The 57,671-nt window shown below is 35.3% G+C and carries 56 protein-coding genes, 1 tRNA gene and 6 pseudogenes (1 of these 63 running past the window's edge); 28 read left to right on the top strand and 35 right to left on the bottom strand.

Features of this window, described 5'->3' with window-relative positions:
• Positions 1-434 precede the first annotated feature (434 nt).
• Entirely contained in the window at positions 435-1,817 is a 1,383-nt protein-coding gene (locus tag AAGD51_RS03985) for an IS66-like element ISWen3 family transposase (protein ID WP_341810379.1), read from the top strand.
• Positions 1,818-2,164: 347 nt separating this feature from the next.
• On the opposite strand, the gene AAGD51_RS03980 is transcribed toward AAGD51_RS03985, so the two are convergent.
• The 3 genes from AAGD51_RS03980 to AAGD51_RS03970 are packed head-to-tail and all read right to left on the bottom strand — an operon-like array spanning position 2,165 to position 4,766.
• The gene (locus tag AAGD51_RS03980; RefSeq protein WP_006279753.1) at positions 2,165-2,923 is read right to left on the bottom strand and encodes a cell division protein FtsQ/DivIB; all 759 of its coding nucleotides are present in this window, start codon (positions 2,921-2,923) and stop codon (positions 2,165-2,167) included.
• Positions 2,904-3,923, bottom strand: a complete 1,020-nt coding sequence (locus tag AAGD51_RS03975; protein ID WP_049973618.1) for a D-alanine--D-alanine ligase — start codon at positions 3,921-3,923, stop codon at positions 2,904-2,906. Before AAGD51_RS03975 ends, AAGD51_RS03980 begins: the two co-directional genes overlap by 20 nt.
• A 60-nt stretch (positions 3,924-3,983) precedes the next feature.
• On the bottom strand, positions 3,984-4,766 hold the full coding sequence (locus tag AAGD51_RS03970; protein ID WP_236514343.1) for an RDD family protein: 783 nt from the start codon (positions 4,764-4,766) through the stop codon (positions 3,984-3,986).
• Positions 4,767-4,873: 107 nt separating this feature from the next.
• Here AAGD51_RS03970 and AAGD51_RS03965 point away from each other — a divergent pair.
• Positions 4,874-5,706 (top strand): IS5-like element ISWpi1 family transposase gene (locus AAGD51_RS03965; RefSeq protein ID WP_236514306.1). Its coding sequence is split into 2 segments (ribosomal slippage): positions 4,874-5,243 and positions 5,243-5,706, totalling 834 coding nucleotides; the frame shifts between segments, so codons are not numbered across the junction.
• A 71-nt stretch (positions 5,707-5,777) separates the two neighbouring features.
• Here the strand turns inward: AAGD51_RS03965 and AAGD51_RS03960 are convergent.
• The 5 genes from AAGD51_RS03960 to AAGD51_RS03940 all read right to left on the bottom strand — a co-directional run bounded on the left by AAGD51_RS03960 (position 5,778) and on the right by AAGD51_RS03940 (position 12,070).
• On the bottom strand, positions 5,778-6,188 hold the full coding sequence (locus AAGD51_RS03960; RefSeq protein WP_006279870.1) for a DUF3168 domain-containing protein: 411 nt from the start codon (positions 6,186-6,188) through the stop codon (positions 5,778-5,780).
• A 505-nt stretch (positions 6,189-6,693) separates the two neighbouring features.
• Positions 6,694-8,763 (bottom strand): ankyrin repeat domain-containing protein, encoded by a 2,070-nt coding sequence (locus tag AAGD51_RS03955; protein ID WP_236514336.1) that lies wholly within the window; start codon positions 8,761-8,763, stop codon positions 6,694-6,696.
• Positions 8,764-9,596: 833 nt separating this feature from the next.
• Positions 9,597-10,175 (bottom strand): RlmE family RNA methyltransferase, encoded by a 579-nt coding sequence (locus AAGD51_RS03950; RefSeq protein WP_341810377.1) that lies wholly within the window; start codon positions 10,173-10,175, stop codon positions 9,597-9,599.
• Positions 10,176-10,251: 76 nt separating this feature from the next.
• Positions 10,252-10,827, bottom strand: coding sequence for a PopZ family protein (locus AAGD51_RS03945; protein WP_010082598.1), 576 nt, complete (start codon positions 10,825-10,827; stop codon positions 10,252-10,254).
• A 19-nt stretch (positions 10,828-10,846) separates the two neighbouring features.
• A complete protein-coding gene (locus AAGD51_RS03940) occupies positions 10,847-12,070 on the bottom strand; it encodes a TolC family protein (RefSeq protein ID WP_006279873.1) in 1,224 nt (407 codons plus the stop codon).
• Positions 12,071-12,199: 129 nt separating this feature from the next.
• Between AAGD51_RS03940 and rplM the strand changes: the two genes are divergently transcribed.
• From rplM to AAGD51_RS03925, 3 genes are all read left to right on the top strand, one after another.
• Positions 12,200-12,658 (top strand): 50S ribosomal protein L13, encoded by a 459-nt coding sequence (gene rplM / locus AAGD51_RS03935; RefSeq protein WP_010082596.1) that lies wholly within the window; start codon positions 12,200-12,202, stop codon positions 12,656-12,658.
• A 10-nt stretch (positions 12,659-12,668) separates the two neighbouring features.
• Entirely contained in the window at positions 12,669-13,124 is a 456-nt protein-coding gene (gene rpsI / locus AAGD51_RS03930; RefSeq protein ID WP_006279875.1) for a 30S ribosomal protein S9, read from the top strand.
• A gap of 146 nt (positions 13,125-13,270) precedes the next feature.
• Positions 13,271-13,582 (top strand): HU family DNA-binding protein, encoded by a 312-nt coding sequence (locus AAGD51_RS03925; RefSeq protein WP_006279876.1) that lies wholly within the window; start codon positions 13,271-13,273, stop codon positions 13,580-13,582.
• Here AAGD51_RS03925 and AAGD51_RS03920 read toward each other — a convergent pair.
• Complete coding sequence (locus AAGD51_RS03920; protein ID WP_265040622.1) at positions 13,575-14,282, bottom strand: pyridoxine 5'-phosphate synthase; 708 nt, start codon at positions 14,280-14,282, stop codon at positions 13,575-13,577. The two genes, AAGD51_RS03925 and AAGD51_RS03920, sit on opposite strands and share 8 nt — an antisense overlap.
• Before the next feature lie 136 nt (positions 14,283-14,418).
• On the opposite strand from AAGD51_RS03920, the gene AAGD51_RS03915 reads away from it, so the two are divergent.
• The 5 genes and pseudogenes from AAGD51_RS03915 (at position 14,419) to AAGD51_RS03900 (ending at position 16,358) form a co-directional block, all read left to right on the top strand.
• The gene (locus AAGD51_RS03915) at positions 14,419-14,682 is read left to right on the top strand and encodes a transposase (RefSeq protein ID WP_236514333.1); all 264 of its coding nucleotides are present in this window, start codon (positions 14,419-14,421) and stop codon (positions 14,680-14,682) included.
• A 51-nt stretch (positions 14,683-14,733) separates the two neighbouring features.
• Positions 14,734-15,156, top strand: coding sequence for an IS3 family transposase (locus AAGD51_RS07240; protein ID WP_182282499.1), 423 nt, complete (start codon positions 14,734-14,736; stop codon positions 15,154-15,156).
• Between the two features lie 3 nt (positions 15,157-15,159).
• A complete protein-coding gene (locus AAGD51_RS07235) occupies positions 15,160-15,321 on the top strand; it encodes a DDE-type integrase/transposase/recombinase (protein WP_010082071.1) in 162 nt (53 codons plus the stop codon).
• Positions 15,314-15,478, top strand: coding sequence for an IS3 family transposase (locus AAGD51_RS03905; protein WP_010082072.1), 165 nt, complete (start codon positions 15,314-15,316; stop codon positions 15,476-15,478). Before AAGD51_RS07235 ends, AAGD51_RS03905 begins: the two co-directional genes overlap by 8 nt.
• A 58-nt stretch (positions 15,479-15,536) precedes the next feature.
• Positions 15,537-16,358, top strand: a pseudogene (locus tag AAGD51_RS03900) (IS5 family transposase).
• A gap of 537 nt (positions 16,359-16,895) precedes the next feature.
• Here the strand turns inward: AAGD51_RS03900 and AAGD51_RS03895 are convergent.
• The 10 genes from AAGD51_RS03895 to AAGD51_RS03850 form a co-directional block, all read right to left on the bottom strand.
• A complete protein-coding gene (locus AAGD51_RS03895; RefSeq protein WP_077188484.1) occupies positions 16,896-17,531 on the bottom strand; it encodes a hypothetical protein in 636 nt (211 codons plus the stop codon).
• Positions 17,532-17,659: 128 nt separating this feature from the next.
• Positions 17,660-20,176: a leucine--tRNA ligase gene (gene leuS / locus AAGD51_RS03890; protein WP_236514332.1), complete on the bottom strand. Its 2,517-nt coding sequence runs from the start codon at positions 20,174-20,176 to the stop codon at positions 17,660-17,662.
• Between the two features lie 12 nt (positions 20,177-20,188).
• Entirely contained in the window at positions 20,189-20,785 is a 597-nt protein-coding gene (locus AAGD51_RS03885; protein WP_006279879.1) for a murein hydrolase activator EnvC family protein, read from the bottom strand.
• 45 nt (positions 20,786-20,830) lie between these two features.
• Positions 20,831-21,157 carry a MerR family transcriptional regulator gene (locus AAGD51_RS03880; protein WP_006279880.1) on the bottom strand — a complete coding sequence of 109 codons (327 nt, stop codon included), beginning with the start codon at positions 21,155-21,157 and terminating at the stop codon, positions 20,831-20,833.
• The gene (locus AAGD51_RS03875) at positions 21,157-21,462 is read right to left on the bottom strand and encodes an integration host factor subunit alpha (protein WP_006279881.1); all 306 of its coding nucleotides are present in this window, start codon (positions 21,460-21,462) and stop codon (positions 21,157-21,159) included. Before AAGD51_RS03875 ends, AAGD51_RS03880 begins: the two co-directional genes overlap by 1 nt.
• Before the next feature lie 60 nt (positions 21,463-21,522).
• Complete coding sequence (locus AAGD51_RS03870) at positions 21,523-22,710, bottom strand: MFS transporter (RefSeq protein WP_006279883.1); 1,188 nt, start codon at positions 22,708-22,710, stop codon at positions 21,523-21,525.
• A gap of 301 nt (positions 22,711-23,011) precedes the next feature.
• Positions 23,012-23,419 (bottom strand): transposase, encoded by a 408-nt coding sequence (locus tag AAGD51_RS03865; protein WP_049973602.1) that lies wholly within the window; start codon positions 23,417-23,419, stop codon positions 23,012-23,014.
• Entirely contained in the window at positions 23,413-23,961 is a 549-nt protein-coding gene (locus tag AAGD51_RS03860; RefSeq protein WP_341810376.1) for a transposase, read from the bottom strand. The genes AAGD51_RS03865 and AAGD51_RS03860 overlap by 7 nt, the downstream gene beginning before the upstream one ends.
• A gap of 189 nt (positions 23,962-24,150) precedes the next feature.
• Positions 24,151-25,653 (bottom strand): leucyl aminopeptidase, encoded by a 1,503-nt coding sequence (locus AAGD51_RS03855; protein ID WP_341810375.1) that lies wholly within the window; start codon positions 25,651-25,653, stop codon positions 24,151-24,153.
• A 96-nt stretch (positions 25,654-25,749) separates the two neighbouring features.
• Positions 25,750-26,391, bottom strand: coding sequence for a protocatechuate 3,4-dioxygenase (locus AAGD51_RS03850; RefSeq protein ID WP_006279956.1), 642 nt, complete (start codon positions 26,389-26,391; stop codon positions 25,750-25,752).
• A 466-nt stretch (positions 26,392-26,857) separates the two neighbouring features.
• On the opposite strand from AAGD51_RS03850, the pseudogene AAGD51_RS03845 reads away from it, so the two are divergent.
• Positions 26,858-27,401, top strand: a pseudogene (locus tag AAGD51_RS03845) (DUF6444 domain-containing protein); the annotation flags it as partial.
• 7 nt (positions 27,402-27,408) lie between these two features.
• Here AAGD51_RS03845 and AAGD51_RS03840 read toward each other — a convergent pair.
• Positions 27,409-27,819 (bottom strand): annotated as a pseudogene (locus AAGD51_RS03840) (IS4 family transposase); the annotation flags it as partial.
• On the opposite strand from AAGD51_RS03840, the pseudogene AAGD51_RS03835 reads away from it, so the two are divergent.
• The 6 genes and pseudogenes from AAGD51_RS03835 to AAGD51_RS03810 all read left to right on the top strand — a co-directional run.
• Positions 27,811-28,089 (top strand): annotated as a pseudogene (locus AAGD51_RS03835) (hypothetical protein); the annotation flags it as partial. The pseudogenes AAGD51_RS03840 and AAGD51_RS03835 overlap by 9 nt on opposite strands.
• Before the next feature lie 516 nt (positions 28,090-28,605).
• Positions 28,606-29,259, top strand: coding sequence for a hypothetical protein (locus AAGD51_RS03830; protein WP_236514327.1), 654 nt, complete (start codon positions 28,606-28,608; stop codon positions 29,257-29,259).
• A gap of 63 nt (positions 29,260-29,322) precedes the next feature.
• Positions 29,323-29,400, top strand: a tRNA-Arg gene (locus AAGD51_RS03825).
• An 82-nt stretch (positions 29,401-29,482) separates the two neighbouring features.
• Positions 29,483-30,601 (top strand): molecular chaperone DnaJ, encoded by a 1,119-nt coding sequence (gene dnaJ / locus AAGD51_RS03820; RefSeq protein WP_012673045.1) that lies wholly within the window; start codon positions 29,483-29,485, stop codon positions 30,599-30,601.
• A gap of 208 nt (positions 30,602-30,809) precedes the next feature.
• On the top strand, positions 30,810-32,444 hold the full coding sequence (locus tag AAGD51_RS03815) for a ribonuclease J (protein WP_012673044.1): 1,635 nt from the start codon (positions 30,810-30,812) through the stop codon (positions 32,442-32,444).
• Between the two features lie 5 nt (positions 32,445-32,449).
• Positions 32,450-33,712 carry a Tol-Pal system protein TolB gene (locus tag AAGD51_RS03810; protein WP_006279726.1) on the top strand — a complete coding sequence of 421 codons (1,263 nt, stop codon included), beginning with the start codon at positions 32,450-32,452 and terminating at the stop codon, positions 33,710-33,712.
• Between the two features lie 41 nt (positions 33,713-33,753).
• Here AAGD51_RS03810 and gatC read toward each other — a convergent pair whose 3' ends face one another.
• The 4 genes and pseudogenes from gatC to AAGD51_RS03790 all read right to left on the bottom strand — a co-directional run bounded on the left by gatC (position 33,754) and on the right by AAGD51_RS03790 (position 36,428).
• Positions 33,754-34,044: an Asp-tRNA(Asn)/Glu-tRNA(Gln) amidotransferase subunit GatC gene (gene gatC / locus AAGD51_RS03805; protein ID WP_341810511.1), complete on the bottom strand. Its 291-nt coding sequence runs from the start codon at positions 34,042-34,044 to the stop codon at positions 33,754-33,756.
• Positions 34,041-34,955: a ribose-phosphate diphosphokinase gene (locus tag AAGD51_RS03800; protein ID WP_341810374.1), complete on the bottom strand. Its 915-nt coding sequence runs from the start codon at positions 34,953-34,955 to the stop codon at positions 34,041-34,043. The genes gatC and AAGD51_RS03800 overlap by 4 nt, the downstream gene beginning before the upstream one ends.
• 303 nt (positions 34,956-35,258) lie before the next feature.
• Positions 35,259-35,582: pseudogene (locus AAGD51_RS03795) on the bottom strand (ankyrin repeat domain-containing protein); the annotation flags it as partial.
• 13 nt (positions 35,583-35,595) lie between these two features.
• A pseudogene (locus AAGD51_RS03790) lies at positions 35,596-36,428 on the bottom strand (IS5 family transposase).
• A 144-nt stretch (positions 36,429-36,572) separates the two neighbouring features.
• Between AAGD51_RS03790 and AAGD51_RS03785 the strand changes: the two are divergent.
• The 4 genes from AAGD51_RS03785 to AAGD51_RS03770 all read left to right on the top strand — a co-directional run bounded on the left by AAGD51_RS03785 (position 36,573) and on the right by AAGD51_RS03770 (position 39,683).
• Positions 36,573-37,584 (top strand): IS630 family transposase gene (locus AAGD51_RS03785; RefSeq protein WP_236514338.1). Its coding sequence is split into 2 segments (ribosomal slippage): positions 36,573-37,034 and positions 37,036-37,584, totalling 1,011 coding nucleotides; the frame shifts between segments, so codons are not numbered across the junction.
• A 71-nt stretch (positions 37,585-37,655) separates the two neighbouring features.
• A protein-coding gene (locus tag AAGD51_RS03780; protein ID WP_341810373.1) for an IS5-like element ISWpi1 family transposase occupies positions 37,656-38,488 on the top strand; the annotation gives its coding sequence in 2 pieces (ribosomal slippage) (positions 37,656-38,025 and positions 38,025-38,488; 834 coding nt in all).
• Positions 38,485-38,832 (top strand): phage tail tube protein, encoded by a 348-nt coding sequence (locus AAGD51_RS03775; protein WP_236514521.1) that lies wholly within the window; start codon positions 38,485-38,487, stop codon positions 38,830-38,832. Before AAGD51_RS03780 ends, AAGD51_RS03775 begins: the two co-directional genes overlap by 4 nt.
• A gap of 65 nt (positions 38,833-38,897) precedes the next feature.
• Positions 38,898-39,683 carry a hypothetical protein gene (locus AAGD51_RS03770; protein ID WP_077188485.1) on the top strand — a complete coding sequence of 262 codons (786 nt, stop codon included), beginning with the start codon at positions 38,898-38,900 and terminating at the stop codon, positions 39,681-39,683.
• Between the two features lie 403 nt (positions 39,684-40,086).
• Here the strand turns inward: AAGD51_RS03770 and AAGD51_RS03765 are convergent, their stop codons facing one another.
• From AAGD51_RS03765 to AAGD51_RS03760, 3 genes are read right to left on the bottom strand one after another with little or no spacing between them, the layout of a single operon-like run.
• Positions 40,087-40,251: an IS3 family transposase gene (locus AAGD51_RS03765; RefSeq protein WP_010082072.1), complete on the bottom strand. Its 165-nt coding sequence runs from the start codon at positions 40,249-40,251 to the stop codon at positions 40,087-40,089.
• Positions 40,244-40,360: a hypothetical protein gene (locus AAGD51_RS07230; protein WP_406722028.1), complete on the bottom strand. Its 117-nt coding sequence runs from the start codon at positions 40,358-40,360 to the stop codon at positions 40,244-40,246. The genes AAGD51_RS03765 and AAGD51_RS07230 overlap by 8 nt, the downstream gene beginning before the upstream one ends.
• A gap of 48 nt (positions 40,361-40,408) precedes the next feature.
• Positions 40,409-40,840 carry an IS3 family transposase gene (locus AAGD51_RS03760; protein WP_341810372.1) on the bottom strand — a complete coding sequence of 144 codons (432 nt, stop codon included), beginning with the start codon at positions 40,838-40,840 and terminating at the stop codon, positions 40,409-40,411.
• A gap of 69 nt (positions 40,841-40,909) precedes the next feature.
• Here AAGD51_RS03760 and AAGD51_RS03755 point away from each other — a divergent pair.
• The 5 genes from AAGD51_RS03755 (at position 40,910) to AAGD51_RS03740 (ending at position 43,590) form a co-directional block, all read left to right on the top strand.
• A protein-coding gene (locus AAGD51_RS03755; RefSeq protein WP_236514338.1) for an IS630 family transposase occupies positions 40,910-41,921 on the top strand; the annotation gives its coding sequence in 2 pieces (ribosomal slippage) (positions 40,910-41,371 and positions 41,373-41,921; 1,011 coding nt in all).
• Between the two features lie 71 nt (positions 41,922-41,992).
• Positions 41,993-42,825, top strand: a protein-coding gene (locus AAGD51_RS03750; protein ID WP_341810371.1) for an IS5-like element ISWpi1 family transposase whose coding sequence is annotated in 2 segments (ribosomal slippage) — positions 41,993-42,362 and positions 42,362-42,825 — 834 coding nt in all. Because the reading frame shifts where the segments join, the coding sequence is not laid out codon by codon here.
• Positions 42,822-43,268 (top strand): IS3 family transposase, encoded by a 447-nt coding sequence (locus AAGD51_RS03745; RefSeq protein WP_265029786.1) that lies wholly within the window; start codon positions 42,822-42,824, stop codon positions 43,266-43,268. The genes AAGD51_RS03750 and AAGD51_RS03745 overlap by 4 nt, the downstream gene beginning before the upstream one ends.
• A gap of 3 nt (positions 43,269-43,271) precedes the next feature.
• Positions 43,272-43,433, top strand: a complete 162-nt coding sequence (locus tag AAGD51_RS07225; RefSeq protein WP_010082071.1) for a DDE-type integrase/transposase/recombinase — start codon at positions 43,272-43,274, stop codon at positions 43,431-43,433.
• Positions 43,426-43,590, top strand: a complete 165-nt coding sequence (locus AAGD51_RS03740; RefSeq protein ID WP_010082072.1) for an IS3 family transposase — start codon at positions 43,426-43,428, stop codon at positions 43,588-43,590. The genes AAGD51_RS07225 and AAGD51_RS03740 overlap by 8 nt, the downstream gene beginning before the upstream one ends.
• A 201-nt stretch (positions 43,591-43,791) precedes the next feature.
• On the opposite strand, the gene AAGD51_RS03735 is transcribed toward AAGD51_RS03740, so the two are convergent.
• The 6 genes from AAGD51_RS03735 to dcd form a co-directional block, all read right to left on the bottom strand.
• Positions 43,792-45,174 carry an IS66-like element ISWen3 family transposase gene (locus AAGD51_RS03735; RefSeq protein ID WP_007548562.1) on the bottom strand — a complete coding sequence of 461 codons (1,383 nt, stop codon included), beginning with the start codon at positions 45,172-45,174 and terminating at the stop codon, positions 43,792-43,794.
• A 45-nt stretch (positions 45,175-45,219) separates the two neighbouring features.
• On the bottom strand, positions 45,220-46,581 hold the full coding sequence (locus AAGD51_RS03730) for an ankyrin repeat domain-containing protein (protein ID WP_341810370.1): 1,362 nt from the start codon (positions 46,579-46,581) through the stop codon (positions 45,220-45,222).
• Between the two features lie 132 nt (positions 46,582-46,713).
• Positions 46,714-47,877 (bottom strand): multidrug effflux MFS transporter, encoded by a 1,164-nt coding sequence (locus AAGD51_RS03725; RefSeq protein WP_006279533.1) that lies wholly within the window; start codon positions 47,875-47,877, stop codon positions 46,714-46,716.
• 183 nt (positions 47,878-48,060) lie between these two features.
• On the bottom strand, positions 48,061-48,927 hold the full coding sequence (locus AAGD51_RS03720; RefSeq protein ID WP_236514844.1) for a hypothetical protein: 867 nt from the start codon (positions 48,925-48,927) through the stop codon (positions 48,061-48,063).
• Between the two features lie 57 nt (positions 48,928-48,984).
• Positions 48,985-52,200 (bottom strand): glycoside hydrolase TIM-barrel-like domain-containing protein, encoded by a 3,216-nt coding sequence (locus tag AAGD51_RS03715; RefSeq protein WP_236514845.1) that lies wholly within the window; start codon positions 52,198-52,200, stop codon positions 48,985-48,987.
• Positions 52,201-52,617: 417 nt separating this feature from the next.
• Positions 52,618-53,175, bottom strand: coding sequence for a dCTP deaminase (gene dcd, locus AAGD51_RS03710; RefSeq protein WP_006280485.1), 558 nt, complete (start codon positions 53,173-53,175; stop codon positions 52,618-52,620).
• Positions 53,176-53,316: 141 nt separating this feature from the next.
• Here dcd and AAGD51_RS03705 point away from each other — a divergent pair, with 141 nt between their 5' ends.
• Positions 53,317-54,333, top strand: a complete 1,017-nt coding sequence (locus tag AAGD51_RS03705) for a substrate-binding domain-containing protein (RefSeq protein WP_236514846.1) — start codon at positions 53,317-53,319, stop codon at positions 54,331-54,333.
• Positions 54,334-54,412: 79 nt separating this feature from the next.
• On the opposite strand, the gene AAGD51_RS03700 is transcribed toward AAGD51_RS03705, so the two are convergent.
• The gene (locus tag AAGD51_RS03700; protein WP_341810369.1) at positions 54,413-55,684 is read right to left on the bottom strand and encodes a hypothetical protein; all 1,272 of its coding nucleotides are present in this window, start codon (positions 55,682-55,684) and stop codon (positions 54,413-54,415) included.
• A gap of 141 nt (positions 55,685-55,825) precedes the next feature.
• Here AAGD51_RS03700 and AAGD51_RS03695 point away from each other — a divergent pair, with 141 nt between their 5' ends.
• Positions 55,826-57,286 carry a TrkH family potassium uptake protein gene (locus AAGD51_RS03695; RefSeq protein WP_236514849.1) on the top strand — a complete coding sequence of 487 codons (1,461 nt, stop codon included), beginning with the start codon at positions 55,826-55,828 and terminating at the stop codon, positions 57,284-57,286.
• Between the two features lie 263 nt (positions 57,287-57,549).
• Here the strand turns inward: AAGD51_RS03695 and mgtE are convergent, their stop codons facing one another.
• A protein-coding gene (gene mgtE, locus AAGD51_RS03690) for a magnesium transporter (protein ID WP_151808106.1) crosses the window boundary here: on the bottom strand, positions 57,550-57,671 show its 3' end. 1,249 nt of this gene lie beyond the right edge of the window; 122 of the gene's 1,371 nt are visible here — the last part of the coding sequence; the start codon falls outside the window, past its right edge; it ends in the stop codon at positions 57,550-57,552.

Below are 57,671 nucleotides of genomic sequence, written 5' to 3'. Positions count from 1 at the left end.
TAATAGTATAATTTTACAGGGGCATTTCAATAGATCTCTTGCATAAAAATTCCTTGACAAACCTCGCCAGCCCCCTTATCATGAAACTGAAGCTATTTATTTATCTTCTCTGTACAGATTAAATGACAAAAAAACTCACGTATCTGGCGTCCCATGTTTAATTTTTTGCACTATGTGCACCTTATGTCTTTATAAAATTTCTAGGTTTTTACCTAATATAAGCTAAAATGCGCTATTTAAAACATAAAAAAACGCCAACTTAAAAAATGGATAGTGAATAACTAGCTACCCTAGGGTTTCTTTTGCCTTTTTTTCTGTTTAGTAAATTTCTTAAACATTTATGACTAAAGGTTAGTGTATCCGTTCAGCGGAGTGGCAGAATAAGGTAGACAAGGTGATCTAAAAAGATAATCATAGAGCAAAAGTGAAATAATATGGTAAACCTTTTAGAACTTTGCAAAAATTTACAGCAAAAAATAGAAAGGTTAGAAGCAAAAATAGAAAGATTGGAAAAAGAGAATGAAAGTTTAAAAGCAGAAAATAAGGCTTTAAAGATAGAAAATGCTGAGTTAAGAGAAAGACTCGGTTTAAGCTCAAAAAATTCATCAATACCAAGTTCCAAAGAGTTGTATAAAATAAAAAAGAATAAGCCGAAAAGCGAAAGGAATATTGGCGGTCAGGTTGGTCATAAAGGAAGTTTTCGCGCCAACATGGATGCAGATAAAGTAGTAAAGATAGAGTTGCCTAATACTTGCGAATGCGGAGGAGAAATTGCAATATGTGAAAAACCATATATTCATCAGAAAGTTGATCTTCCAGAAATCAAGCCTTATGTAGTGGAATATCAGTTAGAACATGGCCGTTGTCGGAGATGCGGAAAGAGAAGAAGTAGCAAGTTACCGGAAGGTGTTACGCCAGATACATTTGGTCCAAGGGTTAAGTCAATAATTGCAGCGTTCAGCGGATTCTACAAAAATTCAAAACGCGAAATAGCGAGTGTCGTAAATGATATCTTCAATTTGAACATAAGCGTCGGTAGCATATCAAATAGTGAACATAGAGTTGCTTCAAAATGCAAAAAAATGTATGAGCAGATCGAACAAGAGATAAGTAGGAGTAAAGTTCTACATATTGATGAAACGAGCCATTATAACAAAGGTAAACTCGCTTGGTGTTGGATGTTTGCAAGCAATACGGCAAGTTTTGTAAAATTTACAGAGTCAAGAGGAATGAAAGTTTTACAAAATAGTAAATTCTGCAATCGCAATAGCTTGGTAATAACTGACAGGTATGCAGCATACAGTTATTTTGCCGATAAAAACAGGCAAATCTGTTGGGCACATTTATCAAGAGATTTTGAAAGATTAGCACATAGTTGGAATATTGAAGTTAAAGTTCTGGGTTGTTACTTGAGAAACGTGGCCACTGAATTATTTGCACTAAAAAAAGCTTTACTAAAAAGTGAGATAGATGTTTTGAGGTTTGTCAGACGTGCCAGAAAATTAAGAAAACGTACAAAGTATTACTTGAAGGAGATATCTCGTTTACCTGAAGCAATTGGAGCCTCTCGAGTTGCAAAAAATGTTCTGAGATCTGAAAGAATGATGTGGAAATTTTTAGATGACCCAGAAAATATTCCGCTGACAAATAACCACGCTGAACGGCAAATTCGGCATTATGTCGTTTATCGCAAAAACTCATATTTTACACAATCAAAGCGGGGAAATACATTCCTTGAGCGGATAATTTCATTATACTTAACTTGGAAACAAAGGGGTCTCAATCCTTTCCAAAATCTCCTATCTATTGTTTCTTAAACCACTCTCCTGAACGGATACAGGTTAGTTGCATTAAAAAGCAGCTAAATCGCGGTTATTAAGCGTTTAGAATAAAAAAACGCCATACTTGAAAGTATAATGTAAGTAATTAGCCAACCACGGGGCTTCTTTTGCCTTTTTTTTCGTTTGGTAAATTTCTTAAATATTTATAGCTAAACGACAACCGTCATCCCGCTACGTGTTAGCGGGATCTATGCCAAGAGATACCGTGAATGAATCGCGGTATGACGTAGGATTGCTGTCATTCCGCTGCTTGTTAACGGCTGAATACCGCGAATGAATCGCGGTATGACGGTTAAGTATCCCGCTGCTTGGATGACAGCAGATCACCTCTTCACAAAGATTTTATCAGTAATACGCATATCAATAATACTCCAATCGCTGAAAGTAAAATCAGTTGTATTTTGCAAGTGGTTTAAATATTCCCATGCACTATAAGGGTTATCTTCAGGCAGTTTTACTGTGGAATCGTTATCAAGTATGATATTCCATCTTCTATTCCCTATATAAGCAAAAGAAGAAATGTGGTCACTTAATTGAGTTTTACTCTCTAACACATCTCTAACAAATTCTAGGTTTGATAACGAGTTTTGTCCTGTAATTACAACAAGATCATCTACTGGATAGTTATCTACGATCACTTTGCCTTCGAAATCAATTACCGAGGTTTTGTTATTATCTTTCCAGAGAGCAAACGGTTTATGCTCATCTATATTAATGCGTAGAGTATTGGGCAAAATTCTGTGAACTCTTACGTGTTTTATCCACCTGCTTACGGATTGTATGTTACCGGCAAGTTTTGAAAGTGATATATACAGGATAGGTTGCGTTCTATCTGTCAAACTTAGAATATCCTTTTTGTTTGTAAATTTATTGCCGCTCACGACTACTTCGTCGATTGAAAATCCACTACTGAGTAATAAACTAGATAGGCAGTCATTATACCAAGTAAAGTAGTAATTAAATCGATTTATTATTTTATCAAGTGAGCTGTAAAGTATTAGCGTAAGAAAAAGTGCTGTGATAATAACCAAGGCACACTTACGCAAAAAACTCCTTTGGCTTCTAGTAATACTGCTCAACATGACTTAAATCCCTAATATTTTTGTGCTGCAAACTATCTTCAATAATAATTTTAACTAATTCATTAAAATTGATTCCTTTTGCCAATTTTGCAATTTCTGGCACTAACGATAACTCAGTAAAGCCAGGATGTGTATTAATCTCAAGCATTTTTAAAGTGTTATTCTTGGGATTATAACGAAAGTCTGAGCGGGAAATAGTTTTGCATCCTAAAAATTGATGAACTTTCAGTGCGTGTTCCAAGGTCATTTTATATATATTGTCAGGAATTTCAGCAGGAAATATATGTTCTGCAAATCCATCTGTATACTTTGCTTCATAATCATAGAATTTATTTTTTGGTCGTATTTCCATAGTGCCAATTGCTTCATCCAGCAATACAGCAGTATGTAACTCTATGCCCGGTATGTATTCTTCTACGATCATCAAATCTTTTGTCATAGAAGTAGCTCCTTCCTTGTCATCCAAGTAGCCAGATACTGTTTTTTTTTCCTGGTCACGCGCTGGAATGACATCAAATTTCAGTTTTAAATAATCCTCATGTGAGGAAACAATATGTACTCCGATGCTAGAGCCTTCATTAATTGGTTTTAAGACGTACGGATAATCAATTTTAATATTATTTTTTAGTAGATCTTCTCGGCTAATTACATAACCTTTTGGAGTATCAATACTAAGGGACCAAAATATATGCTTTGACATTGCCTTGTTCATAGCAACAGCAGAAGCCATAACTCCTGAGTGTGTATATTTTATACCTAAGATTTCCAATAAACCTTGAATGCAGCCATCTTCACCATAAGGTCCATGCAGAGCGATAAAAGCAAGGCCCGGATTAATTTTTTTAAGCTTTTCAGCAATGTTGCTGTCAACATCTATTTCTATTGCATTATATGAAAGGCTATCAAGTGCCTTCTTTACTGCTCTTCCACTCATAAGTGATATTTCTCTCTCACAAGAAAATCCACCACTTAAAATTGCTATAGTTGGAACCATGGGCACTCTTAGAAGAACCTTATTAATTATAACTACATATATGAACCTTGTAAACAGAAGGGAAAGTTAGCTTGGAGGTTTATAATCTACTGCCACTGTCTTTGCAATTTTATCATGAAGAAACTGCTTGCGTTGGTCAAATATTGCACATATGAAAATTAGTATTGTGGTCATAAAGATTAAGCCTAATAAAGGATCAAACCACCATTCAGAGGTATACTTATCAAAAAATTTCCTTCTCGTGATGAATATGGGGAAGCAAATAACTTCAAATGAAATATGCCTAACTATTGCTTGCACTAGAGTAACATTTTCAAGTGTATTTGCATCTTTGATATTAATACCGCATAACAATTGTCCTGGAGTACCACCAAATCTTCTTATCATGAATACTCCGAATACTATCGATAGCAAAAAAGATAAGCAAATACGTATAATTAATAATTTAGGTCTAGCAATGTGAAAAACCACTCTTACAAGAATCAAACAGAATAAAGGAATTCCCTTAATAATAAGACTGTCAATAATATGCGCTAACACACGCCTAGTTATTCCCACATATACATAGTTTAATTTTGGGTAGCATGCTTCAGACCTATAATCCATTACTACTGTTTTTGTAATTTTGTCGTAGAAAAGCTGCTTGCGCTTATCAAATATTGCAAACATTAGAACCAATATTGGTAAAATAAAAAACCACTCAGAAATGTAGGTGGGTACCCACAAAAGTGCCTTGAGAGTGCTTCTCATCACTACTTGCATTAAAGCAGCGTTTTTAAGTGTGTTTGCATCTTTTATGTATATACCAAGTAGCAACTTTCCTGGAGTCCAACCAAGTCTTGTTATCATTAATACTTCCAATGCTATATATACTAAATCTTTCAATAATATATCTAAGAGGTTGTCCGGAAACAAGTAAAAGGCTATAATATCTGAAATTTTAGTACGGGGTAAAGATGAGAAAAAAGTATCCAACAGATCTAAGCGAAAGGGAATGGGCAAGAATAGAAAAACACTTCAGAGTATCATACAAGAAAGGAGGAAGGCCGCCAAAGTATAGCAAAAGAGAAATATTAGAAGCAATTTTCTATGTATTGCGTACAGGGTGTCAATGGCGGTATTTACCAAATGATTTTCCGCTATGGAAGACTGTGTATGAGCAGTTCAGGCAATGGAAGAAGCAGGGAATTTTTGAGAAAATGAATTATGAAATTACAAAATATAGTAGAAGAAAAATAGGAAGGAATGAGCAGCCGAGTGCCTGTATAGTAGATAGTCAATCTGTAAAGACTACAGAAAAGGGGGGATCAAAGGCTATGATGGAAGTAAAAAAGTAAAGGGTAGAAAAAGGCATATAATTACAGACACTCAGGGTTTTATACTAGGTTGTTACGTAGGCGCTGCTAACGAAAATGATAGAGATGGTATTAAAATAGCATTAAACAATATGAGAACAAAATATACTAAAGTTAAAAAAATGTGGGCTGACATGGGATACCAAGGAAGAAATTTAAAGAATCACATAAAGGAAGAATATGACATAGATATTGAAATTGTTACAAGGCCTCCATGTAGATTTTGGGTGCACAAAGATACGCCACCTGAGCTACTACCAACAAGAGAACAAGGGTTTAAAGTACAGCCAAGAAGATGGGTTGTAGAAAGGACTTTTGCTTGGGTTAATAGGAATAGAAGGCTATCGAAGGAGTATGATTTACTCACAACATCCACTGAGAATTTCATATACCTAGCTATGAGTAGGGTTATGTTAAAGAGGGAATATGCTTGAATTTACTAGTTTCCGGACAACCTCTTAGGTTTCGTATATTATTTAACACAATAAAATTATTGTCATGATCTTTAATTTTTAGCTGTAATTTGCTCATTATCACCTCCTTTTATTAAAATATCAAAATTAATTGTTGAATGTAAAATTTCATCGTGTTGATCCATAGCACAATTACTTTCTAAAATGGCCTCATTATTAAAACCTTCAATGCTCTTAAGTATCAAGTTAATATGCCTTATAATGGCAAACATACTGCCTATATGATGGGTATATATGTCGCATGAAAATCTTGCCTTTGTAGCAAAATTGGACAGCATATGCAGGTTATTATAATTCACTACGCGCAATCTTAGGTAAGGAATGGTGACCTGTTTAGGTAAGTAGTCATAAATGTTAGTAACATATTTTCTTAAATCAGAATTTGCCTTTAGTGCTGCATAAATGCTATTGTACAACTCATTTATAGCTTGAATTTTTTCCATAATTAACCCTCACAGACACGGCTATTGCAATTTGCAGGTGGCAGATGGTGTCATTCCAGTGCTTGACACTGGAATGGCTTTGTTGCATCGCTAGCTATGATGGATTAAAGATAAAAAAGATAGGGAATATCAGTAGCTTATTATTCTGGTATTTATAACAAGAACGGTCAGTGAATACCTAAATTTGAGTAAAAGAAATTTCACTACCACTCACTAATCTGGCTAAAATTCAAGAATTTCAATGCTTTAGCTATTTTCAATAGAATTAAATTTATTAATATAAATAACAAATTACTATTCTTAAATTTGATCAGATTGATTGCAAAAAAACAAGATTTTCAATAGGTTGCTTATAATCCTAACTATAGTTAGCCTTTCATAAGTAGCGATGCAACAAAGCCATTCCAGTGTCAAGCACTGGAATGACATCATCCTTTTTTGGGATTCCAGTGCAGCTACTTGCATCTGCAAATTGCAATGTTCGTACAACTGTGGGTGCTAAGTTTTACAAACACCGTTGTGCTGAACCTTGAATATCCACTTCTTTCAATTCAGTGTCAGGAGCGATGGGTTTTGATATTGTGTATGTAATGCCACCAGCTATCAATGCAGATACCACAGAAGCTGCAACTATTAATAGAGCAGACAATCCGGAAGCAATACTAAGAGCAGCACCTACTGCTAACATAGCTGCAAGGCTCGCGTAGGCAACTTTTGGGGAAAATTGTCTTTTTCCTACTTTTTCTAGTGACACTTCATTTGTTTTAGTTTTGCCCAGTTCACCCTCAAGTGGTGTGTTTTCATTCTCCAGACTTCTTATTTTTTGTGTTAGTGATTCATTCTCTTTATTGAATTGTTTCAACTTAGTCTCATGTCTAGCTATACAACTTTTTGATTCTGCTAGTTCCTTTTGCGCTTTTTCTAACAACACTTTTGTTTTAGAATGCTTATTTTCGTTTTCTTCTAATTCGCTATTAAGCGTTGTATTTTTACTTTCTAGATCTTGTATTTTTTGTTCTAGTGATTCATTCTCTTCATTGAGTTTCTCCAGTACTTCCAATTTAGTCTCATGTTCAGTGACACAATTTCTCAATTCTGTTAGTTCCTTTTGCGCTTTTCCTAGTCCACCCTCAAGTGTTGTGTTTTTACTTTCTAGATCTTGTATTTTTTGTTTTAGCAATTCATTCTTTTTCTGCTCATCCTTTAGCTGAGTACGTAATTCTTTTAACTTAGCTTTACGTTTTTCAACCTTTTCTGCTTTTTCTGGAGTTTCCGTTGCGTTGTGTGTTTTGGAATGAGAAAAGGTACTAGGTACAACCTCAGATGGCTGATCACACATACTGTTTAGTCTATCTATTAGGTCTTCATCCTTTATCAATGAGCGATCTGCTCCATATTTTATCAAAAGTTTTGCTAATTCTTTATTGTCATTTGCAACAGCAAAATATAAAGGGGTATGTCCATCTTTATCTTGTGCATTAATATTTGCTTTACGTTTTATCAAAAGTTTTACTGATTCTTTAGCGCTTTTTGCAGCAGCATAGTGTAAAGGGGTCACGCCATCTTTATCTTGTGCATTAATGTCTTCTCCATCTTCTAATATAGATTGGTCTAAAGCTTCAGATTCATCTGCATCAAAATATATTCCACTATCGCCACTATTACTTTTATTTAAAAAGATCTGTTCCCCATTATATGTAGTATACTGCTCTGGATGTTGACTGTGCAAGTCATTATGTTCTATGCGCTTCTGATTATTGGCAAGTCTTTGTTCTGCCTCTTGCAACTTTTGCGCCATAGCATCTCTTTCTCTTATAGCCTGTTCTTTTTCTAATGTATCATCTACTTTGTCTGTATTGTTTTCATTAACGATTGAGTTTGAAGAAGTCTGTTCATCCTCATCTTGTACATAGATTTTTCTGTTGTTTGGTGTAGTTCCGTTGTTCTCTTCCTGATCTCTTGCATTACATGCTTGCACTGCAGCAGTTGCGTTATTTCCGTTCACAGCTAAATTTCCTGGAGTTTTATTATTAGGCTGCGGTAAAGTGCCTTGTCTATTTTGTCTTCTCGTAGCTCCTGCCTCAGCATAACGTTGTTCTCCTTCCTCTAACATTTCTATTATAGCCTTTTTACCTTTTACATCACCGACAATATCCCTTGGAGTTCGGCCTTGACTATCTTTTAGTAAAGGATTTGCGTCATTATTCAATAAAAGCTGAACTATCTCTTGATGACCATGCAAAGCAGCAATGTGCAAAGCAGTTAGCTTAGACTTAGCTTCATCAAGTTCATATATTGGTTCATTAACTTTTGCTTCCTTTGCTAGTAGGAGTTTTACTATTGGTACACTGTTACATTCCACAGCAAGATGTACCAACATATAATTTACAATTTTGTCTGAATCTAATATACTGAACATCTTATCTATCTTCAAATTGTTATAAGTGCTATATACTATTGAGTCTGCATCTTTTAGCTCACTTCCTATTCTTTCAAGTAAATTATTCTCATTTAAACCTTCACTCTTGCTTACCTCATTTATTATTTCAAAAAACTTTTCCTTTTTTATTGCCATAACCTTTCCTCTCAATTTATTTATTATTGCTGAACAGTCTCACAAAAAAGTTAAGTTTGTCGAAATTCCATGTTTGATCTAAAAATTAGTCATAAACATTTTCTTGTCTGTCATCCAAGTAGCTGACACTGGTTCACTCTATAATGGTGTCACAGCAGTCCTACATCATGCCACCGCGAACCGTCATACCGCGATTCATTCGCGGTATCTCAGCCGCTAACTGTTCTCCCTCATCATACCGTCACGGTATCTCCAGATCCCGCTAACACGTAGCGGGATGACGAGTTACTTAACCGTCATACCTTAACATAGATCCCGCTAACAAGTAGCGGGATGACGGTTGTCGTTTAGCTATAAACATTAAGGAATTTACCAAACGAAAAAAAAGGCAAAAGAAGCCTCGTGGTTGGCTAATTACTTACATTATACTTTCAAGTATGGCGTTTTTTTATTCTAAACGCTTAATAACCGCGATTTAGTTGCTTTTAAGCCGCAACTAATCTAAATTATAAACATTAAGAAATTTACTAAACAGAAAAAAAGGCAAAAGAAACCCTAGGGTAGCTAGTTATTCACTATCCATTTTTTAAATCGGCGTTTTTTGATGTTTTAAATAGCGCATTTCAGCTTATATTAGGTAAAAACCTAGAAATTTTATAAAGACATAAGGTGCACATAGTGCAAAAAATTAAACATGGGACGCCAGATACGTGAGTTTTTTTGTCATTTAATCTGTACAGAGAAGATAAATAAATAGCTTCAGTTTCATGATAAGGGGGCTGGCGGAGTTTGTCAAGTAAGTTTTTTGTTTCTGCGGACTACCTGGATTAATATTATATAGAAGGTTTGCTGCCAATAAAGCCTAAACTTACCAAATACATTTCTGTAGATTCAGATCTACTTGACTTTGGTTTAAAGTATTTTACTGTTTTAAACATTTTTTTTAGCTCGTTACAAAAATCTTTATCAGATTCTCCTTGGAAAATTTTTGCTACAAACGTGCCACCATGACTCAAGAAATGCTTTGCAAAATTGAGCGCTGCTTCGCATAAAAGCATAATTCTGATATGATCCAACGATTTTAAACCACAAGATTCGGGGGCCATATCAGATAAAATTACATCAAATTTTTGATCCTTGAATTTTTCTCTTAAAATTTCAAGCTCATTGATAATATCGCATTGTATAAACTCTACTCCATTAATTGCATTCATTGGTTTTACGTCAAGAGCAACTACATTTGCATCTTTCTGAGATGCAACTTGTGACCATCCACCAGGAGAAGCACCAAGATCAATAATTTTTTGCCCTTCTTGGAATAATTTAAATTTGTTATCCATTTCTACCAGCTTATATGCTGAGCGTGACCTATAACCATCCTTGCTAGTTTTTTGCACATACTGATCATTCAAATGACGATGTAGCCACCTTGTTGAAGATAGTTTTCTGCCTCTAGCCGTCTTTACTCTAGTTTTTATTGCTAATACCCTACTTATTATTGATTATATCTTTAAGCTCTTTTTCAACTACTTCTTTTACCAGTGCATGTAGATATTTATTCAGCCATTCTGAGAGCTGAGGTTTTAAAAGAGATGTAACTAATTCTTCAACAGTAAGGTTCGCTTTTTTTTGTTGTTTATGCTGTAATTCGTTTTGCATTTTTCCAAGCAACGCTTTGATCTCTTCCATATTCTCTTTTAAAATTAGATGATCGTTATTTTGCGCTTGTAAGCCGCTATTACTCGCTTTGTTATTACTCATTTGGATATTATCGTACAAATAAATATCTTTTTTTTCTTCTGAATTGTAGCTATGGCCATTAAATTGGTTATTGTTGCAAGCCATTTCCTCACTTTGGTCATCATTATCAATGTCCTCTTTTTCATTATTTTCTTTTTTGCCATCTTCTTCTATTTCTTCTGGATACTCTTCCTCAAGGTATAGCACATCATCATTTTCATCCTTTATTTCTGCTTTATCGTTACTCGCGTTTTTACCCGATATAGCTTTTTTTATATCTTCTAGGATATCTTTTACAGATTGATTGCCTTGTTCATCATGCATAGTGCTAATACCATTAAATTTAGAGGTCTATACTATTTATCATAAAAAGCAAGTTGTAAACACTAATCACATAATTGCTTTTTGCTTCAACTAAGTCTGAACGTGCTTTAAATAATGCATCTTCAGTGTCCAAAAGGTCAGATGTACTCTTTAAATTTAAGTTTACTTCTTGCTCAACTCCTTCCAATGCTAGAGCTGCTGCTTTTTCCGCTTCTTGACTTGCTTTGATAATGGCCTTTGCTGTCAACACATTATTCCAAGCATTTACAACTGCTTGTTCTATATTTTTTACCGTTTCATAATAATCGTAGGTAGATTTTTTTGCATCCATTTTAGCTTTACTGACACCAAAAGCATTAACTCCTCTCTTAAAGATCGGAACATCAAGAGTAAAAACTACATGAACATTTTCTAATAGTTTGTCTACCTTCATACCATCCTCCCCAAAATTTTTGCTTGCACTTAGATTTAAAGAAGGAAGCCACTTGGAGCTTTCAGCAATCACTTCCATTCCGGCTGCTCTTTTTTGATAAACTGCTGCTTTTAGAGATAAATTATTGGTTTTTGCTAACTGTAAACATTCATTTAGCTCTGGAACAGAAGGTAGTTTATCATTAGCTTCAGAAAGGTCATCAGCATCTTCGCCAATCAAATGATAATAAGCAATATTTACCAACTTTAATTTACCTTCAGCATCAACTCTTTCGGATATAGAAGACGAAAATTTTGCTTTTGCTAACAAAACTTCAGCATTGGTTACCTCTCCAAGGGAAAAGCGTTTTTTCATAGCTGACAAATGTTCCAAAGAAACGCGTTCTTTATGTTCTCTGAGCTTTAATATTTCTGTCTTTTGTAAAACATTAACATATGCTTTCACAGCATTAAGTGCAAGCTCTTGTTTTAATTGCTGAAATCGCATCTTTTCTGCTTTGAGAAGATGGCTTGATCGACTGAATGTGGCAAAGGTACCACCGCCATCGATTAATTTCTGGCGCAATGTAAGTTTTTTTTCAGATGTATCAAGATTAAAGTTACTATCGAAATTGTATTGCAAATTAATGTCAGGTAAAAATCCAGCTAACCCAGAAGATTTATAGTGTTTTTCTGCGCTTTTATATTGGTAAAATTGAGACTTTATTTTTGAGCTATTTTTGATGGCTTTGCTTATCACTTCTCCCACATCGGTTGCATAGCAACTTATAGTATTAAAAATGATCGCAAGTGTGATAATCAATCGAAACATTCTAATTCCTATGCATATTGGTTGCGCAGCTCAATTACTAACATAAATTACTTTAATAATCAATAACTAATATTGTTGACACTATTGAGAAATTAAGTATATCATAGCTTACTATTGTTGGATCAAATAATGAAGACTTTTTTCTTAAAGGAGAAACAAATCAATAAAAAGTGGTTTGTCATAGATGCAGAAGGATTAGTGGTAGGGAGGCTTGCAGCATTTGTAGCGACACTATTACGTGGAAAGCATAAACCTGAGTATACACCTCATATGGATTGTGGCGATAATGTAATTATTATCAACGCAGAAAAGGTGCATTTCACCGGAAAGAAGCTTAAAGATAAAATTTACTATAAGCATACAGGTTATTCTGGTGGTTTGAAGAAAACTACTCCAGATAATATTTTAAATGGCAAATTTCCTGAGCGTGTAATAGAAATGGCAGTGAAAAGGATGCTTGATGATGGGCCTATGGCACGTAGACGCTTTGAAAATTTGTATGTTTATTCTGGTTCAGAGCATAAGCATCAAGGACAGCAACCTGAAAAGATAGATTTTGCCTCTTTGAATCGTAAAAATAAAAAGTAATGGAGTAAAAATGAAGAGTTCTACAATAAATAACAATGATTGGTCAGAAAAGACAATTAAATCAGCAGTTGATTCGCTTGGTCGTTTATATGCTACAGGCCGAAGAAAAGAATCTGTAGCAAGAGTATGGATAAAGCCGGGGAGTGGAAAATTTAGTGTTAACAAAAAAGGCGATCTAATTTCTTATTTTAAAAGAGAGTCAGTGTGCCAAATAGTAAAAATGCCATTTGTTGCAACTTCCACATTGGATAAATACGATGTATTTGCAACTGTAAAAGGTGGAGGGCTATCTGGTCAAGCAGGTGCTCTAGCTCATGGAATAAGCAGAGCTTTAAGTAGTGTAAGCCAAGATTTGCATTCTATACTACGTAATGGTGAGTTCTTAACTAGAGATTCACGTGTTGTTGAACGTAAGAAATATGGTCAACATAAAGCTCGGAAAAAGTGTCAATTTTCTAAGAGATAGTTATTTTATAGGGGTGTTTTTTTGTAAGTATTATACAAATATTTGCAAAAATGTATGATATCCTCTATTTTTGTGATGAATTTAGTTGACTATCGGTGTCAACATAATATGCTATTTATGTGATTTTTTCAATATTAAGGTAATTTATGAGTAAAGAAGATATAATAAAACAATTAAAGGAAGATTGTTCTAGTCAGAATATAGATATAACAAAATCTGATTTGAGCAAGATTCATGATGCGTTTATTAAAATAATAAAGAATGAGCTGCATGGGAAAGGTGAAATACGTTTGCATGGAATAGGAACATTTTCTACTGCTATCAGTCAGGAAAAACAATGTCGTAACCCCCAAAGTGGTGAGATCATGACTGTTCCTAAAAAGACAAGGGTAAAATTTAAAGCAAGCCAAACTCTTTTAAGTATTTTAAATGAGAAGGAAAAAGCAGCAGTTAGTTAGACATTGTCATTTTCATTGTTTTTACTACGCTGTGTAAGCCGTAAAATACAGCTTCGCTAATTAAATAGTGGCCTATGTTAAGAGCTGAGATGTGAGGTATTCTTGTCATCTTCTTAGCGTGTTTATAAGTTATGCCATGTCCTGCGTGGCATTCTATTCCTAATTTATTGACGTACTCTGCAGCATTAGTAATTAACTGTAACTTTTTTTCTGATGGATTATCACAGTAATCCCCTGTGTGAATTTCTATTATGTCAGGTTTTGTCCCTAGCTTTTCAAGATATTTTAGTTGATCAATATTTGGATCGATAAACAGTGAGACTTTTATGCTAGAGCTATGCATTTCCTCTATTATACTAGAAAGTTTATTGTGCATATTCACGATATCCAGGCCACCTTCGGTTGTTAATTCTTCTCTTTTTTCTGGTACTATACTAATCGAATAGGGTTTTACCTTTTTTGCTATTTCAAGCATTTCTTCCGTGGCTGCAATTTCAAGATTTAGCTCAGTGCTAATGCTTTTTTTTAGGTTAAATACGTCTTCATCTCTAATATGCCTTCTATCTTCTCGTAAGTGTACAGTAATAAAGTCTGCTCCAGCGTCAATGGCTATTTCTGCTGCTTTCAATGGATCTGGATAAGAAGTTCCGCGTGCGTTGCGGAGGGTTGCAACGTGATCGATATTAACACCTAGTTTCACAATCTACCTCAGAAATTATTTATAGATTATACATGTTATTAGGTTTTTTGCATAGTCATTGTTTGACCTTATCCAGAAAAAGTGGAGAGAAAGAAAAGAGTTTTTTTGGGTAAAATAAAATTTTGGAGGATTAGAAATGGCAAGAGAATATACGGCAGAATTCAAATTGGAAGCTGTTAAGCTGGCAAATGAACAAAGAAAGGTAGGTCAAACAATTACAAAAACAGCAAAGGATTTAGGAATAAAGGGTGGTTTATTAGGAAAATGGATAAAGAAATACAACGAAAAAAAGTCGGCAGCAGATGCATTTCCAGGTAGAGGTAACATGGCTCCTTACGACAAAGAGAGATTTGATTTACAGAAAGAGTTAGCAAAAGTAACAAGGGAAAGAGACATTTAAAAAAAAGCCCTGGCCAGTCAAAAAGAGTAAAATATTTTTTTATAAAAGAGCATAGTAACTGCTATAAAGTACAGGAATTATGTAGGATTTTCTGCTAGTGGCTACTATAAGTGGACCACAAGAAAAATAAGCAGTAGAGAATCAGCAAATAAAGAGCTACTCGAAGCTATTCAAAAAATATATCAAGTTTCTAAATGTAGATATGGAGCTCCTAAAATTCATGCTGAATTGAAGGCTTTGGGTAAAAGTTGCAATTTGAAAACGGTGCAAAGTATTATGCAGAAAAATGACATCAGGGCTATACTGAGAAGAAAGTTTAAAATTAAAAAACAACAAACAGATAATAGAGCTGTAGCTCCCAATATACTAGATCAAAACTTTATTGTTGATCAACCAAATAAAGTATGGGATTACTTACATCAAAACCAAGGAGGGATGGCTATATTTGGCAGCAATAATTCTCACGTATGGTAGTTAATGAGTAGTGCAATAAATAAACAATTGGTTATGAACTCTTTATTAATGGCCATTAATAGGCGTAAACCTGTTAAAAATCTACTGCTGCACAGTGACCAAGGTTCACAATATACTGCGCAAGGGTATCAATATCTCTTAGCTGTAAAGAATATAGATGAGTAATAAAGGCTGTTGTTACGACAATTCTGTTGCAGAAAGCTTCTTTAGCTCATTGAAAAGAGAAATACTTATTGATACTTCACAACACTCTGCTCAACAAACTAGAACTGCAATATTTGAATACATAGAAATTTTTTATAACAAACAACGTCACTATTAGAGGTTGTCCACAAACCAAGGAATACGTAGTATATAAAGAAAGAATATTGAGGTAAGAGATGAGGAAAAAATATCCAACAGATCTAAGTAAAAGGGAATGGGCAAGAATAGAAAAACACTTCAGAGTATCATACAAGAAAGGAGGAAGGCCACCAAAATACAGTAAGTGTGAGATAGTAAATGCAATTCTTTATATACTGCGCACAGGATGTCAATGGCGGTATTTACCAAATGATTTTCCGCTATGGAAGACTGTGTATGAGCAGTTTAGAAGATGGAAAAAGCAGGGAATTTTTGAGAAAATGAACTATGATATCACTAAATATAGTAGGTCAAAAATGGGAAGCCGAGCGCATGCATAGTGGACAGTCAATCGGTAAAAACCACGGAAAAAGGGGGGCAAAGGTTATGATGGTGCGAAAAAGGTAAAGGGGAGAAAAAGACATATAATCACAGATACTCAAGGATTTGTGCTTGGTTGCTATGTAGGAGCTGCAAGCGAAAATGACAGAGATGGGGTGAAGATGGCATTGGACAATATGAAGGAAAAATACAGCAATATTAAGAAAATGTGGGCTGATATGGGATACCAAGGAAAAGATTTAAAGGATTACGTAAAGAGAGAATATGGGATAGATATTGAAATTGTCAAAAGGCCTCCATGTAGGTTTTGGGTGCATAAAGATACACCACTAGAACTATTGCCACAACGGGATCCTGGATTTTCAGTACAGCCGAGAAGGTGGGTGGTAGAGAGGACTTTTGCTTGGATCAATAGAAATAGAAGGCTATCAAAGGAGTACGATTTACTTACAACATCTACTGAAAGTTTCATATATCTGGCTATGAGTAAAGTTATGTTAAGTAGGGAATATGCTTGATTTACTGGTTTGTGGACAACCTCTAACTATTGCATTCCAGAACAATTTGATGCATCATTCTTTTTGTAAAAAACATTCCAAACTTTCTCTCCACTTTTTCTGGGTAAGGTCAATTGATAACTGTCCACTTTCTATTCCCATGGATTCATATTTTTTGCCTTGACCAAGAAAAAATTCAGCTATTGCCTTACTTTCTCTTGCAACAACTTCTTCCTTAACAATTTTTCCTTTCTCATCAACGATACTTATAAAAGTTTCTTTTAGTGAGATCGCTATAATATTCCATGAGACTGCTCCTACTAATAAAAGTTTAAATTATTTTTGAAGAACTTATTCTACTGAATTCGTTACTTCGTGCTAAAATAATGGACTCCATCATTCAACAGCAATTACAGTATGTTTACCCTTTTTCTTGTTATTTTTCTAATCTATAGCTAGCGTTCAAAACCATATTCGAAAATACGTTTTCGGATTTTTTTTAATGCTGTTTATTTCATCCTCAACATCGTCTCTACCTTTATGAACTAAGTAGCAGCATTAAAAATTATAACGTACCCCTATCTCTAGAGTTGCATCTGGTATTTGTTTTGCTTTTATACCACTTAGTTGCCCACCCATGGTCATACCAACTGCACCAATTATCTGCGGAGTAATTTCATAATCAACACCTAACTTTAGTTTATAGGAAATAGAACTCAGTATTTTATCTACTACAGATGAACCAGCAGCTTCACCACCTGATTCTGGAGCACCTTGTGTTTCTTCTTCCTTTTCTTTTTCTTCTTGTGAACTATTGTCATCACCATCAACTGTATCACTAACACCAAAGCCAAAAGGTGTTATTTGGAGATATCCTCCTAAACCTCCGCTGACATATAGTTTAACGGGATCAATATCAAGGTCAGGATAGAAGCGGTAGTTTGCCAATAAGCTAGCTCCTATGCTCTTTAATGACTTAATATTACTGAGAACCTCAAGTTCAAATTTAGAGTTTTGGTCATAATGGTAACCAAGAACAACACCAGGTTTCATTTTAAAGCCACCACCCCAACCAGCACCAAAGTTTAAACCTGCATAGTACTTATCTTCTGACTTACTTGCACTATTACTAGCTGCACCTGCTAGAGATGAAGTAAGCAACACAGCCAAAACGCACAATCTCTTTATTTTCATATAACTCCTCATACAAAAAAATATATAATGCATAAGTATATATCCTTTATATTAAAAAAGATATAACTACATGTCAAAAAAAGTATAGCCATAAAATCAGATTATATAAAACGTACTACTCAGGTCTTTTATATAACTATATTTACTATCTTATTTGGTACAGCATATACAGTGCGAACTTTGCTTTGATCGATCTTACTGGACACAGAGTCTATCGCTATTTTCTTCAATTCTTCTTGAGGTAAGTTAATTGCCACCTTGATTGTTGTACGTAATTTTCCATTGATTTGCACTGCTATAGTTACCGTATCGTCAACTAATAATGATTCATCAGCTTTTGGCCAAGGTTGACCTCCTATTTCTTGCCATAGGCTTTCAGCTAGATGTGGTATGAATGGTTCGATTACTCTGATTAATATACATATACCTTCATCAATAAGAGATTTTCCAGTTTTTACGTCTATTTCAGCTATTAAATTCGTCATCTCACGAAATTTTGCCACTACACAGTTTAATCTGCAGTTTTCCAAGTCATCTGTAAGTCCGTGTAAGAGTTTATGAATTTTTTTTCTGTACTCTAGAAGTCCACCCGTAACATTTTCATTATCATAGTGTATATTTACAGGTCTTAGCTGCATGACCATACGCCACAATTTATTTACATAACGAGAACAACCTTCCACGCCATCATCGGACCATTCCATATCTTTCTCCGGAGGAGTGTCGGACAACACAAACAAGCGGGCAGTATCAGCACCATACTTTTCTATGATAAAATTTGGATCAACTGTGTTCTTTTTCGATTTGCTCATTTTCTCGACTTTTCCAACTTGAACCTTAGCTCCTTGTGCAATCAACTCTTTTGCTTCTGCGGGAAATAGCCACTTACCATTTTCGTCTTTATAAGTTGCATGGCAGACCATTCCTTGAGTGATTAAAGTAGAGAAAGGCTCTTTAATATCAAAATAGCCACATTTGGTTAAAGCACGGCAGAAAAATCTTGAATAAAGCAAATGCAGAATTGCATGTTCTATCCCACCTATATAATAATCAACAGGCATAAAACGATTACATGCATCTTTGTCTATTGATTTATCTTCACTACAGAATGCAGCAAAATACCAGGAAGATTCAAAAAAGGTGTCGAATGTATCAGTTTCACGCTCTGCTTGCTTTCCGCACTTTGGACAATCAACAAATTTCCAAGTTGGGTGCTTATCCAGCGGATTGCCACCACTTGTAAATTCTACATCTATTGGTAGAACTACAGGAAGGTCTTTTTCTGGCACTGGAACAGTTCCGCAATCTTTGCAATATATGATAGGTATAGGGCATCCCCAATAACGCTGCCTTGAAACTCCCCAATCGTGCAAACGATAGTTTATTGTTTTTTTGCCTATTTTTTTTTCTTCAAATTTTTTAACTATGGCTTCCTTTGCTTCACTAACCATTAATCCGTTTAAGAATTCGGAGTTAAACATTGTCCCGTCTCCAGTATACGCCTCCTTTGTCATCTGAGTAGCTTGACACTGGGATCCATTGTAAGAATTCTGGTCACGCGCTGGAATGACACCTAAGTGGGCTGAAGAAATAACGGGAATTATCGGCAAATTATATTTCTGTGCAAATTCAAAGTCACGCTGATCATGTGCAGGGCAACCAAAAATCGCGCCTTCCCCATATTCCATCAACACAAAATTCGCTATGTAAAGCGGCAATTCCTTATCAAGAAATGGATGTTTGACGTTTAATCCGGTGTAAACTCCTATTTTTTCATCGTTCTCTCTTTTCGATTTTATTTCCTGGATCCCAGTGTCAAGCACTGGGATGACAACAGAAGAACCATTCTTTAAATCCTGCACAATAGGATGCTCTGCTGCCACTGCACAAAAAGAAGCCCCAAACAAAGTATGAGGATAAGTTGTAAAAACTTTTAATTTCTTATTCAGGCCAACTACTTCAAACTCTATAGTTGCTCCTTCAGATTTTCCTATCCAACGCTCCTGCATTGTTTTGACTTTTTCTGGCCAATTTTTCAAACTTTGCAGGCACTTGAGTAAATCTTCAGCGAAATCAGTAATCTTTAAAAACCATTGGGACAACTTACGTTTTTCAACAACTGCACCTGATCGCCATCCTTTTCCATCAACCACCTGTTCATTTGCAAGCACTGTTTGGTCCACTGGATCCCAGTTAACCCATGATTCTTTTCGATAGGCAAGCCCATGCTTTAAAAAATCCAGGAAAAATTTTTGTTCGTGTTTGTAATAATCAGGCTCACATGTGGAGAGTTCACGCTCCCAATTATAAGAAAGACCTATAGATTTCAACTGTGTACGCATATTATCTATATTCTCTTTTGTCCATGTTTCGGGGCTAATATTGTTATCCCTTGCTGCATTCTCAGCTGGTAATCCAAACGCATCCCAGCCAATTGGATGCAAAACCTCAAATCCATTAGCTCTCTTGTAACGCGCTATCACATCCCCTATTGCATAGTTACGTAAGTGTCCCATATGAATTTTACCAGATGGATATAGAAACATTTCCAACACGTAACACTTTTCTTGTTTACCACTCTTGCTTACAGAAAAATCCCATTTATCTTGATAAAATTTTTCAACACTTTTAAAATCATATTTCATATAAATCCAAATTCAATTACAGTTCATATGCATCAAAGGATCAACCGCTTGGCCATTATGTCGTATTGTGAAACACATCTGTGGATCTTTATCTTGTGTGCTTGATTTACCTGCAGATCCAATTACTTGACCTTGCTTTACTTTATCGCCAATTTCAACATGTATGTTTTTTAAATAGGAGTACACAGTCATGTAATTATCTTTGTGTTCCACTATAATTAAATTCCCATACCATCTCAGCCCTTTGCCTACATATATCACTTTGCCTGGTGCAGAGGAAACTACGTTCGTTCCATTTTGAGCAGCAATTTTTATGCCATCCTTACACATTTCATCAGAAGAGGTAGCTGAACCTTTAACTGGCATTACAAATTTACAATTTACCCCCACATTTTGTGTATTATTGTTATCTTTGTATATCCTATTTATGATGGCTTTTCTACTTTCTTTTTGCACTGAAGGCTCCCTAATTAAATGGTACTCTCTTGTATATTCCAGATCTCTTTTTCCGTAAAATTCTTCGCCTTTAAGCAGCACAGGTGCAGGTTTTTGCAGGCCACAGCCTATTAATATTGCTAATAACATAAGAAATGAGGCTATATGCCACATTTTAAACTCTCACAAAACTCCAAAATTTTAGCGAGACGTAGTGTTTCACGCCTGCTTGTTACTTTCCTCGTTATTTATTTTACTAGTTAAATAGTCCCTCAAATCGGTGAGTTCTTGCAACAAATTCTTTGTGACTTTTATATCATTACCAAATTCTTTTTGCACTCCTTTTATTGTATATCCTTTATCATATAGCATGTATTTTACTTTCTTTATGGCCTCTATACACTTGCGATCATATAGCCTTCTTCCTTTACGCTTTGTAGGCTTAATTTGATGAAATTGACCTTCCCAAAATCTCAAAACATGCTGTTCCAAATGTAGCTCTTCAGCTACTTCCCCAATCGTATAAAATAATTTTTCCTTGTTCATTAATTATTGATTGATTTTTTTATAATTTTTGAAGGCCTAAAAGAAACTGAATTTCTTGCCTGAATCATCACTTTCTCCGATGTATTTGGTATATTTCCTGGTCTTTCCTTCTTTTTCTTAACCAAGAATGTTCCAAATGACGATATTTTTACTATTCCATCCTTTACCAAGCTTGTCTTTATTTCGTCCAATATATCATCTATTATCGAAACAGAGTCTTCCTTTGATAATCCTATTTCTTGGTTTATATCTCCAGCTATCGTTGCCTTAGTTACTGTTGTGTCTTTTGTTGTAACGTGATCCATTATTGATAAATATTACAATACGTAAATATAATATAGCAATCGACTCGAGATTCAGCTACTTTATTTTTTAGAGTATGTCTCTTTTGTTGCATAATTTAAAATACCGGCAACTATCAATATCGCAAATATTGCAAAAAGTGCCATTTTATGATCTGTAAAAAGTGCTAACATTGACACTATAACTCCACTGCCAATAAACATAAATCCATTGATAATGGATGATGATGTGCTGATGTATTTTCGTTTCACAATCTCGCTGCCGACAGTAAAATTAAGCATATGTCCTCCCGCAAAAAACCCGAACATTAACATACAAAAGTACACAACGTGGACTGTTAAATGGCTGTATAGTAAAATAATAATTGAGACGCCTTGCAATAAAGCAAAAGCAGAAATTACATGTTTCCTATTTTTAAATAAGTTTGAGATTCGATCTGCAATTGGAGCACCAACTGCAAGACCAAGCCATAGTATTGCAGTTGCTATACCTGACTCCATTGCATTGAGTTCTGAGTTGCCCAGTAACCTTGGAGCCCACAAGGTATTAAGTGCTAAAAATGTTCCAAAAGTAATAGCACCCACCACTGAAGTTATCCAGATATCTCTTAATTTTAGCACTGTTAATATAGAGCACATTACTGTCTTCATAGAGCTTTTTATTGTGCGCTTTTCTGAGCTGCTTTCTGGAAGTGTGTTTGGACAAAAAAGCGTAAGTACAAATATCAACACACCAAATAGTATTATGCATACAATCAGATTTTTCCAATATGCATCTTCGGCAAGCAAGTTAGAGAACAGTATTTGAATTACCAAAGCAGAAAGGCTTGAAATTGTCTGCACTAGTGAAAACATTAGTCCAAATTGGGCAGCGGAAAAACATATGCTACTTGTGTGAGCAGCACCAATAAAACCAAATGATGCTCCAGTTGCAATCAACACTTGAGACAAAATCAAATGGGAGAAATTGTCACTATTAATAAGGACAAAAAACCCCAAGATCATAGTTGATAACGAGAAAAAATAAATTTTTTTACTGGAAAAAACATTAAACGTTGCTCCACTAAAAAATTGTAAGATGGCGAAAGTCCAAGTATATACTGAATTAGCCAGTGCAACTTGCGCGATTGTAAGTCCAAGTTCCTTTTCGAGATTTACACTTATAAAGGTATAAATTATCTGCATGTTGCTGAATATAACAACCAAGTTACTAATCAGCCAAATGAACCAAGCCTTAGCTCTGCTTTCCATAAGATTTATTTTTATAAGTAATCTATTAGAAATTTAACACTAAGTCTCTTTTTAAGCTATTGTTTCCTGACTACTGTTATAGCTAACCCAAAAAACGGTTTCCCTACGTCATGCCGCCGCGGTATCTCTTAGCCGCTAACAAGCAGCGGGATGACGATTGTCAGGGTGTCATCCTAGCGCCCCTATGATGTCATCCGAGTAGCCAACACTGGTTTCCATCCAAGACGGTGTCATTCCAGTGCTTGACACTGGAATGGCTTTGTTGCATCGCTCTTCGGATAGTAGGTAACGTACAATAAATTCATGAAGCTATCTCAAACTTAGCCATGCCTATTTCAGTAAATTTGTTAAGCAAATAACACTTGAGTAGCAGTTCCTTCTCACGATTAATTTCAGATTTGCTCCTAAAACTAAACCCAAATATTCGCTTCAACCTTGAGAAAAATCCTTCAATATACGATCTTTTTCCGTAATTTACTTCTTCTTTCCATCTTTTTATACCATTCTCACCATGTAATTTCATTAACTGAATAGCGGCATTTCTATCAAGCATATAATCCAATTTTGGATGCTCTGCTGCGTTGTTTTTCGGAGGAATTTTCGTTTTTATACCATATTGATTACACAGCTTATAGAGCTTTTCTCTGTCATATGCCCTATCTGCATATAGTACTTTTATGACATACTGAAAATCGACTTCTTTTAGCAAATCACAAGCTCCATAGTGATCAGACCGTTACTGTATTTTACAGCTATGGCTTTTTTGCTGTTTGTATTCAACATTACATGCAATTTTCTTGTCTGTTCATAGCTGCGATACTTTCTATCTTCGCTATTTTCTTTGCTATGACCAGGAGTGTTGTTGTATATACTAATTCCTGTACTGTCTATAGCAATTTCGATATCTTCCATATTATTTTTATCAATTCTGCAATCATTGATCTTAATATTGAGTTTCTTAAACCTTCTTGATGATTGTGAATAGCTGATAACTTGCAAATTTTTCCCAATTTGCTCAAGGTATCCTGCTATAAACTCAACTGTTTGCCTCAGGCCTATTCTAAATAAACAAGTTATTATGTGCACCAAAATTACAACTTTATCGCTATAAATATTGTTGCCACCTGGTATTTTTGGACCATTCTCGTACCACTTTTCTATGGCTTCGTTGATATAATGAAAAATATTTCCTCTTTTTTCTAGAAATTTGTTATATTCGCTATGGTTACTGACCCTCATTTTTTGTGGCATATTTTTTCTTTCAAGGTTAAATGGCTATTTTATAATGAATTTTGTCAGTAGCCACCAGATTTTTCAGTTGCTATGCAACAAAGCCCACTGGAATCCAGAAAAAAAGAAATATGTATCAGCTACTTTCATTTGCTGCGCCTCGAAAATAAACGTTCATGTAGCTAAGCCATAAATCCAGTATAAAGACCTTTAATCATTGGCTTCGTAGTACTTCTCAACCAACTTATTAAGTAACCTTACACCAAAACCTACTGCTCCTCTTGGACAAATGTCAGTACCTTTCTCGTGCCAAGCAGTGCCTGCGATATCTAAATGTGCCCAGCAAGTTTCATTCACAAAACGCTGTAAAAACTGTGCAGCCATTATGCTATCTCCACCAGAGCCTGCAGGAGCGATGTTTTGAACATCAGCAATCGGTGAATCAATAATTTTGTCATAAGTTTCATTCATAGGAAAACGCCATAACTTCTCATTTACTTCATTTCCTGCATCAATCAGACGGTTTGCTAATTCATCATTATTTGAAAAAAGACCAGCATATTCGTTATTTCCAAGTGCAACCACTATAGCACCAGTTAAAGTTGCAAGATCAATCATAAATTTTGGTGAGAATCTATCTTGCGTATACCATAAAGCATCTGCAAGTATGAGCCTTCCTTCTGCATCGGTGTTCAACACTTCTATTGTTTGTCCAGACATTGAAGTTACTACATCACTTGGTCTTTGAGCATTACCACCCACTGCATTTTCTGCAAGTGCGACCACGCCAATTGCATTTACTTTTGCTTTTCGTCCTGCTAAAGCATGCATCACCCCAACCACAGTAGCAGAGCCTGCCATGTCATATTTCATCGACTCCATACCACGTGAAGGTTTGAGTGATACTCCACCAGTGTCAAACATTATACCTTTACCAACAAAAGCTATAGGCTTTTGTTCTTTAGAAGCCCCATTCCATTTTATCACTACTAATTTTGGTTCTTTACTACTTCCTTGTGCAACTCCAAGCAAGGCTCCCATTTTTTTCTCTTCCATCTGCTTTTTATCAAGCACCTCGATTTCAAGGCCAAGCTTAGTAAGTTCTTTTTTTATATGATCAGCATAGGATTCTGGATATAGAATGTTAGGAGGCTCTGTTATAAAAGAGCGCGCAAGGAATATACTCTCACCTTCTTGCCTTAAGTGCTCAAATGATCTTTCAGCATTATTTAATTGTTCATCTTTTACTAATACGGTAATCTCCTCTACCTCTGTAATTTTCTCATCCTTTTTAGTTTTATACTTATCAAACTTAAAACTACGCAGAAACGCACCATATGCAACATTTGCTGCACTACCTTCGATTAAAACCGCTGCTTTTTTAATTTTTAATCTGCTTAGCTCACAATATATTTTACCACCAATATTTAATTCTTTATTTTCATTCCATTCATCCTTCTTACCCAGTCCAACAACTATAACATTTTTTTCTTCTGGCAAAGCAGTAGAGAAAAATTCACCAAAACTTCCATTGAAATCGCTAAATTGCTTTATATTATCTATGACCTGTTTTCCTTGCAAAACTCCGCCATCATTTACGGTTTCGTTGTCTTCAAATAAACCCATTACTATTGTTTTAAAATCGGGCGAAATTTTAGAAATTGTTATTTTCATTGCTGGTATCTCCGTTGCAAATAATTGTAAACTGTACATAAAACATAGCAAAAACATCAGTAAGATATTTTTCATATACATCCTAAGTACAATAACACTTAAGTTTACTATGGACTCCCTTACATGCAAGGTTTTTTATCTTTTATTAGAGAACTTATTATATCCGCCCAAGGTAATGTTAAACGTATAGGTTTTTATGACCTGATCACTGTAAGTAAATGGTGTTATGAGAAGGCTTGCAAGCCCATTACTAACAAAATCTTCAAGAACAGGATCAGCGCAATTATCGCAATTATGGTCAGCAAAAAACATTTGCGTTGTGAATTCTGGAAAATCCGGATGTTGAACTAGAAAGTTGATATGTGGAGCTCTATCACCAATTTTACCAGGTGCTATCGTAATAAAATTATAATAGCCAAGATTATTCACTACAAACCTTCCTGATCCAGCAAAATTCGGATCATCCTCTATATTCTTATCGTAATGGTTCACGCCGCGTGAATTCGCGTGCCATATAGAAACTACAGCATTTTGTATTGGTAAACAGTTTATATCAGTAATTCTACCCACTATGTGTATTAATTCTCCTGTTGCACTATTTGGAGAACCAGGTTTCCTTCTTAAATTGTTTGAAGAGCTAAAATTTTTTGGCCTTGCATCAAGGTCATATATTTCTGGAGTTTCAATGCAGTTGAGCAAAACAGGATCAGCTGCAAATAGCGGCAAACTGAATACCATTTGTACTAAAAACGCTAATAAGATATTTTTCACATTCATTTCATTTATAATAGACTTCTTGCATAACCATATAACAAACTTTTATTGGAAATAGAAACGAAAAAACTTGCTTGACACCCTTCGCCAGCCCCCTTATCATAAAACTGAAGGTATTCAGTTATCTTCATCTGTGCAGATTAAACAGCAAGAAAACAACGTAGTTGGCGTATTATTTTTAATTTTTTGCACTATGTGCACCTTATGTCTTCACAATATTTCTAGGTTTTTACCTACACAAGCTGAAACGCGCTATTTAAAACATTAAAAAACGCCAACTTAAAAAATGGATAGTGAATAACTAGCTACCCTAGGGTTTCTTTTGCCTTTTTTTCTGTTTAGTAAATTGTATCCGTTCAGCGGAGTGGTAGAATAAGGTAGACAAAGCAAGATAATAAAGATAATCATAGAGCAAAAGTGAGGTAATGTGGTAAACCTTTGAGAACTTTGCAAAAATTTACAGCAAAAAATAGAAAAGTTGGAAGGGAGGATAGAAGAGTTAGAGGCAGAAAATAAGGCCTTGAGGATTGAGAACGCTGAGTTGAAAGAGAGGCTTGGTTTAAACTCGAAAAATTCATCTCTACCGAGCTCTAAAGAATTGTACAAAACAAAAAAGGACAAGCCAAAAAGCGAAAGGAATGTTGGCGATCAGGTTGGGCATAAAGGAAATTTTCATGCCACAATGGAAGCGGATAAAGTAGTAAAAATAGAGTTGCCTAATATTTGCGAATGCGGAGGAGAGCTTGTAATATGCGAAAAACCTTATGTTCACCAAAAAGTTGATCTTCCGGAAATTAGGCCTTATGTAGTAATTGGAACATGGTCGTTGTCGGAGATGCAGAAAAAGAAAAAGTAGCAAGTTACCAGAAGGTGTTACGCCAGATGCATTTGGTCCAAGGGTTAAGTCTATAATTGCAGCACTCAGCGGATTTTACAAAAACTCAAAGCGTGAAGTGGCTAGTATCATAAATGACATTTTTAATTTGAACATAAGTGTTGGCAGCATATCAAATCTTACTATTACCCACAAATATGAGGTTCGTGAGCAAGTCGCCATCCTTCTGCTAAATCAAAGAGACGTTTATATCCTTTCCAAAGAGTAATTGGTCCTGGTTTTGGGTCATTTTTTCTTGCTAAATGGCCTCCAAGTTCATGAAACAGCTTCTTTTATGTTGGGAACTACACTTGGACATGGTTTTCTGTGTATTTTAACGTATAAAACTTTCCATTCTTCTTCAGCTAATAAAGTAGTACATGGTAATGTTGGGTTAGCTCTTGCAATTGATGTAATAAAGAAGATCCTCCAAGCAATAATACTCACAACTGTTAGATATCTCATTAGTCTTTCTGCTATTCCAAGCCTACATTCTTCAACTTTGAGACCGAATTTAAAATTTTATGTAATATCTCTATTTTCCATCTAAGGCAATAGCAGAAAAAGCACCAATAATAAAGTTAGCCTACGATGAATTAGACAGGTTTAGCTGGAATGAAAAAGATTTAGTAGCATATGAAGAAAGAATAATGGATCTACGTAAGGAAGAAGCCATTCTTGAATACAAACTTGAGGAAGGTATAGAGAAAGGAAAAATCGAAGTTGCAAAAAATTTACTTAAAGCTGGTGTATCTGTTAATTTAATAGCTGAATCCACTGGCCTTTCTCAAGCTGAAATTGTACAGCTTAAGCAAGAAGTGGCCTAAGTATCACGGTTTTTAGGGCTTTTTTAGCTCGGCAGTGGTCTGAAAAGTCCATTTTTCACTTTATAAAATGTTTATATTTTACCACCTACTTTATTTGAATAAGTTCTTCTGCCACACTCTGAACGGATATTTGAATCAGGCTCAAGTTGACAAGTAGATGTTATCTTGTTATAATAAGTAAGTAAGTATTTATTAATTTAATCTTAACTTAAGAGGGTATTTATAGTAGCAAGTGATAGTGTTTTAAAAAGGTATGCGTTAGCCTATATAAAGAAATCTGGTAGTAACAGTGATGTTAAAGAGTTTTTACAATTTTGTAATACGCAAAATACCACAAATTGGAGTGAGGAGAATTTTAAAAATGCGTATGAAAAATTTACACATCCAAATTCAAGCAATAGGCACGATACAGGAAGCAGAAATGATCAATATAACGCAGGGAATAACGCACAACCTACAGGCTCTCAGATTACACATATACATGTACACAATAGAGGTTTAGACTTTTGGGATTATTTGCTATTACAATGCTGGATGGATTCTTTATTCGGTGGACGTGGTCACACTACGGTTAATAATATAACGAATATTAACAATGGTAATACCACTCATCAAGGGAGAAAAGAGAATAAAAAAGAATCAGAAGACAGTAGAAAGCTATTAGCTTTGGGTATAGTAGCTGCAGTTGTGTGTGTTGCTTTCCATGCTGGTATGTGTTTTTGGTATAACAGCAGCAGAAAAGTGGCTAGAAAAGAAGAAAAAATAGATTACCTGGATAGTAAATTTAAAACGTTCAGAAATATAGAATTTGCGGTTGGCGTTGTTTCTTTGGCAGCTTTGGTAGCTTGTGCTGTTTACCCAGTCTTACCAGTGTGGGGTTTAGCTATCCTTGGCGTTAATTCTCTCGTATGTTTTGCTGGTGGTTTAGCTTTTCATATGAAGCATGAGGAAGAATCAGAAAATATCGAGAAAGCTAAAGGAGCGGTAGATAGCTGTCTTAGACAAGGGCATGGTTATGGAGATCCTTCTCGTTATGATGCACCACCTCCTTACTTTTCTCAAGATCCTAATACTACTCCAACTGCTCCTCCTTGTAGTGAATTTGATAATCCTAATGCGAAACGGCAGTCTGAGAATTGTGAGGGGTTCACGTATGATAGAAATGAATAGTTTTATTTTTAGCCAAATTAATTGAATCAAGCTACAAAACCTGCTAAAGTTAACTTTGTGAAAGCACCCTTAGCTCAGTTGGATTAGAGCATTTGACTACGGATCAAAAGGTCGGGCGTTCAAGTCGCTCAGGGTGCACCACATTTTATAGGAAACAGAAGTCATACTTGAAATTAATATATGTAATACCTATCTTTAAAGGTTAAGCACTAAACTATTATATATGAGCAAAAAAGACTACTATGATCTGCTGGAAGTAGGCAGAAATGCCAGTATTGATGAGATAAAAAAAGCGTATAAAAAATTAGCATTAAAATATCATCCTGATAGAAATCCTGGCAATCAAGAAGCAGAGGAAAAATTTAAAGAAGTAACAGCTGCATATGAAGTTCTGTCTGACTCTGAGAAAAGGGCAGGCTATGACCGTTATGGCCACGAAGGTGCTTCTGGTGGATTTCAAGGCTTTAGCTCTGCAGGAGATTTTAGCGACATATTCAATGACTTCTTTGGTGGAGGATTCGGTGGTGGTGCAAGTAGATCGAGAGCAAAAAGAAGTACAACAGGAGTATCTGGAGCAGACCTACGTTATGATCTTGAAATTACCTTAGAAGATGCATTTAAAGGAATACAAGCGCCTATACATTATGTGACAAATGTAAAATGTGATACATGCCAAGGCACAGGTGGCGAAGGAGCAATTAAACCAGTTCAGTGCCACACATGCCAGGGAAGCGGTAGGATTAGAACTCAACAAGGCTTTTTTACCATCGAAAGAACATGTACTACATGCTATGGGGAAGGAGAAATAATACAAAACAAATGTAAGAAATGTGGTGGAAGTGGACGTAGAAGAGATGAAGTAAATATATCCGTTTCAATTCCAAAAGGCATAGAAGAAGGAGCTAAGGTAAGGATAAGTGGTAAAGGAGAAGCTGGAACAAAAGGTGGAAAAAGTGGAGATTTATACGTATACGTGAAAATAATTTTCCATAAAATCTTTGCTAGAAATAAAGCAGATTTACACTGTAAAGTGCCTATAAGAATGACACTAGCAGTGCTTGGTGGTGAAATCGATATTCAATCAATTGATGGAGCTAAAATAAAAGTAAAGGTCCCTGAAGGCACTCAAACTGGTACCAAACTACGTTGTAGGGAAAAGGGTATGCCATATATGAACTCACATGCTCGTGGTGATTTATACGTACAGGTAATAGTTGAGACTTTAAATCCAAAAAATTTAACTAAAAAGCAAATTGAACTATTAAAAGCGCTTGAAGAAGAGGAAAATGCAAGTGTACAACAGCAATCTGAAGGGTTTTTTAGTAAAGTAAAAAAAAAATAAGAAATCTGCTAAATGACATAAAGGGGTAACTGTTTACGGGTTTTCATTTAATCCTGCAATTCTTTGACCTTATTAATGGAAAACTTAACAATAGTGTTATTATTAGCCAACAGAAACTTCTTAGTTCCTTAAAACTATGTAAAAGCAATAAATTTCTTTATTTAAGGTCGAAGTTTTGCTATTCTCAGGTTTTAATAATTTAAATTTAATGAATATAAACAAAAATGAGTTTTTATTTCTTCCGCTTGGGGGAGTAGGAAGAATCGGGATGAATGTTAGCCTATATCATTACCAAGGTAAGTGGATTATGATCGACCTTGGTGTTGGTTTTGCAGATGAAACTATGCCAGGTGTTGAGCTGCTCATTGCTGATATAGATTTTATTGCTCAAAGAAAAAAAGATTTACTTGGAATAATAATTACACATGCACATGAGGACCACTGCGGTGCAGTGCCCCACTTGTGGGAAGAGTTGCAGTGCTCCATATATACAACAAAGTTTACGGTTAATTTTCTTAAAGAGAAACTAAAAGAATTTCGATTGGAAGGTATAGTGCCTGTGAAAGAGGTAGACATAAATGGCAGCATAAATTTGGGTCCTTTTACCGTCGAGTTTATAAATGTAACTCATTCAATTCCTGAGGCAAATTCAATATTAATTAGCACTGAAATGGGTAGTGCACTCCATACCGGAGACTGGAAATTTGATCCAAAACCTGTTGTTGGATTAACTTCTAATATGGAGCGTCTAAAAGAAATTGGCGATAAAGGTGACCTGCTTGCAGCAATTTGCGATTCAACCAATATATTAAGCAAGCATCACCCTGAGTCAGAAGGTGAAATTTATAATAATATTTATAACATAATAAAGCGGTCTAAAAAATTAGTTGCTGTTTCGCTATTCGCTTCAAATGTGGCACGAATTGAAACGATAAGCCAAGCTGCAAAAGCACTAAATAGAAAAGTAGTTTTACTTGGTAGATCTTTATGGAGAATAGTGAAAGTTGCGCAAGATAGTGGTTATTTAACTGATTCTCCTCAGTTTCTTGAAGCAAAGGAAGCAGTAAATTTTCCAAGGGAAGAACTGGTGCTACTTTGCACAGGTTGTCAAGGTGAGCCACTGGCAGCTACCGCAAGACTTGCTGCTAAGAGTCATCAAGCATTTAAAATGCAGCAAGGTGATACCATGATCTTTTCGTCAAAAATCATTCCTGGAAATGAAACTCGTGCGCACAACATGCTCAATGCCTTTATTGAGATGGGGGTAGAAGTTATTACTGAAAAAACAGAGCATGTTCATGCTTCTGGGCATCCAACAAGAGAAGAGCTAAAGGAAATGTATTCTTTAATAAAACCGAAGATGTCTATTCCAGTTCACGGCGAATATATTCACACGCATGCACATGTAAAATTTGCTAAAGAGTGCGGTGTGGCAAAAGCAATAATGATTGCACCAGGTGATATTGTTAATTTGGAGAACGGAGAAAAGGTTGATTCAATTGATGTTGACTACTTTGGTATTGATGGTATGTTGCTACGTCATCCGGAGAGCAGTGTTATAAAAATGCGTAAAAGAATGAGAGATGCCGGAGTTATTGTGGTAACAGCAGTTGTAAACAAGAAAAATAAATTGCTTGCTAAACCAAAAGTATTTGTACCTGGTGTTTTTGAAGTGCTAGAAGATGCAGCTACCATACAGAAAATTGTCAAGAAAGTTGAGTCGTTGTTTAGTTTGCAGCCAACAAAAAAAATTAAAAATAAGATTGAAAGTTCAATATTGAGTATCTTAAAGGAATATTTACTAAAAAGACCTATAATTGAGGTTCAGATAGAACAGGTATGAAATGAATGAAGCTATTCGTTCATCTGGTGTTATTTATTTCGTTATTTATTCCTTATTTTACAAAAGCTGCTTTATATGTTGATATAAAAAAAAGCAGTGTTGGTAACATTGGTCTTGTTGTATCTAAATGTACATGTAAAACAGCGTTGGAAAGCGAATTAAGCGAAAATATTGCAAAGGTAATAGGAACAAATTTATCTAATTGTGGCTTATTTAATGTAAAACGTGGCGCGGAAGCTGAATCTAAATCTTGGAAAAGCGATACTGTAGTCACAGTAAGTTTAAGCGAAATATCTGGTAGTGCATTAGAGCTATCATTTCGTTTATTTGACGCTTTTACAAAAAGAGAATTACTTACTCAGTCAGTTGTTTTTCCAGCAAAAGACTGGAGAAAAATTGGTCACCTCGTTTCGGATGTGATACATGATAGATTGATTGGTGAGAAAGGGCACTTCAACACAAAAATCACGTATATCGCTGAAGAAAAAGATAGCAACTACAAATCTGTGCGTAAAATTGCTGTGATGAATCAAGATGGAAGTAATATAAAATACTTAACAAATGGCGATAGATTTGTGTCAACACCGAGATTCTCACCAAATGGAAAGGGTATTGTTTATATCTCGTACGCAAATGGTAAAAGTTATATAATATTAAAAAATTTAAAAGATAACACTGAATCAATAATCAGCGCATTTGAAGGAGTTGTTTCTGCACCAAGATTTTCTCCTGATGGTAAATCTCTTTTAATTTCCCACTCATTGGGTGGTGAAACGAATATATTATCTTTAGATTTAAGTAGTAAACGGACAAAAAAAATTACTAAAGGTTCAGCTATAAGCACTTCTCCCTCTTTTTCTCCAGATCAAAAGTATATGGCTTTTAGTTCTGATATAAGTGGGAGTCAGCAACTGTACGTTATCGATTTTACTAACAAAAGTAAAAAACCTAAAAGAATTAGTTTTGGAAGTGGAAGATATGCTACGCCTGTTTGGTCGCCAAAAGGAGATCTGATAGCTTTTACAAAGATTCAGTCAGGAAAATTTTACATAGGAGTTATGAAGCCAGATGGCAAAGAAGAACGTCTGCTTTCAGAGGGGCATAAAATTGAATCCCCGGCATGGCTACCAAATGGTAGAGAAATCATTTTTACAAGAACAGAATCACCAAGCAACTCTAAACTATATTTAGTAGACTTAGTAAAGAAAAATCAAAAAATGGTTTCCACTCCCACAAATGCTTCTTTACCGGATTGGTCTTATTTTTGAAAGTAGATCTATTATAGGTTTGATATGAGCCTTATTTTACTTTAATCGCTTATAACCTTTGGCACTACAAAATACCCATGCTCAGGTTTTGTATTGGACAATATCTCTTCTTTAATATTTTGAGAATTTATAACATCATCGCGTACATGAATGTCCTTGTCTATACTGCCATAACGCATAGGAGAAACACCTTCAGTATTAACTTGCAATAAAGTATCGTGTATCCAATCCAGCATTGTCAGTTCTTTGGAGTAGTGATCAATCTCGTCATTTGATAACTTAATCCTTACAAGCTGTGCAATTTTAAGCATTTCTTCCTTGGTAATTGTTATCCTCCTTGGATAAAGTGAGTTAAAATATCTACGACCGAAACAACTTCTATTTTACCAGTTTTTTCAAATTTGTGAAGTATGGTATCCGTAATCACTAATTTATCTAAAGAAGAGGAAGAGATTTTCTCAACTGCACTTCCTGAAAGCACACCGTGTGTGATGCATGAAGTTACGGACTTTGCTCCGTAACTTTTTAAAGCAAGAGCTGCATTACACAATGTTCCACCAGAGTCAACTATATCATCAACAATGACACAATTTTTGTTTGCAACTTCTCCTATTATGTTCATTACTTGAGATGTGCCTGCTTTCTCCCTATATTTATCTACTACAATAATCTTATCACTTAACCCTATCTTGTACTTTTCCTCTAAAGTCTTTGCAAAAGCACGTGCTCTACCAATTGCTCCAACATCAGGTGCAACAATTGCCAAATTTTCCGTGTGTATAGAGTCAACAAATGCTTCAAAGCAGTTCAAATTAGTTATCGGTACATCAAAGAATCCTTCAATTTGACTTGAGTGCAAATCAATAACTGCAACACTACTTGCACCTGCAGTTTGAATAAGATTTGCAACTAATTTGGCACTTAAAGCAGACTGCACATTATTGTTCTTGATAATTCTATCTTGCCTGCTATATCCATAATAAGGGATAATTACTACTATCCTTTTGGCTCCTAATCTATTTACTGCATCAATTATGAGCAGAAGCTCCATAAGGTTATCATTCACAGGGGGAGAAAGAGATTGTATTATATATACTTCTTGATTATATAGATCATTTGCTACTTCTACATTTACCTCGCCATCGGTAAACTTTGATATCCAAGCAGAGGATGGTTGAACATCTAGCCGGTTAACTACTGATTCCCCTAATTCCTTACTAGCATTACCTATTATTATCTTCATAACGCACTAATTGAGTTTTTAAGATTATACAGAAATTGTGAAATAATTGAAATGTAAGTGTCTTTATCTAGCATTCTTGTCGGTGAATTAGGTACCTCTTGTACAATGACCTGTCATTTTCACGCGTTGTTTCAATATACAGACCCAAATTGAAACAACTATACAAAATCCTGCTTATGTTTCAAGATAAATGACTTTAATGAAATATAATTTATCTAGTCATTTGTATCTGCTAACATACTACACTTCCCATTGTAGAGCCTCTGCAACTTACTGAAATTTATAATCGCTTTATAAAAAGCTTTATACTCTTTGCTTAATTGGAGGCGCTACCTCTGCACTTTCTGCTCTGTCTAGGGTACTACTTGGTTTTTCTGCAGTAATTTTTTGAATGCTACCATCTACCTTATTCTTGATATCTGCTCCATATGATCTTAATACTTCAATAGCTTTCTCGTTTCCACTATTCAGCGCAATATCCAAAGCATCCATTCCATCATTATTTTTGTGGTTGATAAAATTCTCTAACTCAAAGATTTTTATATATTGCTCAATGATGAATTCTACCACTTTTCCAGGGCAATTATTAGCGGCAGGAAAGAGTACTGCATTGTTAGAGGTTGTCCGGAAACTAGTAAATTCAAGCATATTCCCTCTTTAACATAACCCTACTCATAGCTAGGTATATGAAATTCTCAGTGGATGTTGTGAGTAAATCATACTCCTTCGATAGCCTTCTATTCCTATTAACCCAAGCAAAAGTCCTTTCTACAACCCATCTTCTTGGCTGTACTTTAAACCCTTGTTCTCTTGTTGGTAGTAGCTCAGGTGGCGTATCTTTGTGCACCCAAAATCTACATGGAGGCCTTGTAACAATTTCAATATCTATGTCATATTCTTCCTTTATGTGATTCTTTAAATTTCTTCCTTGGTATCCCATGTCAGCCCACATTTTTTTAACTTTAGTATATTTTGTTCTCATATTGTTTAATGCTATTTTAATACCATCTCTATCATTTTCGTTAGCAGCGCCTACGTAACAACCTAGTATAAAACCCTGAGTGTCTGTAATTATATGCCTTTTTCTACCCTTTACTTTTTTACTTCCATCATAGCCTTTGATCCCCCCTTTTCTGTAGTCTTTACAGATTGACTATCTACTATACAGGCACTCGGCTGCTCATTCCTTCCTATTTTTCTTCTACTATATTTTGTAATTTCATAATTCATTTTCTCAAAAATTCCCTGCTTCTTCCATTGCCTGAACTGCTCATACACAGTCTTCCATAGCGGAAAATCATTTGGTAAATACCGCCATTGACACCCTGTACGCAATACATAGAAAATTGCTTCTAATATTTCTCTTTTGCTATACTTTGGCGGCCTTCCTCCTTTCTTGTATGATACTCTGAAGTGTTTTTCTATTCTTGCCCATTCCCTTTCGCTTAGATCTGTTGGATACTTTTTTCTCATCTTTACCCCGTACTAAAATTTCAGATATTATAGCCTTTTACTTGTTTCCGGACAACCTCTGATACCAATTCCCATTACAGGGCAAACAGATGGACAATGATGGAAGAAAAGCCATACTGAAGTAAGTAAAATAGCGAGGTTTAAATGGCATTAAGATCAAAATTATTGGATGAAAAAGTAGTAGAATCAGCAAAAGAAATGCTGAAGAAAGTAAGGAATAATGCATATGTTTCAAAAAAACTAAATGCTGTAATTGCAGCAAAAAAGTACAGTATAACGGCTGTAGCAAAAATATATTGCATTTCAAGAAGCGCACTAACTTCGTGGGTAAAACTCTTGAAAATTGGCAGAGAAGAAAAACTGTTTGCTCCTTCACAACGTCGTAGAAAAACTAAATTAAATCAGGCTCAACTACAGCAAATTGAAGAGTGGATAGAAGAAAATCCTAATATCACCATTAAAGAAATGAGAATAAGAATCCAGGAAAAGTTCGGATTAAATATCAGCAAATCTACAGTACACCGCCATATGCAAAAGATGAAATTCTCATATATTACACCAAGACCAGTTCATAATGGACAAGATAAAAGCAAACAAGAGGAATTCAAAAAAAAATCTCAATGGAGCTATTAGCAAGTATCCAGAAAAAGAGCTATTTTTCTTTGATGAATCATGGTTTGGCACACATTCAAAAGTTGGACATGGGTGGTTTAAAAAGGGGATTAGAACACAGGTTAAAACAAAATTAGGTAGGCAAAATTTCTATCTCTATAGTGCAGTTAATCCTAGAAATCGAGAGAGTTCTAGCTTATTTGCACCAAATGTCAACACTGATTGCATGAACATATTTCTTGAGCAAATTTCGCAATATCTAGAAACACGAGAGGCTTTTCTCGTTATGGACTGTGCTAGTTGGCATAGGTCAAAAAATTTAAAGGTACCTAAAAATATCGACATTATATACCTACCTCCATACTCACCTGAGCTAAATCCTGTTGAGAGGCTTTGGTTATATATAAAACAGAACATTTTGCGCAATAAAATATACGATACAATTGCTCTACTTGAGGGTGCTTTGTGCAAATTTATTACTTCTCTTGCCAGCTCCACAATTAAACAACTCTGCAATGTTTCCTATTTGACTGGACAACAATGAGAATTGGTATTAGAGGTTGTCCGGAAACAAGTAAAAGGCTATAATATCTGAAATTTTAGTACGGGGTAAAGATGAGAAAAAAGTATCCAACAGATCTAAGCGAAAGGGAATGGGCAAGAATAGAAAAACACTTCAGAGTATCATACAAGAAAGGAGGAAGGCCGCCAAAGTATAGCAAAAGAGAAATATTAGAAGCAATTTTCTATGTATTGCGTACAGGGTGTCAATGGCGGTATTTACCAAATGATTTTCCGCTATGGAAGACTGTGTATGAGCAGTTCAGGCAATGGAAGAAGCAGGGAATTTTTGAGAAAATGAATTATGAAATTACAAAATATAGTAGAAGAAAAATAGGAAGGAATGAGCAGCCGAGTGCCTGTATAGTAGATAGTCAATCTGTAAAGACTACAGAAAAGGGGGGATCAAAGGCTATGATGGAAGTAAAAAAGTAAAGGGTAGAAAAAGGCATATAATTACAGACACTCAGGGTTTTATACTAGGTTGTTACGTAGGCGCTGCTAACGAAAATGATAGAGATGGTATTAAAATAGCATTAAACAATATGAGAACAAAATATACTAAAGTTAAAAAAATGTGGGCTGACATGGGATACCAAGGAAGAAATTTAAAGAATCACATAAAGGAAGAATATGACATAGATATTGAAATTGTTACAAGGCCTCCATGTAGATTTTGGGTGCACAAAGATACGCCACCTGAGCTACTACCAACAAGAGAACAAGGGTTTAAAGTACAGCCAAGAAGATGGGTTGTAGAAAGGACTTTTGCTTGGGTTAATAGGAATAGAAGGCTACCGAAGGAGTATGATTTACTCACAACATCCACTGAGAATTTCATATACCTAGCTATGAGTAGGGTTATGTTAAAGAGGGAATATGCTTGAATTTACTAGTTTCCGGACAACCTCTAAGGTTTACTTTGCGTAATAACAGAGAAGAGGTGAAAGATATTTCTTCTTTTGGCTGGAGAAAAGTATTGGATTCTGCTGGAAGCAGACACATTACGATAAAAATTAATGGAATTTTAGACTCTGTATTAGCTGATGAATTATTACGTAATTCTGCTATGCTAAACTCTAATAATGATTATGAAATTAGTTTTAATGCTAAGGAAAAGATAAGGCTTAGGTGTTCAGTTGAATTGTATGAGAGGTGTTATGATCCTGTTACTTTTGACAGCTTTACTGTCGTTTTAGTCAGTGCTGAAGTTGTAAACGCTTTTCATTAATGTTAATTTAATTTTTTCATATACAATAGTAACTGGTGAGAATTTTAACTAAATTAAAAAAAATCATGAACGACAAAGACCTTTTCGAGGAAGACGGTGATGATATTGAAGAAAATAACGATGATAAAAGAGAGAAAAGTTTAGAAAATGAAAATCAGCAAAATCAAGAAGAACAACACAAAGAGGAAGATAAGCAATACATAATACAATATATTCAAGACTATTTGAAAGTTTTTGAGGATATTCTAAATCAGATCGACGAAGGAATTGATAATTTAGATAGTTACGAAAGGACTATGCAAATAAAGCGAAGCATAGACAGGCTCATAGAGACTTTATATAGTCAGGCTGCGTCCGAAGATATTGATGCAGAATTTGAAACTACCAAACACACTCGCGATAAATCAGAATCTATGAAAAGAGTTAGAGAGAAGAGAAGAAAGCAAGTGATAGAAGAAGTATTAAGTAGCATGTTTGCCCAGCAACAAAAGGAGCTAATGAACGCTAAACACTTAAGTCATGGACATGAAACAGCAAAAGATGGGGATGTCCACGAAGCAAAGGAAAAAGTGAAGTCTTCAATCAGGGGAGTGTTGTTTTCGGTGATTGCTCATAGGATGGATCCAAGAAGGAGGGCAGGGGAAACTGCTGACGGTAACGAAAAGCAAGCTCATATATATGGCAGGGAAGCAGTTGGTGGAGCTTTAGGTGCATTGTTAAAAACGTTTTTAACAGCAGTTATTGCCGTTGTGCGTGAAATTGCTAAGCCACTTCAGAAACCGGAAACATCTTTTGCAAAACAAGTTGAAGAAAGCAGAAACGCAGATTCACAAAAGGGTCGATCTGTGTAGATTTCTCCTTGTAATAATCTTTCGATTCTACTGTCTGTTAATTCAAATTAGGGTTATAAAATTTTAGAAGCCAGCTCTTATATAACCAATTTATAGCAAGAAATTACGATACAAAAATCAGCGTCCGTTAGAAAATAAACATAACACAGGGTGATAGAGTTGCCCCTATCCATAAGCGTCAGTTAAGCTCAAAATTGTAAGCTTAAAATATGGTTGAATAATTATTAATAATAGTATATAATTATTAACGTTTTTCAGGCATTTTTGTTATGGGTGCGCCAAGTAAGCGTTTAGAATACAATTGGTGAAAATCCAACTGACCTTACCCAGAAAAAGTGGAGAGAAAGTGTGGAATGTTTTTTACAAAAAGAATGATGCATCAAATTGTTCTGGAATGCAATAGTTAATAGTGACGTTGTTTGTTATAAAAAATTTCTATGTATTCAAATATTGCAGTTCTAGTTTGTTGAGCAGAGTGTTGTGAAGTATCAATAAGTATTTCTCTTTTCAATGAGCTAAAGAAGCTTTCTGCAACAGAATTGTCGTAACAACAGCCTTTATTACTCATCTATATTCTTTACAGCTAAGAGATATTGATACCCTTGCGCAGTATATTGTGAACCTTGGTCACTGTGCAGCAGTAGATTTTTAACAGGTTTACGCCTATTAATGGCCATTAATAAAGAGTTCATAACCAATTGTTTATTTATTGCACTACTCATTAACTACCATACGTGAGAATTATTGCTGCCAAATATAGCCATCCCTCCTTGGTTTTGATGTAAGTAATCCCATACTTTATTTGGTTGATCAACAATAAAGTTTTGATCTAGTATATTGGGAGCTACAGCTCTATTATCTGTTTGTTGTTTTTTAATTTTAAACTTTCTTCTCAGTATAGCCCTGATGTCATTTTTCTGCATAATACTTTGCACCGTTTTCAAATTGCAACTTTTACCCAAAGCCTTCAATTCAGCATGAATTTTAGGAGCTCCATATCTACATTTAGAAACTTGATATATTTTTTGAATAGCTTCGAGTAGCTCTTTATTTGCTGATTCTCTACTGCTTATTTTTCTTGTGGTCCACTTATAGTAGCCACTAGCAGAAAATCCTACATAATTCCTGTACTTTATAGCAGTTATACCAATTCCCATTACAGGGCAAACAGATGGACAATGATGGAAGAAAAGCCATACTGAAGTAAGTAAAATAGCGAGGTTTAAATGGCATTAAGATCAAAATTATTGGATGAAAAAGTAGTAGAATCAGCAAAAGAAATGCTGAAGAAAGTAAGGAATAATGCATATGTTTCAAAAAAACTAAATGCTGTAATTGCAGCAAAAAAGTACAGTATAACGGCTGTAGCAAAAATATATTGCATTTCAAGAAGCGCACTAACTTCGTGGGTAAAACTCTTGAAAATTGGCAGAGAAGAAAAACTGTTTGCTCCTTCACAACGTCGTAGAAAAACTAAATTAAATCAGGCTCAACTACAGCAAATTGAAGAGTGGATAGAAGAAAATCCTAATATCACCATTAAAGAAATGAGAATAAGAATCCAGGAAAAGTTCGGATTAAATATCAGCAAATCTACAGTACACCGCCATATGCAAAAGATGAAATTCTCATATATTACACCAAGACCAGTTCATAATGGACAAGATAAAAGCAAACAAGAGGAATTCAAAAAAAAATCTCAATGGAGCTATTAGCAAGTATCCAGAAAAAGAGCTATTTTTCTTTGATGAATCATGGTTTGGCACACATTCAAAAGTTGGACATGGGTGGTTTAAAAAGGGGATTAGAACACAGGTTAAAACAAAATTAGGTAGGCAAAATTTCTATCTCTATAGTGCAGTTAATCCTAGAAATCGAGAGAGTTCTAGCTTATTTGCACCAAATGTCAACACTGATTGCATGAACATATTTCTTGAGCAAATTTCGCAATATCTAGAAACACGAGAGGCTTTTCTCGTTATGGACTGTGCTAGTTGGCATAGGTCAAAAAATTTAAAGGTACCTAAAAATATCGACATTATATACCTACCTCCATACTCACCTGAGCTAAATCCTGTTGAGAGGCTTTGGTTATATATAAAACAGAACATTTTGCGCAATAAAATATACGATACAATTGCTCTACTTGAGGGTGCTTTGTGCAAATTTATTACTTCTCTTGCCAGCTCCACAATTAAACAACTCTGCAATGTTTCCTATTTGACTGGACAACAATGAGAATTGGTATTAGAGGTTGTCCGGAAACAAGTAAAAGGCTATAATATCTGAAATTTTAGTACGGGGTAAAGATGAGAAAAAAGTATCCAACAGATCTAAGCGAAAGGGAATGGGCAAGAATAGAAAAACACTTCAGAGTATCATACAAGAAAGGAGGAAGGCCGCCAAAGTATAGCAAAAGAGAAATATTAGAAGCAATTTTCTATGTATTGCGTACAGGGTGTCAATGGCGGTATTTACCAAATGATTTTCCGCTATGGAAGACTGTGTATGAGCAGTTCAGGCAATGGAAGAAGCAGGGAATTTTTGAGAAAATGAATTATGAAATTACAAAATATAGTAGAAGAAAAATAGGAAGGAATGAGCAGCCGAGTGCCTGTATAGTAGATAGTCAATCTGTAAAGACTACAGAAAAGGGGGGATCAAAGGCTATGATGGAAGTAAAAAAGTAAAGGGTAGAAAAAGGCATATAATTACAGACACTCAGGGTTTTATACTAGGTTGTTACGTAGGCGCTGCTAACGAAAATGATAGAGATGGTATTAAAATAGCATTAAACAATATGAGAACAAAATATACTAAAGTTAAAAAAATGTGGGCTGACATGGGATACCAAGGAAGAAATTTAAAGAATCACATAAAGGAAGAATATGACATAGATATTGAAATTGTTACAAGGCCTCCATGTAGATTTTGGGTGCACAAAGATACGCCACCTGAGCTACTACCAACAAGAGAACAAGGGTTTAAAGTACAGCCAAGAAGATGGGTTGTAGAAAGGACTTTTGCTTGGGTTAATAGGAATAGAAGGCTATCGAAGGAGTATGATTTACTCACAACATCCACTGAGAATTTCATATACCTAGCTATGAGTAGGGTTATGTTAAAGAAGGAATATGCTTGAATTTACTAGTTTCCGGACAACCTCTAACTGCTATAAAGTACAGGAATTATGTAGGATTTTCTGCTAGTGGCTACTATAAGTGGACCACAAGAAAAATAAGCAGTAGAGAATCAGCAAATAAAGAGCTACTCGAAGCTATTCAAAAAATATATCAAGTTTCTAAATGTAGATATGGAGCTCCTAAAATTCATGCTGAATTGAAGGCTTTGGGTAAAAGTTGCAATTTGAAAACGGTGCAAAGTATTATGCAGAAAAATGACATCAGGGCTATACTGAGAAGAAAGTTTAAAATTAAAAAACAACAAACAGATAATAGAGCTGTAGCTCCCAATATACTAGATCAAAACTTTATTGTTGATCAACCAAATAAAGTATGGGATTACTTACATCAAAACCAAGGAGGGATGGCTATATTTGGCAGCAATAATTCTCACGTATGGTAGTTAATGAGTAGTGCAATAAATAAACAATTGGTTATGAACTCTTTATTAATGGCCATTAATAGGCGTAAACCTGTTAAAAATCTACTGCTGCACAGTGACCAAGGTTCACAATATACTGCGCAAGGGTATCAATATCTCTTAGCTGTAAAGAATATAGATGAGTAATAAAGGCTGTTGTTACGACAATTCTGTTGCAGAAAGCTTCTTTAGCTCATTGAAAAGAGAAATACTTATTGATACTTCACAACACTCTGCTCAACAAACTAGAACTGCAATATTTGAATACATAGAAATTTTTTATAACAAACAACGTCACTATTAACTATTGCATTCCAGAACAATTTGATGCATCATTCTTTTTGTAAAAAACATTCCACACTTTCTCTCCACTTTTTCTGGGTAAGGTCAGTTAAATCCAGCTTAGGGTCGAGAAACTTAGATAAAGCCATAGTAAAAATACTGAGAAAAGATTAATAATTATACACTATTCTATACAAATATTGTATCCGTTCAGGAGAGTGGTTTAAGAAACAATAGATAGGAGATTTTGGAAAGGATTGAGACCCCTTTGTTTCCAAGTTAAGTATAATGAAATTATCCGCTCAAGGAATGTATTTCCCCGCTTTGATTGTGTAAAATATGAGTTTTTGCGATAAACGACATAATGCCGAATTTGCCGTTCAGCGTGGTTATTTGTCAGCGGAATATTTTCTGGGTCATCTAAAAATTTCCACATCATTCTTTCAGATCTCAGAACATTTTTTGCAACTCGAGAGGCTCCAATTGCTTCAGGTAAACGAGATATCTCCTTCAAGTAATACTTTGTACGTTTTCTTAATTTTCTGGCACGTCTGACAAACCTCAAAACATCTATCTCACTTTTTAGTAAAGCTTTTTTTAGTGCAAATAATTCAGTGGCCACGTTTCTCAAGTAACAACCCAGAACTTTAACTTCAATATTCCAACTATGTGCTAATCTTTCAAAATCTCTTGATAAATGTGCCCAACAGATTTGCCTGTTTTTATCGGCAAAATAATTGTATGCTGCATACCTGTCAGTTATTACCAAGCTATTGCGATTGCAGAATTTACTATTTTGTAAAACTTTCATTCCTCTTGACTCTGTAAATTTTACAAAACTTGCCGTATTGCTTGCAAACATCCAACACCAAGCGAGTTTACCTTTGTTATAATGGCTCGTTTCATCAATATGTAGAACTTTACTCCTACTTATCTCTTGTTCGATCTGCTCATACATTTTTTTGCATTTTGAAGCAACTCTATGTTCACTATTTGATATGCTACCGACGCTTATGTTCAAATTGAAGATATCATTTACGACACTCGCTATTTCGCGTTTTGAATTTTTGTAGAATCCGCTGAACGCTGCAATTATTGACTTAACCCTTGGACCAAATGTATCTGGCGTAACACCTTCCGGTAACTTGCTACTTCTTCTCTTTCCGCATCTCCGACAACGGCCATGTTCTAACTGATATTCCACTACATAAGGCTTGATTTCTGGAAGATCAACTTTCTGATGAATATATGGTTTTTCACATATTGCAATTTCTCCTCCGCATTCGCAAGTATTAGGCAACTCTATCTTTACTACTTTATCTGCATCCATGTTGGCGCGAAAACTTCCTTTATGACCAACCTGACCGCCAATATTCCTTTCGCTTTTCGGCTTATTCTTTTTTATTTTATACAACTCTTTGGAACTTGGTATTGATGAATTTTTTGAGCTTAAACCGAGTCTTTCTCTTAACTCAGCATTTTCTATCTTTAAAGCCTTATTTTCTGCTTTTAAACTTTCATTCTCTTTTTCCAATCTTTCTATTTTTGCTTCTAACCTTTCTATTTTTTGCTGTAAATTTTTGCAAAGTTCTAAAAGGTTTACCATATTATTTCACTTTTGCTCTATGATTATCTTTTTAGATCACCTTGTCTACCTTATTCTGCCACTCCGCTGAACGGATACATAAACACTAGCATCGGTTTGCGATGTAGATTCATCAGTGTTAGACCCAAATAACCATGAAAAAAAATCACTAAAAAATGATCCTATTAATGAAAAAGGCTTCATAAGTATACTAAACAAACTACCAAAAAAAGAGCTCGGCTGTTCTTCTGTTTGTGCAGGTTCTGTGGAAGCAACAGGACCTACATCGTTGTCTTGTACATCAGCTCCTTTTTCTCCATTGATGTCTTGCTCTCTCTGTGATTGATTTGAATCTTCCTCCTCTTCCTCTTCCTCTTGACCCCCTTCACTATCTGTCGCTGGCTCACCCACTGAACCATCATCAGATTCTTCTGCGGGTTGCAATAGAGTTTTTATTTCTTCGTTAGTAGTTAAATCTAAGGGAGTCTTTCCATCTTCATCTTTTATATTAACATCTGCTCCTGCTTTTATTAGGGCGTCTACTATTTCTTTGTTGTTATTTTGAGCAGCAAAATGTAAGGGAGTCCTGTTATCTTTATCTTGTGCATTAACATCGATTCCTTCTGCTCCCAGTAGAGCGTTCAATACATTTATATCTATGTTGTCCTTTTTAGCAGCCAAATGCAAAGGAGTCCTGTTATCTCCATCTTGTGTATTAACATTGATTCCTTCTGCTCTCAGTAGAGCGTTCAATACATTTATATCTATGTTGTCCTTTTTAAGAACAGAATGTAAAGGAGTATCTTTATTCTTATCTGCTAAATTAACATCGATTCCATGTTTTCCCAATAGGGCTTCTACTACCTCTTCATGGCCCTTTACAGCAGCCCAATGTAAAGGAGTCTTTCCATCTTGATCTTCTGCATTAACATTTGCTCCTTTGTCCAATAGGGCTTCTACTACCTCTTTATGGCCATGTGCAGCAGCAAAATGTAAAGGAGTACCTTCATATTTATCTTGTGCATTAACATCGATCCCATTTACTTTCAGTAGGGCTTCTACTACTTCTTGATGGCCCTCTTCAGCAGCCCTATGTAAAGGAGTGCTGTTATGTTCATCTATTGCATTAACATTTGCCCTATTATTTAGTAAAACTTCTACTACCTCTTTACGGCCCTCTTCAGCAGCTCGATGTAGAGGAGTCATATTTGCAAATCCTACTGCATTAACATTTGCCCCATTATCCAATAGATCTTTTACTATCTCTGCATAGCCATTTCCAGCAGCATAATGTAAAAGAGTGTTGTTATGTACATCTACTGCATTAACATCTGCTCCTTCACTTATTAGACTTTTTACTTTCTCAATATTACCTTCTAGAGCAGCCTTACGTAATTCAGCATTTATATCTCTGTTTGAATTGCTCATCCCATACCTCCTGTAAAACTATATTGTTATGATAAAGTCGTTAATAATCTATGAGCTCTCACCCCCTGTAAAATTATATTATCATGATAAAGTCATTAATAACCCATGAGCTCTGGATCACGCAAATAATGGTTATTCCCTGTGTTTTTCAGTACATTTGAGCTGGCTGTACATAAGAATTGCAATTGTAGAGCATGCTATTGTTAATAGTAAATTTGGTAAAATACCATAGCGAAAAAATTTTCCTACTATATATATTCCAATAGCCCCAAACATCATATTGCAGAATGAGAGAACTGCACTACCAAGCCCTATACCTTTGATCGTTTCTAAAGCAGAAGTTACGTTATTGCTTATTATTAATGCAAGTCCGATATTGGCTGGAATCCAAACAGTTTGAAGAATTAATATATTTAACTTGTCCGCGAAATAAAAATATACCAATAAACTATCGGATATTATCGGTAACACCAAACCTATTATTAGCATTTTGCTAACCCCTACTTTTGGTACATACCTTCTATTAATTAAAGTTCCAATTATGTAAAATATGACTATGATCGATATGAGGTAGCCAAAATACTGTACTTCAATGCCCATCGATTCAAATATGAACGGGTAGTTAGCAATGTATGCCCAAAGCCACATGAAAGTTAATCCATGAATGGCTGAAAACCCAAGGAAACGATAATTTCTAAATATTGATATATATTGCTTGCAGATATTAGTAGTTATGTTAGTTATACTGGTTTCATTTTTATTTACAGTGAGTGTTTCTTGTAACTTAAAGTAGATAAAAATAAGTATAGCAATTGCTGCAAGTGATATAATAAAAAACAAAAATTTCCAACTATACCCATGTGAAATTATATAACTGCCCACCACTGGAGCTATTCCAGGTGAGAGTGCCACAACCATATTTAATTTTGAAATGACTCTCGAGTATTCACTACCCGAGTACATATCCCTTATTGCTGCATACCCAACAACACCTGCAACACCAGCCCCTGTTCCTTGTATGAAGCGAATTAGTATCAAGAGCGCAATACTGTCGGCTATATAACACATGACACTTGCCAAAGTAAAAATTGTCATACCAATCAGCATCATTGGACGCCTACCATAATGGTCCGATAATGGACCATAAATTAATCCAGACACCGCAAATCCAACTAGATTCAAGCTAATTGTAAGCTGCACTACACTGCCTTCTACTTTAAAATAATTGGCAATGCTTGGTAGTGCAACTGAGTATAGGTCAGTTGCCATATCGACAATTGCTACAGACAATATCATAATAAGAGAGATGATATTTTGCGAAAGAGCTGTTTTCACTTAATGATTTATTGGTAAATATGCTTAATTATAATGTATTTTTTTCATTAGTATAAGTACAATGTTACATAGTAAACGATGTCATGCGAGTAGCGGACACTGAAATCTTAAGCTAAAATCATAAAAAGCACGAATTTCAATATCTTATCTTGAATTATTCACTTTAAGCTTTAAGTCTTCAACAGAAGATGCATTTGCCTCACTTACTACCTTTAGTGGTTCACCAAGATTATGCTCTATTTTTATATTATGCTCAGGATCGTACTCTATTCTTGTATCAAACTCAAAGCCCAATTTCTCACAAAGTTTTTTGAAATACTCAATAATCTTATTTATAATATAAGTAAGCTTATCAAACAAACCGTCATCACCAGCTTTATAGTTCTCTAACTCTTTAGGAATGGTAAGAAGTACTTTACCATCTTCATATACCACATTTTCACCTTCACATTTTAGTTTAAACTCCGCTGAACTGCAAAAACCTGGTGTTTCGATATATGTATAATCATCATAGTTAAGCATTTTTGTATATTTCATGCTAAAACTAAGCTTTATACAATTGGGTTCACGACAATCCATAATATACTCTCTTGTCATACAGTTGCTTTGCGTTAACAAATGAAAAGATCCAAGAGCGTGACTCATATCATTAGGAAGAAAATGAGTATATCCGACCTGATAATAGTTATTTATTAACTCCTCAATAATAGAGTTATTGGGAATTGTTGCACCAACGTGTTTAAACATTTCTGTAAAAATTTGTCTGAGAAATGGACGATAATTCCCTTTTCCGTTTTCATCCCGTAGAATTAGATTTTTATGGTTTGAATACAGATCGTTAATAAATTCGTTAGTTATTTTTTGTCCGTTAATAGCAAGGCCGTGTGTTCTATTAAGATCCTTATATGTTCCCTCACCAGAAATTACTTCGTCCCCAGTGTTAGCTTTGAAATCAGCATATTTGAGCTTCTTCACTTCAGCTTTCAACGCATTGACCATTTCCTTTGACATGTTATATCTCTACCATTAATACCTGTATATTAATTCTAGCACTTACTTTATTAAATTTCAATTACTAAATGAATTTATCACTTTCACTTCCGTATTTTCCAGCGAGTCACCGTAAGTCACTGCTTTTAGGTAAAACTTTTTTCCCCTTTGCACTTCGAAAGATATTATTGAATCATCAAGTAGAACAAATTTTTCACCTGCAGTGTGCTGATACTCTTTAGTACCTTCTTGTCCTCTGATTAGGTTACTAAGCTTATATTTATTTTTATCTATAAGTTCAGCATTCTGGAATTTCACTATCTCTTTTCCAACTAGTGCTAAATTTGAGTCCGCAATTGAAGTTATGTTTCCAAAACGTAACACTACTATAAGCCCCTCGTCGGTAGATTCCATTACATATCCGTAAGTAGACTGCTTGTTTGTGCTTGCAATAGGCTTATAATCCTTATCGTTGTACGAAATAAAGAGTGTTGCTCCCTTCCAATTCTTTTCCTCACTAATTAAAGTAAAGCTTGCACTATTACCTTTAATATCGGGTAAATCTATCATTTCTACGATGGTTTTGCTAATGTGAGAGGGAGGGTATTCCTTCAGCATAAGTGACCTTGTTGAAGGAAAAGAAAGCTTATATATAGAGTGATCATAACCAACGCCAATTACTTGAATGGACATGCTTTCGAATTTTGTTTTTATAATTCTCACCGTATGCTTTTTCTCACCGTCTAAAATCGTTATTACATCACTTGGCACAAGCCACGCATATTTTATCGGCAGCTTGAAATTGTATATATTTCTCTCTTGCCACGAAGAATAAAGTAAAACCTCAGCTATATTTTGCGCCTCTCCCTCCTCCATAATGAGCGGTATTTCAACTGTTATAGCAGCGCCTTGCTTTGGCAACTCAGCATATTTAACATCAATTGGATAGCCAAAATTGCGATTAAAATAAACGACGTTAACTTTATTGTTTAAATCTAATTGACTGATATTAGCAAGTTTTGAATTGTTACTGAAAACCATTTCACCAATTGGTATTCCAGTCGTAACTCCCCTGCCCTTTTGGACAAATTTCAGTTTAGAGTCCTGTTCAACCACATCAAAAAAATAGCAACTTTGCAGCATTTTAATAATTGAACGTACCGATTGCTGGTCGTTTATCACATACCCAGACAATAACCCTTTGACGTTGCTTGTATCGAACTGATCGCTTTTTAAACCTGTTTTTTGTAACAGATCCGATAAAACATCGGAAATATTAAGCTGTGAAAGCTTTCCCTGAATCCAATGTCCTGTCTGCCAATTATGGCAGTCAGCCCACACATCACATAAATTGGGAAAGTAAGGAAATGGCCTTGCATCCCATGCCCAGAGAAACATTTTTTCTACCATTTCTGAACTTTGCCACTTTTTTAGCGTTCCTTCAATTGCAATTTTTTGCGAAAGAAAGCTCACCTCTCCGTTTGAATATCGTGGATATTTGCTCTCTATGCTGCCTTTGTCAACAAACACATTTGGCTCATTAGTGCAGCCGTTCATACTGGGAAATCCATACTCAGTAAACCATATTTTTTTCATTTTTGGTTGCCATTTCGTTTTACTACCACCTGGATTTATGTGAGTTTCACTCCACCATTTTGCTATGTTTTTCCACGCATACCTGCTGTCGTTATACTTTACTCTTTCAGGCTCACCCTTTGAGTAATCATAGAAATAATCATACCCCACTCCACTGCTCCAACCACCCATTACATCTTCCGCGGAATAACCAAAAGGAGGCTCTGGACCATCAGTCAGTGGAAAATAAGCATCTATGCCAACAACGTCGATATACTCTGAAGACCACAGTTCATCCATATTATACCAACCATCATATGAATGGTATTCGCTCCAATCTGCAGCGTAGGTAACTGTTACTTCTTTTCCAAGATTAAGTTTTATCTGCTTTGCAAGCTTGACCAGCTCTATAACGGCAGGGTAATTCCCTTGTTCATCCCTGATTTTGGTAAGTTGCGCAAATTCAGAACCAATGATAAACCCTTCCACTTTAGTTTGTTTGGCAATGCTTGCATAATGCTCTATAAATTTGTTGTACTGATTCTTAAAAAAATCACTTATATCTTCAGGAGTCCCGCTCAACCTTCCTCGCCACTCTTTGTTCTTTGTATCAAGTAAGGGCATTGGATAGAGCATCACCTTGTAGCCTCTGCTGTGTAGCTCTTCTATATATCTTATCAACGCTGCATCACTAACTGTGCCACCATACCTTGGGTTTCCACTCGCATCTTTTGAAATTAGCTGAGCATTATCTCTGGTTACACCCCCTACTTGCCAATCATCAGGTAATATTGCGGAATCATCTTGAAATTCAACTGCAGGATATATTTTACAATCTTTAATGTTCAGATCATTCACAAACCAATTGACTACTACCGATACCCACTCAACATTTGGTAAATCTCCCTTTAATTGATCCAAAGAAAGCATTGCATCGCTCTTTTTAGTGTGGTTGTTGTGATTTACCCTTTGCGCCAGCCCATATGGGATATATTGGTTGCTGCTTATTTTCTCTTGCGCGATTTTCTTCTGTATTTTTGTATCATATACAAACTCACCTGAACCTGGTATGATATTGATATTCCGAATATTTTTTGCTACTGAAAATTCATTTGACTTTACTGCAGTTTGCACTTCAAACGTAAATACCGGAACATGATTATTATAGTCTGCTAAAGGAAAATTCTTGATGACTATGTAAGATATTCCCCTATAAGCCGGCACATTCCCCTCTCCTTCAATTGATGACATAAATGGATCAGGATTTTGGTCTTCTCTGCCGCTGTAAAAAGTATAATCTATTTCATCAAAGCTAAGTGATGTTGTATCTGCCCAGATTCTGTTTAATTTTTCTACTTTCCCCTTGCAGATCGCAATTGCAAGCGTTGCGTAGTAATTATATGTAACGTTCATACCTCTTCCAATTTTGCTTTTGGTGGTTATCGCCTCTTCTTTTATTGGCTGTGACCAAATAATGTTCCCTGCAACACGAGCAGTGCCATAGATAATTGGAATCGTTCTGCCGTAGGTTGAGGTTTGAACTTGCAGATTTTTTAGTCTCGCACCATGCGTTACTTTTTGCTCGGCATCAAGGCCGAACATTGCCCCATCTAGCTGTGAACCAAGAAGAGCACCGAGTTCTGAGCCGATAATCCGGCCAATTGGACCAAAAATGCTGCCTGCTTGACCAAAAATTGATGATAAAATTATTGTAGACATGGTAATCCTCCTTTTGATAGATTTTTTTGAAATTGTTGAGAAAAGATCCAAGTGTCACGCTACTTGGATGACACCTATAACCTTGTCATCCCAGTGCTTCCTCCTTTGTCATCCCAGTGCTCCGACACTGGGATCTAGGAATTTTAATTGTAAGCAAGCACACTGAGTTGATAAGTATAAAAATGGCTGAAAAATAAACATTTTTGATGAGGTCACATAGAAAGCTGGATCCAAGTAGTCAAGGCACTTGGATGACAAGAAAGGGGCTACTCGGATAACAGATACTATGATAAGAAATTCAATAACTTACAATGAATAATTGAAGTTTTTAATTAAGAAAAGCACATGGTGTAGCTATAATTATTGTAAGCAACAATGAAAAAGTACGGAAGTGAAAAATTACCACTCTCATGGCAATCACTTCACCAGCGGCAAAGTGATACCATGCTGATTCATATATTTTCCTTTCATATCATCATATGATTTCTCGCATTCACTTTCGCCGCTTAAAAATACGAATTGGCATGCGCCTTCATTAGCGTAAATTTTCGCAGGAAGTGGAGTGGTGTTTGAGAATTCGAGTGTGACATGACCTTCCCATCCAGGTTCTAAGGGAGTAACGTTTACTATAATTCCACACCTTGCGTAAGTTGATTTACCAACACAAATGACCAGTACATTCCTTGGTATACGGAAATATTCCACTGTACTTGCAAGCACAAAGCTATTTGGTGGAATTATGCATACGTCTGTTTCTTTATCTATAAAACTATTCTCAGAGAAATTTTTAGGGTCCACGATGGCTGAATTAACGTTAGTAAAAATCTTAAATTTATTATCCACTCTTGCGTCGTAACCATAAGATGATAGTCCGAAAGATATGACACCTTTGCTGCTTTTGTGATTCACAAAAGGCTCTATCATTCCAAAATTTTCAGCTTTTTCTCTTATCCATTTATCTGGCATAACTGCCATAATTGCCCCTTAAAGTTGTGTAATACTTACAATAATATAAAATAAAATTTAAATGTAAACTGTAGCTTTTGTCATGCAATTAAAGCTTTTCAGTTTGATTTTTTGTTACAATAATTAGATTTATGTTCTTAACTAAAAATAATGCTTAGAAACTTTCTCCTGATTTTTGTATTCGTATTATTCATGCCGCTGTCAAATGCTGATGCCAGGAAATACATCAGAATTGTTGGGTCTTCAACTGTTTTTCCTTTTATCTCATTTATAGCCGAGGAGTTCAATCGTGTATTCTCCTTTAAGACTCCAGTTGTGGAATCGATAGGAAGTGGATCAGGATTCAAAATGTTTTGCTCAGGAATAGGGGAAGACACTCCAGACATCACCACTTCATCTCGCCCTATGAAGGAAGTAGAAAGAGAACTATGTAAAAGAAATAAAATTAATGAAGTGATAGAGATCATCATTGGCTATGATGGAATTGTCATTGCAAATTCAAATCAAAGCCATAGATTTGATTTCACAAAGAAGGACTTATTTGAAACTTTATCTGCATATTCTCAAGAAAATGATAAATTAGTAAAAAATAATAAGAAGTTTTGGTCTGATGTAAATCAAGCCTTACCAAAAACAGAAATTGAAATTTATGGTCCACATCAAAATACAGGCACATACGAAACTTTGGTTAATTCTATTATGCTTGATCAATATTCATGCATGAACTCGAGAATTTTCAAAGAGAATTATAAAGATCAGGAAGAAAGAAAGCAAGCATGTGGTAATATAAGGGATGACGGAAGGTATATAGAAGTTGGAATTAATGAAAACATAATAATACAAAAATTGAAAAGTAACAAGAACGCTTTAGGGATATTTAGTTTTAGCTTTTTAATGAGGAATCAAGATAAAATACAAGGGAGCACAATTGCAGGAATTGAGCCAACTTACGAAAATATATCATCGGGAAAATATATATTAGCAAGACCTCTATACCTTTATATAAAGAAAGAACACCTGGATACTGTTGATGGATTAAGAGAATTCATAAAAGAAATTATAGATTCGATCGGCATTGAAGATGGGTACCTATCTAGGCTTGGTCTAATTCCACTTTCAAGTGAAGATATAAAGAAAGCTTCAGCAAAGGTTTATGATATAACGTGACGGCAACGTTTCTTTTATATTCTTTGTTCTAGCGTAGTCAGACCCAGCGCGGCGCGCTGGGATGACAATGGATTACTAATTAGACAGTTCTGCGTTGTTGCAACACCCCAGAAACAACCGGGTCCGAGCTTTTCGTATTTGGGCTTTCTGATTTCTCACAAACTCCTCCAATATAAGCTAGTACAGCCAATGCTGAAACTGCTAAAACTTCTAAAACTTCTAAAACTTCTAAAACTAATGCAACTACAGGATATGCCAGCACATAGGCTGCAATAGCACCAACTACGCATAGTCCAACAACGCCCAGAGCGATCTTCCCTTTGTGTTCACTCCAGAAGTTTGTATCGTTTTTTTCTGGGGTTTTGTTGTCTGCAGTTGGTGCAGAGTTTACGGTGTTTTGATCTAGATCAGTGTCATCTATAAAGTTAAGATCATCATTCTCAGACGGATCCTGATTGATTTCTTGTGAAAATCGAGTCGCATACTCTTTATCCCATGCTATCTGATCATTAATCTTGGCATTATCTAGTTCATTTTTACTAAGTTTTTCCTCAAATTCTTGAATCAAATCTTGAAAGCATTGCTCACCTACTCCAGGTATTTTAGCAAAACGTTTTTGTGCACATGTAAGTTTATCCATTACATAGTTATTTCCATTGGGCTCGAACCCAAGGAGCCCTGGAGAAGCAGCATCAAACATTAATTTAAAGCTTTCTTTTATCTTTTCCACATCTTCTTGGTTCAATTCTTCACTATATTCAACTTTCAGAGGATAAACTAAAAGGGCATCTACTCTTCCACTACTCCAATATACCTCTCGCTCTAAAACCCTTTCTACATCTTCACCACAATTCTCTAATGCTGCTTTAACTTGATCAATATCAAGGTTTTCTATTGCTTCTTGTAAGTTGGAATCAAGATCCATTACCCACTTGTGATCTTCTATTTTTTGAACAACTTGTACAAGAGCAAAATATTCTGTGCTATGAGGGTCAAATTTTCCTTGAAAGCGTTTAAGATCATCTATTGTATCCGTAAAATATGGTTGATCTTCAAAAGATTTTGTTACCTTGTAATCACACAAAAAATCACGAGTTTTTTGATCAGCTTCCTCCCAAATTAGTTCAATGATCTCGACTTTAGTGTTAACGCTAGCTTCAGAACAGTCAATAACAAAATCTAAAATGGTACCTTTGTTACTAGTCAAAGTCCCCTCGTGGTTCAAAACTGCTTGTATATCATTATGTTCACCATTGTTGAATATGTCCTGGACTTTTTGAAAATTGCCATCCCAGACTGCCCGTCTTAATGAACCTAGAATTTTTTCTTGTGCATCAGTTAATTCAACCATATCTTACCTCTAATAAAAATTTAATTATCACACATATTTACAAGTAAATCAAGTATGTTGTTAATAACTGTTAATAAAGGCCAACAAAATGCTTGACGTTAGAGTAGCTTTTATGGCTTTGTATAGCGAGGAAGTAACTCTATGAAAAATCATCAACGTTTACAAAATTTGCGTTCAATTGTATTTATTGTGGGAATATTCCTATTGCTGTTTAGCTTAGCAATGCTTATTCCTGCTATTACCAATAAGTATCTCAGCTACGAATGGAAAAATTTCCTCGCTGGATTCATAATTACCTGCACATCTGGCGCAATTTTTATTTTACTCGGTAAATTAAGTAGATTGCATGGAATGCCAGCAATTTTTGCGATTACTAGTTGCACCTGGATTGCCTTGTCTCTGTTTGCAGCTATTCCTTTCTATTTTGATAATCTGAGCTATGTTGATGCATTGTTTGAAACGATATCTGGCATCACAACCACAGGAGCAACTATATTTAATGATATTGAAAAACAATCTCCAGGAATACTGCTATGGAGAGCAATGCTACATGGCATGGGGGGTTTTGGTGTAATCACTTTAGGAATTGCAGTTTTTCCTATGTTTAAGGTTCTCAGCCTAAATAATTTACTTTATTCTGAATATTCAGATGCTACCAAAAGGAAGTTGCCGAACACGCGAAGCGTAGTGATTCATGTTACAGCAATATATTATGGCTTAATTTTGTTATGCATATTTTCCTATTATCTAGCTGGTATGCCACTATTTGATGCAATATGCCACGGAATGTCCTCTGTATCAACTGGTGGATTTGCTAACTATAACGATTCTATAGGGCACTACAATAACCCTATGTTAGAAGTCATAACGATCATTTTTATGATTTTGGGTTCTCTGCCTTTTCTTAGCTATTTAAAAATTATAAGACGATTAGACATTTGCTATGATGAACAGGTCTCTTACTTTGTTAAGATAGCTATTGTTTCATCTTTATTTGCTTGTTTTTGGTTGTATAAAAATGTTGATTTAGGAGTGTCATTATCATTTAGATGCAGCACATTTACCATCACCTCTTTAATTACGTCAACTGGTTATGCAATCTGTAATCATATAGATTGGAGTTTCATTTCAGTCTTAGCTTTTTTTCTAACCTTTGTTGGTGGATGTAGTGGTTCTTCAAGTGGTGGTGTCAAAATCTTCCGCTTGATTGTTCTTTTAAGGTCTATAAGAAATTACTTTTACCTTTTATTAAACCCTGATGCAGACAATGGAGTAAAATTCAATGGAAAAATTCTGGAGAATGATGAAGTTCACTCTGTCTTTATATTTTTTGCAATTTTCATGTTAACGTTTACCATTTCATCAATAGTGATGTCTTACTTAAGCAATGCAGACTTTATAACTAGCATCAGTTCAGTCTCTGCAACGCTTACAAACTCTGGCCCGGGATTTAGTAATTTAATAGGCCCTTCGGGTAATTATTCCTCTTTCAGTAATGAAGTAAAATTATTTCTATCGTTTTTAATGCTGCTTGGCAGACTTGAAATATTGCCAATCTATTTTTGTATAGGTAATTTATTCTTATTTAATAGAAAGAAATAGTTGGTGAAGTTGTGAAATTTGATATTATAGCTAAACTGACTTACGACAATTTGAAAAACCGTCATTCCGCTACTCGTTAGCGATATCTATACCGCGAATAAATCCACAGATGTACGAACATTGTGATTTGGGCACACCAGGAAGAATGTCATCCAAGTAGCCCCTTTCTCGTCATCCCGCTACTTGTTAGCGGGATCTATGCTAAGAGATACCGCGAATGAATCGCGGCATGACGGTTCGCGGCGGTATAGCTATAGATAGTATTAGCTATTTAATAAAAAGATCGTAGCTAAACCAAGAAATATAAAAGCTGAGAGAATATCAGTTGTTGCCGATGTTAGGATTGAAGAAGAAACGGCAGGGTCAGACTTTAAGCGATGAAGCA

It is taken from the genome of Wolbachia endosymbiont (group A) of Volucella bombylans, from assembly GCF_964026965.1.
Taxonomy (GTDB): domain Bacteria; phylum Pseudomonadota; class Alphaproteobacteria; order Rickettsiales; family Anaplasmataceae; genus Wolbachia; species Wolbachia pipientis.
Note: the sequence above shows the minus strand (reverse complement) of the source record. Positions and strands in the feature narration are given on the sequence as shown.

Bases quoted from the DNA above. Each gene is read 5' to 3' on its own strand.
- AAGD51_RS03985 (WP_341810379.1), top strand. From the start codon at position 435: ATGGTAAACCTTTTAGAACTTTGCAAAAATTTACAGCAAAAAATAGAA.
- AAGD51_RS03980 (WP_006279753.1), bottom strand. From the start codon at position 2,923: ATGTTGAGCAGTATTACTAGAAGCCAAAGGAGTTTTTTGCGTAAGTGT.
- AAGD51_RS03970 (WP_236514343.1), bottom strand. From the start codon at position 4,766: ATGATAACAAGACTTGGTTGGACTCCAGGAAAGTTGCTACTTGGTATA.
- AAGD51_RS03960 (WP_006279870.1), bottom strand. From the start codon at position 6,188: ATGGAAAAAATTCAAGCTATAAATGAGTTGTACAATAGCATTTATGCA.
- AAGD51_RS03955 (WP_236514336.1), bottom strand. From the start codon at position 8,763: ATGGCAATAAAAAAGGAAAAGTTTTTTGAAATAATAAATGAGGTAAGC.
- AAGD51_RS03945 (WP_010082598.1), bottom strand. From the start codon at position 10,827: ATGCATGATGAACAAGGCAATCAATCTGTAAAAGATATCCTAGAAGAT.
- AAGD51_RS03940 (WP_006279873.1), bottom strand. From the start codon at position 12,070: ATGTTTCGATTGATTATCACACTTGCGATCATTTTTAATACTATAAGT.
- rplM (WP_010082596.1), top strand. From the start codon at position 12,200: ATGAAGACTTTTTTCTTAAAGGAGAAACAAATCAATAAAAAGTGGTTT.
- rpsI (WP_006279875.1), top strand. From the start codon at position 12,669: ATGAAGAGTTCTACAATAAATAACAATGATTGGTCAGAAAAGACAATT.
- AAGD51_RS03925 (WP_006279876.1), top strand. From the start codon at position 13,271: ATGAGTAAAGAAGATATAATAAAACAATTAAAGGAAGATTGTTCTAGT.
- AAGD51_RS03915 (WP_236514333.1), top strand. From the start codon at position 14,419: ATGGCAAGAGAATATACGGCAGAATTCAAATTGGAAGCTGTTAAGCTG.
- AAGD51_RS07235 (WP_010082071.1), top strand. From the start codon at position 15,160: ATGAGTAGTGCAATAAATAAACAATTGGTTATGAACTCTTTATTAATG.
- AAGD51_RS03905 (WP_010082072.1), top strand. From the start codon at position 15,314: ATGAGTAATAAAGGCTGTTGTTACGACAATTCTGTTGCAGAAAGCTTC.
- AAGD51_RS03895 (WP_077188484.1), bottom strand. From the start codon at position 17,531: ATGAAAATAAAGAGATTGTGCGTTTTGGCTGTGTTGCTTACTTCATCT.
- leuS (WP_236514332.1), bottom strand. From the start codon at position 20,176: ATGAAATATGATTTTAAAAGTGTTGAAAAATTTTATCAAGATAAATGG.
- AAGD51_RS03885 (WP_006279879.1), bottom strand. From the start codon at position 20,785: ATGTGGCATATAGCCTCATTTCTTATGTTATTAGCAATATTAATAGGC.
- AAGD51_RS03880 (WP_006279880.1), bottom strand. From the start codon at position 21,157: ATGAACAAGGAAAAATTATTTTATACGATTGGGGAAGTAGCTGAAGAG.
- AAGD51_RS03875 (WP_006279881.1), bottom strand. From the start codon at position 21,462: ATGGATCACGTTACAACAAAAGACACAACAGTAACTAAGGCAACGATA.
- AAGD51_RS03870 (WP_006279883.1), bottom strand. From the start codon at position 22,710: ATGGAAAGCAGAGCTAAGGCTTGGTTCATTTGGCTGATTAGTAACTTG.
- AAGD51_RS03860 (WP_341810376.1), bottom strand. From the start codon at position 23,961: ATGCCACAAAAAATGAGGGTCAGTAACCATAGCGAATATAACAAATTT.
- AAGD51_RS03855 (WP_341810375.1), bottom strand. From the start codon at position 25,653: ATGTACAGTTTACAATTATTTGCAACGGAGATACCAGCAATGAAAATA.
- AAGD51_RS03850 (WP_006279956.1), bottom strand. From the start codon at position 26,391: ATGAATGTGAAAAATATCTTATTAGCGTTTTTAGTACAAATGGTATTC.
- dnaJ (WP_012673045.1), top strand. From the start codon at position 29,483: ATGAGCAAAAAAGACTACTATGATCTGCTGGAAGTAGGCAGAAATGCC.
- AAGD51_RS03815 (WP_012673044.1), top strand. From the start codon at position 30,810: ATGAATATAAACAAAAATGAGTTTTTATTTCTTCCGCTTGGGGGAGTA.
- AAGD51_RS03810 (WP_006279726.1), top strand. From the start codon at position 32,450: ATGAAGCTATTCGTTCATCTGGTGTTATTTATTTCGTTATTTATTCCT.
- AAGD51_RS03800 (WP_341810374.1), bottom strand. From the start codon at position 34,955: ATGAAGATAATAATAGGTAATGCTAGTAAGGAATTAGGGGAATCAGTA.
- AAGD51_RS03770 (WP_077188485.1), top strand. From the start codon at position 38,898: ATGAACGACAAAGACCTTTTCGAGGAAGACGGTGATGATATTGAAGAA.
- AAGD51_RS03765 (WP_010082072.1), bottom strand. From the start codon at position 40,251: ATGAGTAATAAAGGCTGTTGTTACGACAATTCTGTTGCAGAAAGCTTC.
- AAGD51_RS07230 (WP_406722028.1), bottom strand. From the start codon at position 40,360: ATGGCCATTAATAGGCGTAAACCTGTTAAAAATCTACTGCTGCACAGT.
- AAGD51_RS03760 (WP_341810372.1), bottom strand. From the start codon at position 40,840: ATGGGAATTGGTATAACTGCTATAAAGTACAGGAATTATGTAGGATTT.
- AAGD51_RS07225 (WP_010082071.1), top strand. From the start codon at position 43,272: ATGAGTAGTGCAATAAATAAACAATTGGTTATGAACTCTTTATTAATG.
- AAGD51_RS03740 (WP_010082072.1), top strand. From the start codon at position 43,426: ATGAGTAATAAAGGCTGTTGTTACGACAATTCTGTTGCAGAAAGCTTC.
- AAGD51_RS03735 (WP_007548562.1), bottom strand. From the start codon at position 45,174: ATGGTAAACCTTTTAGAACTTTGCAAAAATTTACAGCAAAAAATAGAA.
- AAGD51_RS03730 (WP_341810370.1), bottom strand. From the start codon at position 46,581: ATGAGCAATTCAAACAGAGATATAAATGCTGAATTACGTAAGGCTGCT.
- AAGD51_RS03725 (WP_006279533.1), bottom strand. From the start codon at position 47,877: ATGATATTGTCTGTAGCAATTGTCGATATGGCAACTGACCTATACTCA.
- AAGD51_RS03720 (WP_236514844.1), bottom strand. From the start codon at position 48,927: ATGTCAAAGGAAATGGTCAATGCGTTGAAAGCTGAAGTGAAGAAGCTC.
- AAGD51_RS03715 (WP_236514845.1), bottom strand. From the start codon at position 52,200: ATGTCTACAATAATTTTATCATCAATTTTTGGTCAAGCAGGCAGCATT.
- dcd (WP_006280485.1), bottom strand. From the start codon at position 53,175: ATGGCAGTTATGCCAGATAAATGGATAAGAGAAAAAGCTGAAAATTTT.
- AAGD51_RS03705 (WP_236514846.1), top strand. From the start codon at position 53,317: ATGCTTAGAAACTTTCTCCTGATTTTTGTATTCGTATTATTCATGCCG.
- AAGD51_RS03700 (WP_341810369.1), bottom strand. From the start codon at position 55,684: ATGGTTGAATTAACTGATGCACAAGAAAAAATTCTAGGTTCATTAAGA.
- AAGD51_RS03695 (WP_236514849.1), top strand. From the start codon at position 55,826: ATGAAAAATCATCAACGTTTACAAAATTTGCGTTCAATTGTATTTATT.